Annotated in this window: 40 protein-coding genes and 1 pseudogene (1 of these 41 running past the window's edge); 30 read left to right on the top strand and 11 right to left on the bottom strand. The window is 70.1% G+C overall.

All coding sequences use genetic code 11. From position 1 onward, the window contains the following. Together DTL70_RS27175 and DTL70_RS33725 are read right to left on the bottom strand one after the other, a co-directional pair. Nucleotides 1-887 carry the beginning of a TOMM precursor leader peptide-binding protein gene (locus tag DTL70_RS27175; protein ID WP_181861104.1) on the bottom strand. Its footprint begins 1177 nt before the window's first position, so only the first 887 of its 2064 coding nucleotides appear in the window; it begins with the start codon at nt 885-887; its stop codon lies beyond the left edge, outside the window. Beyond that, nucleotides 884-3208, bottom strand: coding sequence for a hypothetical protein (locus tag DTL70_RS33725; RefSeq protein ID WP_181861103.1), 2325 nt, complete (start codon nt 3206-3208; stop codon nt 884-886). Before DTL70_RS33725 ends, DTL70_RS27175 begins: the two co-directional genes overlap by 4 nt. A gap of 837 nt (nt 3209-4045) precedes the next feature. Between DTL70_RS33725 and DTL70_RS27160 the strand changes: the two genes are divergently transcribed. Then, on the top strand, nt 4046-5842 hold the full coding sequence (locus DTL70_RS27160) for an ATP-binding SpoIIE family protein phosphatase (RefSeq protein WP_114024656.1): 1797 nt from the start codon (nt 4046-4048) through the stop codon (nt 5840-5842). Between the two features lie 197 nt (nt 5843-6039). Here DTL70_RS27160 and DTL70_RS27155 read toward each other — a convergent pair whose 3' ends face one another. Continuing rightward, the gene (locus DTL70_RS27155) at nt 6040-6783 is read right to left on the bottom strand and encodes a VOC family protein (protein WP_114024655.1); all 744 of its coding nucleotides are present in this window, start codon (nt 6781-6783) and stop codon (nt 6040-6042) included. A gap of 171 nt (nt 6784-6954) precedes the next feature. After that, a complete protein-coding gene (locus DTL70_RS27150; protein ID WP_114024654.1) occupies nt 6955-8172 on the bottom strand; it encodes an ROK family transcriptional regulator in 1218 nt (405 codons plus the stop codon). Between the two features lie 307 nt (nt 8173-8479). Here DTL70_RS27150 and DTL70_RS27145 point away from each other — a divergent pair, with 307 nt between their 5' ends. The 6 genes from DTL70_RS27145 (at nt 8480) to DTL70_RS27120 (ending at nt 18651) form a co-directional block, all read left to right on the top strand. After that, the gene (locus tag DTL70_RS27145) at nt 8480-9817 is read left to right on the top strand and encodes an ABC transporter substrate-binding protein (protein ID WP_114024653.1); all 1338 of its coding nucleotides are present in this window, start codon (nt 8480-8482) and stop codon (nt 9815-9817) included. Continuing rightward, on the top strand, nt 9814-10725 hold the full coding sequence (locus DTL70_RS27140; protein ID WP_114024652.1) for a carbohydrate ABC transporter permease: 912 nt from the start codon (nt 9814-9816) through the stop codon (nt 10723-10725). Before DTL70_RS27145 ends, DTL70_RS27140 begins: the two co-directional genes overlap by 4 nt. Then, complete coding sequence (locus DTL70_RS27135; RefSeq protein WP_114024651.1) at nt 10725-11609, top strand: carbohydrate ABC transporter permease; 885 nt, start codon at nt 10725-10727, stop codon at nt 11607-11609. The genes DTL70_RS27140 and DTL70_RS27135 overlap by 1 nt, the downstream gene beginning before the upstream one ends. 174 nt (nt 11610-11783) lie before the next feature. Beyond that, nucleotides 11784-14780, top strand: coding sequence for an alpha-mannosidase (locus tag DTL70_RS27130; RefSeq protein WP_181861108.1), 2997 nt, complete (start codon nt 11784-11786; stop codon nt 14778-14780). A gap of 83 nt (nt 14781-14863) precedes the next feature. Next, entirely contained in the window at nt 14864-16849 is a 1986-nt protein-coding gene (locus DTL70_RS27125; RefSeq protein ID WP_245979820.1) for a glycoside hydrolase family 2 protein, read from the top strand. Further along, on the top strand, nt 16846-18651 hold the full coding sequence (locus DTL70_RS27120; protein WP_114024650.1) for a sulfatase: 1806 nt from the start codon (nt 16846-16848) through the stop codon (nt 18649-18651). The genes DTL70_RS27125 and DTL70_RS27120 overlap by 4 nt, the downstream gene beginning before the upstream one ends. Before the next feature lie 404 nt (nt 18652-19055). On the opposite strand, the gene DTL70_RS27115 is transcribed toward DTL70_RS27120, so the two are convergent. The 4 genes from DTL70_RS27115 to rhaI all read right to left on the bottom strand — a co-directional run bounded on the left by DTL70_RS27115 (nt 19056) and on the right by rhaI (nt 25138). Continuing rightward, nucleotides 19056-19652, bottom strand: a complete 597-nt coding sequence (locus DTL70_RS27115; RefSeq protein WP_114024649.1) for a lipocalin/fatty acid-binding family protein — start codon at nt 19650-19652, stop codon at nt 19056-19058. A 393-nt stretch (nt 19653-20045) separates the two neighbouring features. Next, on the bottom strand, nt 20046-21560 hold the full coding sequence (locus DTL70_RS27105; RefSeq protein WP_114024648.1) for a rhamnulokinase: 1515 nt from the start codon (nt 21558-21560) through the stop codon (nt 20046-20048). A 143-nt stretch (nt 21561-21703) separates the two neighbouring features. After that, the gene (locus tag DTL70_RS27100; protein ID WP_114024647.1) at nt 21704-23773 is read right to left on the bottom strand and encodes a bifunctional aldolase/short-chain dehydrogenase; all 2070 of its coding nucleotides are present in this window, start codon (nt 23771-23773) and stop codon (nt 21704-21706) included. 192 nt (nt 23774-23965) lie between these two features. Further along, nucleotides 23966-25138: an L-rhamnose isomerase gene (rhaI, locus tag DTL70_RS27095; RefSeq protein ID WP_114024646.1), complete on the bottom strand. Its 1173-nt coding sequence runs from the start codon at nt 25136-25138 to the stop codon at nt 23966-23968. Between the two features lie 296 nt (nt 25139-25434). Here rhaI and DTL70_RS27090 point away from each other — a divergent pair, with 296 nt between their 5' ends. From DTL70_RS27090 to DTL70_RS27035, 12 genes are all read left to right on the top strand, one after another. Next, on the top strand, nt 25435-27114 hold the full coding sequence (locus DTL70_RS27090; RefSeq protein WP_114024645.1) for a sugar ABC transporter ATP-binding protein: 1680 nt from the start codon (nt 25435-25437) through the stop codon (nt 27112-27114). Continuing rightward, on the top strand, nt 27111-28157 hold the full coding sequence (locus tag DTL70_RS27085; RefSeq protein ID WP_114024644.1) for an ABC transporter permease: 1047 nt from the start codon (nt 27111-27113) through the stop codon (nt 28155-28157). Before DTL70_RS27090 ends, DTL70_RS27085 begins: the two co-directional genes overlap by 4 nt. Nucleotides 28158-28258: 101 nt before the next feature. Next, nucleotides 28259-29218, top strand: a complete 960-nt coding sequence (locus DTL70_RS27080) for an ABC transporter permease (RefSeq protein ID WP_245979841.1) — start codon at nt 28259-28261, stop codon at nt 29216-29218. A 94-nt stretch (nt 29219-29312) separates the two neighbouring features. After that, nucleotides 29313-30398, top strand: coding sequence for a rhamnose ABC transporter substrate-binding protein (rhaS, locus tag DTL70_RS27075; protein ID WP_114024642.1), 1086 nt, complete (start codon nt 29313-29315; stop codon nt 30396-30398). 415 nt (nt 30399-30813) lie between these two features. After that, a complete protein-coding gene (locus DTL70_RS27070) occupies nt 30814-31836 on the top strand; it encodes a LacI family DNA-binding transcriptional regulator (RefSeq protein WP_114024641.1) in 1023 nt (340 codons plus the stop codon). 1202 nt (nt 31837-33038) lie between these two features. After that, on the top strand, nt 33039-34274 hold the full coding sequence (locus DTL70_RS27065; RefSeq protein WP_181861102.1) for an FAD-dependent monooxygenase: 1236 nt from the start codon (nt 33039-33041) through the stop codon (nt 34272-34274). 146 nt (nt 34275-34420) lie between these two features. Continuing rightward, nucleotides 34421-35851, top strand: a complete 1431-nt coding sequence (locus DTL70_RS27060; protein ID WP_245979817.1) for an MFS transporter — start codon at nt 34421-34423, stop codon at nt 35849-35851. Beyond that, complete coding sequence (locus DTL70_RS27055) at nt 35851-36516, top strand: isochorismatase family protein (RefSeq protein WP_114024638.1); 666 nt, start codon at nt 35851-35853, stop codon at nt 36514-36516. The genes DTL70_RS27060 and DTL70_RS27055 overlap by 1 nt, the downstream gene beginning before the upstream one ends. Continuing rightward, nucleotides 36513-37346 (top strand): alpha/beta fold hydrolase, encoded by an 834-nt coding sequence (locus DTL70_RS27050; protein ID WP_114024637.1) that lies wholly within the window; start codon nt 36513-36515, stop codon nt 37344-37346. The genes DTL70_RS27055 and DTL70_RS27050 overlap by 4 nt, the downstream gene beginning before the upstream one ends. Nucleotides 37347-37350: 4 nt before the next feature. Next, the gene (locus DTL70_RS27045) at nt 37351-38397 is read left to right on the top strand and encodes a 2,5-dihydroxypyridine 5,6-dioxygenase NicX family protein (RefSeq protein ID WP_114024636.1); all 1047 of its coding nucleotides are present in this window, start codon (nt 37351-37353) and stop codon (nt 38395-38397) included. Between the two features lie 20 nt (nt 38398-38417). Then, nucleotides 38418-39143 (top strand): maleate cis-trans isomerase family protein, encoded by a 726-nt coding sequence (locus DTL70_RS27040; protein ID WP_281278729.1) that lies wholly within the window; start codon nt 38418-38420, stop codon nt 39141-39143. 138 nt (nt 39144-39281) lie between these two features. Next, the gene (locus DTL70_RS27035) at nt 39282-39947 is read left to right on the top strand and encodes a GntR family transcriptional regulator (RefSeq protein WP_114024634.1); all 666 of its coding nucleotides are present in this window, start codon (nt 39282-39284) and stop codon (nt 39945-39947) included. A gap of 312 nt (nt 39948-40259) precedes the next feature. On the opposite strand, the gene DTL70_RS27030 is transcribed toward DTL70_RS27035, so the two are convergent. Then, on the bottom strand, nt 40260-40967 hold the full coding sequence (locus DTL70_RS27030) for a DeoR/GlpR family DNA-binding transcription regulator (protein ID WP_281278730.1): 708 nt from the start codon (nt 40965-40967) through the stop codon (nt 40260-40262). 32 nt (nt 40968-40999) lie between these two features. Between DTL70_RS27030 and DTL70_RS27025 the strand changes: the two genes are divergently transcribed. The 7 genes from DTL70_RS27025 to DTL70_RS26995 all read left to right on the top strand — a co-directional run bounded on the left by DTL70_RS27025 (nt 41000) and on the right by DTL70_RS26995 (nt 47470). Then, nucleotides 41000-42019: a 2-keto-3-deoxygluconate permease gene (locus DTL70_RS27025; RefSeq protein WP_114024632.1), complete on the top strand. Its 1020-nt coding sequence runs from the start codon at nt 41000-41002 to the stop codon at nt 42017-42019. A gap of 45 nt (nt 42020-42064) precedes the next feature. Then, nucleotides 42065-42412 (top strand): hypothetical protein, encoded by a 348-nt coding sequence (locus DTL70_RS27020; protein WP_114024631.1) that lies wholly within the window; start codon nt 42065-42067, stop codon nt 42410-42412. A gap of 185 nt (nt 42413-42597) precedes the next feature. Further along, nucleotides 42598-43338 (top strand): SDR family NAD(P)-dependent oxidoreductase, encoded by a 741-nt coding sequence (locus DTL70_RS27015; protein ID WP_245979813.1) that lies wholly within the window; start codon nt 42598-42600, stop codon nt 43336-43338. A gap of 73 nt (nt 43339-43411) precedes the next feature. Further along, a complete protein-coding gene (locus tag DTL70_RS27010) occupies nt 43412-44722 on the top strand; it encodes an MFS transporter (RefSeq protein ID WP_114024629.1) in 1311 nt (436 codons plus the stop codon). Beyond that, nucleotides 44719-45918 carry a C45 family autoproteolytic acyltransferase/hydrolase gene (locus DTL70_RS27005; protein ID WP_114024628.1) on the top strand — a complete coding sequence of 400 codons (1200 nt, stop codon included), beginning with the start codon at nt 44719-44721 and terminating at the stop codon, nt 45916-45918. The genes DTL70_RS27010 and DTL70_RS27005 overlap by 4 nt, the downstream gene beginning before the upstream one ends. Further along, nucleotides 45915-46760, top strand: a complete 846-nt coding sequence (locus DTL70_RS27000; RefSeq protein ID WP_114024627.1) for a polysaccharide deacetylase family protein — start codon at nt 45915-45917, stop codon at nt 46758-46760. The genes DTL70_RS27005 and DTL70_RS27000 overlap by 4 nt, the downstream gene beginning before the upstream one ends. After that, nucleotides 46757-47470, top strand: coding sequence for an SDR family NAD(P)-dependent oxidoreductase (locus DTL70_RS26995; RefSeq protein WP_245979810.1), 714 nt, complete (start codon nt 46757-46759; stop codon nt 47468-47470). Before DTL70_RS27000 ends, DTL70_RS26995 begins: the two co-directional genes overlap by 4 nt. Nucleotides 47471-47498: 28 nt before the next feature. Here the strand turns inward: DTL70_RS26995 and DTL70_RS26990 are convergent, their stop codons facing one another. Further along, nucleotides 47499-49196, bottom strand: a complete 1698-nt coding sequence (locus DTL70_RS26990; RefSeq protein ID WP_220183655.1) for an ABC transporter substrate-binding protein — start codon at nt 49194-49196, stop codon at nt 47499-47501. Nucleotides 49197-49539: 343 nt separating this feature from the next. Between DTL70_RS26990 and DTL70_RS26985 the strand changes: the two genes are divergently transcribed. Next, nucleotides 49540-50457 carry an RHS repeat domain-containing protein gene (locus tag DTL70_RS26985; RefSeq protein ID WP_181861101.1) on the top strand — a complete coding sequence of 306 codons (918 nt, stop codon included), beginning with the start codon at nt 49540-49542 and terminating at the stop codon, nt 50455-50457. A 1878-nt stretch (nt 50458-52335) separates the two neighbouring features. On the opposite strand, the gene DTL70_RS26975 is transcribed toward DTL70_RS26985, so the two are convergent. Further along, nucleotides 52336-53394 (bottom strand): ATP-binding protein, encoded by a 1059-nt coding sequence (locus DTL70_RS26975; RefSeq protein ID WP_114024623.1) that lies wholly within the window; start codon nt 53392-53394, stop codon nt 52336-52338. An 893-nt stretch (nt 53395-54287) separates the two neighbouring features. Between DTL70_RS26975 and DTL70_RS33900 the strand changes: the two genes are divergently transcribed. The 3 genes and pseudogenes from DTL70_RS33900 to DTL70_RS26960 form a co-directional block, all read left to right on the top strand. Further along, on the top strand, nt 54288-54986 hold the full coding sequence (locus DTL70_RS33900) for a GNAT family N-acetyltransferase (RefSeq protein ID WP_114024622.1): 699 nt from the start codon (nt 54288-54290) through the stop codon (nt 54984-54986). Between the two features lie 221 nt (nt 54987-55207). Beyond that, entirely contained in the window at nt 55208-55624 is a 417-nt protein-coding gene (locus DTL70_RS26965; protein WP_114024621.1) for a hypothetical protein, read from the top strand. A gap of 1036 nt (nt 55625-56660) precedes the next feature. After that, nucleotides 56661-57156, top strand: a pseudogene (locus tag DTL70_RS26960) (IS5 family transposase); the annotation flags it as partial. Between the last annotated feature and the right edge of the window lie 515 nt (nt 57157-57671).

Here is a 57671-nt window from a genome sequence, read left to right as displayed (position 1 = left end):
TAGGTGTCGGCGTGTCCGCTCCAGTGGACGTCGAGGAGGCGGTCACCGCCGCGTACCGCGAACCTGCCGCTCGCCGGAGCCGTGTTGGTGGCTTCACGATCCGGCCTGACGCCGGTCCCCAGGGCCCCGCACACCGGGTTGGCGAGCGCGTCGGCAGCCCAACCCGGTACCGCCTGCGCGGGGCTGAGCAACCGGGAGGAGCCGGGCGGCGGCAGGAGGCCGGGTCTCAGGGGGACGGCGGCGCTTCGCGCGGGATCCGGGGCAGCGGCCTCGCGCCCCCCGCACCAGGGGCAGGCGGGGTCGGTCAGCAGCCGGGCCCGCTCCACCCCGAGGGTGTCCAGCGCGAGCCGGCCCACAGCACCGGCACCGGCACCGACACCGGCACCGACACCCGCGACGGCGTCGGCGTCGGCGTCGTCGTCGGTGCCGGCACCGGTGCCGGACGGCTCTCGGTGCCCCGTGGAGAGCGCGGACGCGGCCAGGTGGGCGAGCATGTCGAGGGCGAAGGAGGTCAGATACGGGTTCGGGGCGGCCGCGTGGAGGGGAGCCCGGGGACCGCGCTCGACGGCGTCGCGTTCCACGGCGGGGCGCAGCGCCTGCCAGCGGGTGGCCACGCAGCGGAAACAGGGGCGTCCCGGAGCCGGCCGCACCGGACCGACGGGGCCGACGAGCGCATACCTGCCGTGCAGATGCACTGGGACGAGGGTGGTTCCGGGAAGGGGGCCGGGGGGATCGTCGGGGGCGGCGAAGGCATCGGACACGCCCAACAGCCGTACGTGCACGGCCCAGGGCCCGACGCCGAGGTCCGCCCTGCGCAGCCGAAGCGCCACCTCCTCCTCGACGCGCAGCCGGTCGCACTCCGGCGGAGCCACCGCCGAAGCGCTCACTGCGGTGCCTCCGGGACTTTGCGCAGCAGCACCCGCACGGTCTCCACACCGCCCGCGCGCAGGTCCGGCGGTGTCGTCACCGCGACGAGCACGTCCCGGCCCGGCACCGCCCGCGGCCACGTCGGCTCCTGCCAGGGCGTCGGGGTCGCGTCGGGGCCCGACGGGGAGGCCGGCGATGCGGCTTGTGCGGCCGCCGCCCGCAGGGCTTCCGCGTCGAACCCGGGCACCAGGGGATCGCCGAGGTCCGCCTCTTGTCCCTCGCACGCCAGTTGCAGCGTACCGAGCAGGTCGCGCAGAGCACGAACAACAGCCTCTGCGCGGGTGGCGCCGTGACCCAGCGCCTGAGTGGTGCGGTGGCCCAGCGCCTGAGCGGCACTGTGGCCGGGCGCTCGGGCGGCGCCGGCAGGGAGTGGGCCGGTGACGGTAGGCCGGACGGTGGCGAGTGCGATCACCGCGTGCGCGGGAGCAGCGCCGGGGAGTTCCAGAAGAGTGGCCGACTGGTCCAGGTGCGCGAGCGAACGGAGCAGAAAGCCCACGTCGCCGTCCGTTACGGTGTCAACCGGCAGTATGCGTGCGGTGTCCGTACCGCGCAGCGCCGCCACGACGCCCTCGTAGGCGAGGGCCGACAGCAGCCCCGCCCGCGCGGCGGCCTCGACGGTGGAGCCCGCTCCCGCGCCGGCGCCGCCCGGCTCGAAGTGGCGGTCGCGGTTGAGGGCACCGCCGGGGTGCACCGCCGCGGCCGGCACGGCGACGGTCCGCCCGGACACGGTCAGAGCCTGCCCGGCGGCGGGCTCCCATGTCCACGCGCGCAGCCACGGAGTCTGCCCAGGGCCGCCGTCCGGTCCGCCCGGCTGAGCCGTGCCGCTCCAGGTGCTCAGTTCGTGGCCGGGGACGCGCACGCAGGAGGCGTCCGCGAGATATGGTGCGGCGCTCCGCGGCATGCCGTGCGCGTGCAGCAGCGACTCGTACACCAGCGCGGCCGAGGTGCGGGCCGCCGCCCGCGCGTCGGTCTGGGCGCCGAGAGCGAAGGCGGTGACGGCCCGCGCCGGGATGGCGGACGGGCCGGGCGCGGCCACCTCCACGGCGGCGGCGCGCAGCGGGGACTGCGCAAGGGCGTCGTCGGCGTAGCGCCGGAACACCCCCGCGTACGTACCGAACAGCACCTTCTCTTCCCCGGCACGTGATCCGCCCGGAGGGCGCGGCCCTGCGGATTCGCCGGCGCCGCTCCGGGGGACGGGCTGCTCACCGCACGCCTCGCAGTCGGGATGGGCGAGCAGTGTCTGCCGGGAGGTCTCCAGGGTCGCGCAGTCCTGGAGGAGGAGGGAGCCCGCGCTTTCCGCGGGCAGGGCCCCCGTGCGGTACCGGAAGACGTCGAAGGCGAGTGTCGTACCGAGCATGCGCCCGAGCTGCGCGTCCGGTCGGCCCGCGGAGCGTCCCGTGCACGCGGCCCGCAGGAACGCCGCGGCGGCTGCCGGTTCCAGGCCGGCGGCGAGCCGCAGCACGGCGCACTGCCAGCAGCCCGCGGCCCGCTCCGGGTCGCCCACCGCCTCGCGGTGACCGGTGCCGGACACCAGCGGTCCGATCACCGCTGTGCCGTCCAGCACGGTCAGCGGCAGCAGAGCCGGGCCGCCGCCGAGCGCCGCGCGGTTGCGGTCGAAGAGCTCTCCGTGTCCCGTACCGCACGCCACGACCACGTCCGCGTCCCGGTTGGCGTCGTCCGGCCCGTCGCTGCCCTCCCGCGTCGGACACAGCTCGACCTGGGCCTCGCACCCGGCGGCGTGCAGCTCCTCCAGTTCCGGTTCCAGCCGCGCCGACAGCTCGGGGCCTCCGGTGAGTGTGACGGTGCGCAACCCGTTGCGCAGCAGGGTCGCAGCGCAGCTCTCGGCGGCCTCGCCGTGGCCCGCGATCAGCACCCGGGTGTCGCGGAAGCGGGCGAAGGCGGCGGCTGCCGGGCCGCCGAGCTGATGGTCGAGGTAGGCGAGTTGGTCGCCGAAGCGGGCCGCGACCTTCTCGGCCGGCGGTCCGTCCCCGTCACCTCCAGCCGGCTCCGGGGGACGCAGATCGTGCACGACGCCGCGCTCCAGCAGCGTCCGCACGATTGCGGCGACGGCGTCCGCGCGCTCCCTGGGCAGTCCGTCGCACAGTTCGGCGACCGTGTTCGCCCCGGTCAGGTGCGGCGCCAGACGGCACATCCACGAGTAGGCGGTACGCCCCTTGAGTACGAACTGACCCTCGGGATACTGGAGGAGCACTCCATGGTCGGTCGCCGTGAACAGCGCGTCCGCCCGCAGCCTGGGGCGTATGTCGTGGAGGGCGTCCACCTGGCGGCTCCGGTGTCCTGTTGCCCGCACCCGCCCTTCTCGCGGGCCAGTGCGTGCGTGGTCGAACGGAAGAGTGATCAGGGACGGTACCCGGTCCCCGGGCACGGTGTCAGCGGAGATCGAAAACCCGCACCCGCGCGACCGGGCGAAGTGCACGGCCCGGACGTCGTAGCTGTAGCTGTAGCTGTAGCTGTAGCTGTAGCTGTAGCCGCAGCCGCAGCCGCAGCCGCAGCCAGCCTGTCCCTGCCGATGAGGCGGTGACGGAATGCCGGGCAGAGCCGGCCGACTGGTGCTGGACTCCAAATCGGCCTCGCCATGAGCCGGCTTCCTCACCTGCTCCGAGGGCGCCGCCCGTTTCCTCGGGGAGGCCGGGGGCCTGCTGCTCGGCATGGGCCCCGGCCCCCTTCCAGGCCCGCAGCCAGCGGCCTCGTCCGTCCAGCCGATGGAGGGGGGCGTTCGCGCGTCGGCAAGCTCACCTGAACGGAGCAATCGATGCGGTCCGTACGACATTGCCGGCGGCGCACGCTGCCGCCGGAGTGGCGCGTAGCCGGTCCGTCCCGGACCACCCGCGTGGCGACCCACCGCCCCCGGGCGTGGCCACCAGTTCCTGAGCTCCCGCCGCCGCGTCCCATCTGGCGGCCACACCGCTCCCGCGGAGCACCCCGCGCCGCCGGCACAAGCTGCGGCACCCCCTCCACCGTCGGACGATGACGTCAGCGCGACACCAGGACGGCATGCGACACCAGGACGGGACGCGACGCCGGGACGGGACACGACACCGGGACGACGAAACACGACACCAGGACGGGACGCGACACCGGAACGGGAGGAGCCTCGATGGGCCGGGAGCGGTTCGAGGACGAGTCGGAAGAGGTCAGGCAGGTAGAGGCCCTCAACGACATGTCCACCGCGGCGCGCATCCGCCGCGCGCCGCCGGCAGCCGACCCCCGGCCCCCGCAACGGCCCGCACACGCCCGCACCGCCCCCCGCCGCCGGGATGCCGCCCTGCTGGAAGCCGGCTACGGCATGTCCGGGGCCACCTCGATGCACCACGTACTGCAACTGGCCTCCCAACTGCACGACGAGAGGTTTCCCCTGGACGGCCAGATGGTCTTCAGCGTCACCGAGGACGCACTGTGCTCCATGGGCCGGCACAACATGCCGCTGAACGCCGAGGAACCCTTCCAGGTGCGGCTCGACTCCGCGTACCCGGCAGCCGAAGCAGCCCGCACCGCCGAACCGGTCTATCTCGCCTCACCGGACGAGTACGCGGCTCGCTTCCCCGCCACCTACCAGCTCGCCGCCCGCGTGGGGCACGAGGCGTGGGCCTGCTTGCCCCTGACCGTCAGGGGAGAGCTGGTCGGGGTGTGGCTCGCCGCCTTCAGCGAGCCCGTCGCCTTCACCGCGGACGAACAGGACCTGCTGGAACTGACGGCGGAACTGCTCACTGCGGCCGTGGAAGACATGCAGGCCGCCGCCGCCGAATACACCCTCTCCCAACGCCTCCGGCACAGCATGGACCAGTCCGTCGCCCCACAGGGCTTGACCGTGGCCGCCCGATATGTTCCCACCGGTGGCGGCCTCCTGGTGGGCGGCGACTGGTACGACTGCATCCGGCTGCACAACGGCAACCTGGCGCTGGTCATCGGCGACGTCGAAGGCAGCGACGTCCACGCCGCCGGCGTCATGTCCCAGCTGCGCACAGCCGTGCACGCCTACGCCCTGGAAGGCCACGGGCCCGACTCCGTCCTGACCCGTGCCTCCCGCTTTCTGAGCGGCCAGAACAGCGAGCGGTTCGCGACGTGCCTCTACGCCGAAGCCGATCCGACCAGCGGCAAGCTCCACCTCGCCCGCGCCGGCCACCCCCACCCGGTCCTGCGCCTGCCGGACGGCACCTGCCTGCTCAAACACATCCCCGGCGGCCTGCCCCTGGGGCTCATGCCCGAGGCAGACGACTACCCGGTCACCACGCTTGCTCTGGCCGGCGACGAGGTCCTGATGCTGTGCACCGACGGGCTGATCGAATCCGGCGGACACGACATGTACACCGGCTGGGTGCGTCTCCGCGACGTCATGTCACCCGCACCCGCAGGCGATCTGGAGGGCATGGCCGAACGTCTGCTCCACGTCGTGACCGATTCCCTGCCCCCACACGCCGACAGGCGCAGAGAGGCCCGTGCCGACGACATGGCCCTGCTGCTCGTGCGCCGCGACCCGGTCGGCCACACAGCGGAACCCCCGCTCCGCCACCTCGCCCTGACCGTCACGCAGGAGCGCGCCGATGGAGTCGCCTTGGCGCGTCAGGAGATCAGCGGCCTCCTGCACGACTGGAGTGACGCCGACCGGGTGGACAGCGCTGTCCTGCTCACCACGGAACTCATCGGCAACGTCATGGTCCACACCGACGCACCGGCCAGCGTCCACGCCGACCTCACCTCGCACCACAGCCTGTACGTGGGGGTCACCGATGGCGGTGACGACATGCCGCACCAACTCAGCCCCGGCGAACTGGCGCCCGGCGGGCGGGGGCTGATGCTGCTGGACGCGCTTGCCGCCCAGTGGGGCGTGCGTCCCGAAGCAGAAGGCAAGACGGTCTGGTTCGTCATCAGCGACGCGGAGACCGCCCCTCCGTGAACTCGGCACGGACCTGAGCCACCCCTTTGTGCCGGCGGCGGCCATGTCCGTTCAGCCACAAGGGGAGGTTTCGACGTCGCGCGGCCCGGACGCCTGGTACGGCTCCAGGGGAGAGTCGCCGTCGCCGCCGAGCTGGTCCGGCGGCCCCGCACCCGGTACGGCTTGGGCCACACCCGGGGTGCGGCCCAAGCACCGCGTCACGCCGGCGCCAGTACGTCAAACTCGTTGCCTTCCGGGTCGACGAGGCACGTCCACGGCACGTCCTCGCCCTGTCCGAGGTCGATGTCGGTGGCGCCGAGGGCCCGCACCCGGGCCACTTCCGCTGCTCGGTCGCCACCGGGGTACGGGCGCAGGTCGAGGTGGACGCGGTTCTTCACGGTCTTGACGTCGGGCGTGCGCACGAGCCGGAGGTAGGGGCCGACGCCTTTGCCTGAGCGGAGCACCGCATGGCCGTCGGTCACCTCGTGCAGGGTCCAGTCCGTTGCCTCGTCCCAGAACCGGGCCATGGCCCGCGGGTCCGTGCAGTCGGCCACGATCGCGGCGATCGGCCCGGTGTCACGGTAGCTCTCCCGAGGCTCCGCCACGCAGAACTCGTTGCCCTCCGGATCCGCGAGAACCGTCCACGGAACGTCGCCCTGGCCCACGTCGGCGGGCGTCGCGCCGAGCCCTTGGAGACGCGCGACGAGCTCCGCGTGGTGGGCCGGAGACGTGGTGGCGAGGTCGACGTGCACACGGTTCTTCACCGTCTTGGGCTCCGGGACGGTGATGACATCGATGTAGACGGTGGCGGGGTCGGGATAGGCGAGTCCCTCGGGTTCGAGGTTGGTCACCACGCCGGGTACCTCGACGGAGGAGTCCCAGCCGAGCGCCTGCGCCCAGAACCGGCCGAGTGTGGAGTCGTCCTGAGCGTTCATCGCAATCTGCACCAGCCGCATCGTCATGGCCGTGATCCTACGTACGACGCCGCGCCCGTGGCACACGCATTTACCGCTGCCGCGACCCGAGCCTGCCGGTTCAGGCCCCGCCCGTCGTGCAGCCGCCACACATCCGGCTCGCAACGGCGCGGCGGCAACGTATGCCCGGCCGTCAGCCGTCTGCCATCTGTTGGGCCGTCAGCCCACCATCAGGGCGGAGGCGCGAGGTGCGAGGAAGTGATCCACCACCAGTTCGGCGGCGCCCTGCGCGGCCACGCGGTCGCCCACGGAGGACCCCCGCACCTGGATGTTGTCGCGTGCTCCCACCAGTTCGCGCTCGACGGCAGTGGGGAGGACGGGGAGGAACGCGGGGCTGAGCCGGTTCCACAGCGGGCCGCCGATCACCACCCGCGGTACGTCCAGCAGGTTCACCAGCACCCCGAGGCCGACGGCTACTCGGCGTGCCGCGTGGTCGAGGATGCGCGCTGCGCCGCCGTCTCCCGCGGAGGCCAGGGCGCACAGTGAAGTGCAGGCGTCGTCGATGGCGACGTAGTCGCTGAGGTTGGGGAGCGGAAGAAGCCCCACGCGGGCGGCCTGGAGGACGAGCGCCTCGGGAACGCACGCCGCGGCCAGGCCGCCGCGCCGGCCGCTCCACTCCAGCCTTTCGGCGTCGGGGTCGACGATCAGGTCACCGATCTCGCCGATGTTGTTCGTCGTGCCGCGCAGGACCTGGTTGTCCAGCACGACCGAGGCGCCGACGCCCGACCCCAGGTAGAGGAAGAGGAAAGTGTTCGACGCCTCCGAGGAAGAGCGGAGTTCGGCTGTGGCGGCGGCCGTGACGTCCTTGTCGAGGAGGACGGGCAGTCCGGTCGCTTCGTGCAGGTCGGCGCGTAGCCGGACGTCGCGCCAGTTGGGCAGCTGGGGCGGATCGAGCAACAGCCCCGCGTCGACGTCGAGCGGGCCCGGAGCGGCGATTCCCAGTCCGAGTACCCGCGGGCGGGCGATGTCGGCCTTGGTGATCAGACCGTCGACGGCGTCGGCGATGAAGGCGGTCACCTCGGACGGGTTCGTGGCCTGTGGCGTGCGTTCCTGGCGTGCCAGCCGGACCTCGCCGTCGAGATCGAGGAGGACGATGGTCAGCCGGGCCGGGTCGATGTGCACACCGACGGAGTAGGCTCCGTCCGGATCGGTGACCAGCGGTATGCTCGGCCGGCCGCGCGTGTTGCCGCCCGGCGCGCTTTCGCGGACCAGACGGTCGTCGATCAGCCGGCGCGTGATGTTGGTGATGGTCTGGGAGCTCAGTCCCGTCGCGCGTTGCAGGTCGGCTCGGCTCACCCCGCGCGACCTGCGGACCACCTCCAGCACCACCGACTGGTTGTAGTCCGCCAGCCGGAGCTGGTTGCTGCCTCGCCGCATTCCGAACCTCCCTGCCTTCTCCGGCAAACCTTCGCACGCCCTCCCCGAAGGCCCCCGCGCTCCGCCTTCCTGCCGCCCGCTTTCCTCCGAGACTCTCGAAACGGCGCGTGCCCCGCGGGCTCCGCAGAAGTTTCCCAGGCGGATGGGGGAACCGCGCTCCGCCGTGCTGCCCCGGCGGGGCACCGCACACGCTACGGGACTTCGCGTCATCTCTTGACGGCGGTTGAGCCCTCTCCATAGCATCACCGAACTTTATCCAATCCGATTGATTAAAGCAGGGATCGAACCACGGCCAGGAGAGGTGACCATGCGGCGCAACCGTGTCCTTGCCGCTGTCGCGGCCGGACTGCTGCTCACCGGAGCGCTCACGGCCTGTTCGGCCACCGGTGAGGGCGGCCCCGTGACCGTCAAGCTGTTGCAGTTCCAGGAGGCTCGCGCCGATGTCGTCAAGGACCTCATACCGGAGTTCGAGAAGGCGATGGCCAAAAAGGGGCGCCCCGTCAAGGTGGACCTGGTCACCGACATCCTCACCGACGACCAGTTCCGGACCAAGATCACACAGCAGTTCTACTCCGGCACGGCACCGGACGTCGTGGACATGGGCGGCAGCAACGTGACCGGCATGGCAGGCGCCGGCTACCTCCTGAAGCTCGATACGTACCTGCGCACATGGGACGGCTGGGACGAGTACTACCCATCCGTCAAGAAGGGCGCACGGCAGCGCGACGGCAGCTACTACTCCGTCCCGCACGAAGCGAGTGTGCAGAGCCTCTTCTACCGCAAGGACGTGCTGCAGCGGCTGGGCATCGACACCGCGCAGCCCCGCACCTGGAACGAGCTGATCGCCAGGCTCAAGAAGGTCCGCGCCAAGACCGGTGAGGCTCCCCTCGTCATCCCCGCCGGGACCGCCTGGGGCGGCGGCTCGTGGACGGAGGGCCTCCTGCCCATCGTGGCCGGCACAGGCAGCACCCTCTACGACGAGAAGTCGGGGAAGTGGAAGCTCAGGAGCAAGGGCCTCTCGGCCACCTTCGACCTGTACGCGGACCTCGTCGAGGCCGACCTGCTTCCCGTACGCGACCTGCACAACCCGAACCCGTGGGAGCCGACGAAGTACGAGAAGTTCCCCCAGGGCACACTTCCGGTCGCCGCCCAGGGCAGCTGGGGATGGAAGTACGACTGGGGCCCCGAAGGGGCGGCACCGATCAAGAACTCCCGCGAGAAGATCGGCACCTGGGACTACCCGGCTCTGGTGCCGGGCACCGAACCCGCCCCGATCAGCGGGGGTGGTTTCGGCTACAGCGTCAACGCCGACGCCGCCCACCCCGACGCCGCCGTCGAACTCGCGAAGTGGCTGAGCTCGGGCAAGGCACTGGCCAGGCAACTGACCGCGGTGGGCGCCGTCTCGCCGCGTGCAGGCCTCGCCGACACCGCCCCCTACAGCAACGAGCCATCCCTGCTCCAGGCGGAGGGCAAGCTGAAGTCCAGCATCCAGCCACCGCTCGGTGACGGAGAGGACCGGGTCTCCCAGGCGGTCCAGAGCGCGACGGCGAAGATCCTGGCCGGTGAGGCGGACGGCAGCCAGGCCGCCGACGCCTTCGCCGAAGAGGCCGAGCAACTGCTCGGCAGCACTCGGGTGGCCGAATGACCACGGTGAAGAACCCCGCCGCCCGGCCGACACGGCGCCGGCGTGAGCGTGCCGCGCTGCCCCTGCTGCTCGGCCCCTCGGTCCTCTTGATCGCGGTCTTCGTGATCGCCCCGGCTGCTTACGGCGTCTACCTCGGCCTCACCAACACGCAGCTGACCGGGTTCGCCGCGCGCGACCCGCAGTTCGTCGGGCTAGAGAACTTCCGGAACCTGCTCGGGTCCGCGGACTTCCTCGAATCGCTGGGCCGTACGGGAGAGTTCGTGCTCTGGTCGGCCATCATCGGCCAGACGGTGCTCGGCATGCTCGCCGCACTGCTGCTGCGCCAGAAGTGGTTGCGAGGTAAGGGCCTGTTCGGTGCGCTGATGCTCCTGCCGATGGTGGTGCCCGAGGTCGTCGCGTCGTTGACCTGGGCGAGCGTGCTCTCCTCGGAGAGCGACGGCACGTTCAACCGGCTGCTCGGGCTGTTCGGTTCGGGAGCCGCGGCGCCGTTGCAGGAATACCCGATGGCCTCGGTGATCCTCATCAACGTGTGGCGCGGTATCGCATTCGCCATGATCATGTTCCAGGCCGCGCTGGAGGACGTGCCTGACGAGCTGATCGAGGCCTCGCGGATGGACGGCGCGAGCGCACTGCAGGTCTTCCGGCACATCACCCTGCCCCTGATCCGCGGACCGGTCTTCCTCTACCTGCTGCTGACCACCATCACCACGGTCGGCGTCTTCGGCCTGGTCTACTTCCTCACCCAGGGCGGTCCGGGCCAGGACACGGAGATCACCTCCATCTACATCTTCCAGAGCGCCTTCAAGTACTCCCAGATCGGCCTGGGCAGCGCCGCCTCCGTGATCCTGCTCATCCTGCTGACGATCCTGGGCATGACCTACGCCCGGCTGGCCAAGGTGGAGGTCTGATGGCGGCCACGACAACCATCGAGCCGAGGACGGCCGCAGGGGCGGTCGGCCCGCGTCGCCGCAAGCCCATGTGGGCGGTTGTGCAGCGGGTGCTGCAGTACGTGCTGATGGTGCTGCTCGCGCTGTTCTGCGTCGTACCGTTCGCATGGGTGGCGCTCACGGCCGTGGACGCCGACGGCGGGCCCACGGTCGGCCTTCCGGCGTTCACGCTGGACAACTTCGTCCGGTTCTTCACCGACGGCGCCACACCGCGGCTGTTCCTCAACAGCGTCATCGTCTCCTTCGCCGCGACCGCCCTGAACCTGGCCTGCGGTGTCCTGGGGGCCTACGCGCTTTCCCGCTACCGGTTCCGTGGACGCCGAACCTTCATGTTCGCGATCCTGCTGATCCGGGTGATCCCACCACCGGCGACGATCGTCGCCCTGTACCTGCTGATGGTCAGGATCGAACTGGACGACAGCTATCTCGGCCTGATCCTGGTCGAGGCGTCGGCGGCGCTGCCGATCACCCTGTGGCTGCTCAAAGGCACCATCGACGCCATTCCGTATCAGCTGGAAGAGGCGGCGTGGCTCGACGGCTGCAGCCGGTTCGGCACGATCCGGCGCATCATCCTGCCGCTGGTAGGACCGGGGCTCGGGGCCGCCGCCATGCTGACGTTCATGGCCGTGTGGGGCGACTTCCTCACCCCGCTCGTGCTCTTGCAGTCGCCCGACCTCTATCCGCTCTCGATCGGCCTGTTCCGCTCGTTCACCGCCTTCAACCAGGTCGACTGGGGGGTCCTCGCCGCGAGCGCCGTCGTCTACATGGCACCGCCCGCCGTGCTGTACCTCTTCCTGCGGCGACACCTGATGCGCTCCAGCCTCGGCGGCGCCGTCAAGGCCTGACCCCACGCCGCAGCCCGTCACCCACCGGCACAGACCTCCCCTCTGCATCTGAAGCAGCCTGAAGCACCCCCGACGCACTCAAAACCGGAATCACCAGCAGTACGAAAAGGAGACGCTCTCTTGGCTGACGACAATCCGCACGGCCGGGTGCAGCTCGACGCCACCGCTTTGGCGATGCAGCGCGTCCGGCGGTTCACCAGGTTCCGCATCCGGCCCGCTGTCCACCGCGACACCCGTCCGGTCCGGATCGCCGCGTGGACGGTCGGGGGCGAGCCCGTGCCGTTCGCCGAGGCGGTCAAGGAGCGGTTCGCGCCCTTCACTCTCGGCCAGGCCTGGGGCAGGCCCTGGGACACCACCTGGTTCGAGGTCAGCGGCGAGGTACCGGGGGAGTGGGCCGGCGAGGAGACCGAACTCGTCGTCGACCTGGGGTTCACAGGAGATCAGCCCGGCTTCCAGGCCGAGGCGATGGTCTACCGCCCCGACGGAGAGATCGTCAAAGCGATCGAGCCCTACAACTCCTGGGTCCCCCTCCCCAAGTCCGGCCCCTTCCGGCTGCTGATCGAGGCCGCGGCGAATCCGATCGTGCAGGTGCCCTACGAGTACGAGCCCACGGCGATGGGCGACAAGGCCACCGCGGGCGAGGAGCCGCTGTACCGCCTCAAGCAGCTGTCGGTCGCCGTGCGCGAGGAGCAGGTGTGGGAGCTGCTGCAGGACGTGGCCGCCCTCGACGGACTGGTCGACGTCCTGCCGGAACAGGGCTCGCGGCGCGCCGAGATCGTCGTCGCGCTGGAGCGCATGGTCGACGTCATGGACCCCGAGGACGTGGCGGGCACGGCGGCGCGCGGCCGCGAGGTCCTCGCCCCCGTACTGGCGGGCCGAGCCGCCGACAGCTCCCTCATCGTCTCCGCTGTCGGCCACGCCCACATCGACTGCGCCTGGCTGTGGCCGGTACGCGAGACCGTACGCAAGGTGGCGCGGACGTTCGCCAACGTGCTGGACCTGAGCGAAAGCCACCCGGAGTTCGTGTTCGCCGCCTCCTCGGCGCAGCAGTACGCCTGGCTCAAGGAACACCAGCCGGGCCTGTTCGAACGGGTCAGGGCGGCGGTGGCCGCGGGTGTCATCCGCCCGGTCGGCGGCATGTGGGTCGAATCCGACACGAACATGCCCTCAGGTGAGGCACTGGCCCGCCAGTTCGTGCTCGGCAAACGCTTCTTCGCCGAGGAGTTCGGCGTGGACAGCGAGGAGGTGTGGCTGCCCGACTCCTTCGGGTACACCGCCGCGCTGCCGCAGATCGCCAGGGCGGCGGGCGCCCGCTACTTCCTCACCCAGAAACCGTCCTGGAACGAGACCAACGCGATGCCCCACTCCAGCTTCCTGTGGGAAGGCATCGACGGATCCCGGCTGTTCACCCACTTCCCGCCCGCCGAGACCTACAACTCCGACCTCGGTGCCGCGGACCTCGCACGCACCGAGCGGACGTTCCGGCAGAAGGGCGCGGCCCGGCACGTCCTCGGACTGTACGGGTGGGGTGACGGCGGTGGCGGCCCCACCAGGGAGATGCTGGCAGCGGCCCGGCGCAAGCACGACCTGGACGGATCGCCGCGCGTGCGGATGGACGACCCGGACAGCTTCTTCCGCACCGCCGAGGCCGAACTGCCCACGCCGCCCGTATGGGTCGGCGAAATGTACCTCGAACTGCACCGCGGCACGCTCATCTCGCACGCGCGGAGCAAGCGGGGCAACCGGCACAGCGAGGCCCTGCTGAGGGAGGCCGAGCTGTGGGCGGCGACAGCTGCTCTGCGCGGCAACACCCCTTACCCGTACGACGAGCTGCGGCGGATCTGGGAGACGGTACTGCTGCTCCAGTTCCACGACATCCTGCCGGGCACGTCGATCGCCTGGGTACACCAGGACGCCGAGCGGGACTACGACCGGGTGGAGAGCGAGCTGCAGGCCCTGGTGACGAGCGCGCTCGACGCACTCGGCGGCGCTGACGGCGGGGGAGAGGGGGAAGGCGACGACGGCCGCGCACCGGTCGCCGCCAACGCGGGCCCCTACCCGCTGCACGGCGTACCGGCGGCGGGCATCGGCCCCGCCTCGCCACCCCAGGCGGCGGCCCCCCATCAGGTGAACGACCGGTTCGTGCTCGACGACGGGGCGCTGCACGTCGAGATCGACGGACGCGGCACCCTCGTCTCGGTCCTCGACACGGTCGCAGAACGGGAGCTGCTGCCCCAGGGCGTCGCCGGCGGAGTCCTGCAACTCTTCCGCGACACCCCGCGCGAGTGGGACGCGTGGGACATCAACGACGAGGACAAGCGCAGCGGTCACGACCTCGTGGAACCGGTGTCCATCAGCATCGCCGACGACGCGGTCGTGGTGCGGCACGAGCGCGGCCAGACGGCGATCACCATGTGGGTGCGGCTGTCCGAAGGCAAGCTCACCTACGCCTTCGACATCGACTGGCACGAGTCGCAGAAACTGCTCAAGCTCGCCTTTCCGCTGGACATCAGGACGGACCGGTCCACCTCGGAGATCCAGTTCGGTCACCTGCACCGGCCGATCCACCAGAACACCTCCTGGGACACCGCCCGCTTCGAGACCGTCGCGCACCGGTGGGTCCATGTCGGCGAGCCAGGGTACGGCGTCGCCCTCGCCAACGATGTCGTCTACGGTCACGACATCCGCAACGCGCAGGCCCCCGCAGGCCGCCCGATGACGACGGTGCGGCTGTCCCTGCTGCGCGCGCCGCGCTACCCCGACCCGTCAGCGGACCAGGGGCGGCACACCTTCTCCGTCAGCCTGCGCCCCGGAGGGATCCCCGAGGCCATCGCGGACGGGTACGCGCTGCAGCTGCCCCTGCGCACGGTGCGCGGCGCCGCGGCGCAGCCGTTGCTGGAGGTCTCCGACCCCGCTGTCGTGGTGGAGAGCGTCAAACTCGCCGAGGACCGCTCGGGCGACCTCGTAGTGCGCCTCTACGAGGCACACGGCAATCGCTCCCGCGCCACCGTGCGCACCCACTTCTCCTGGCGCGAGGCTGTGGCCACCGACCTTCTGGAGCGTTCCGTGGACAGCGAGGCGCTGTGCGAGGCAACCCCCGAGGACGGGGTCGCACTGGAGCTGCGCCCGTTCGAACTGCTCACCCTCCGGTTCCGCGACCCGGTGGCCTGAGAGCCGGCGGGTGGCGGCACCCGCCGGCGAACTGTCGACGCACCGAGATGAGCTGAGACCAGCTGAGTGGAAAGGTGGCTCCCATGCCGGCTGACGATCGGACCGACCCGCCCCGGCCGGAGTATCCGCGGCCGCAGTTCCAGCGCGACCGCTGGCAGAACCTCAACGGCAGATGGGGGTTCGAGACCGACCGGTCCGACACCGGCCGGGAGCGCGGGCTGACCGGGAGGGAACTGTCCGGCGAGATCGTGGTCCCCTTCGCCCCGGAGGCCCGGCTCTCGGGGGTCGAGGAGCAGGACTTCCTGCGCGCCGTCTGGTACCGCCGCACAATCACCGTCCCACCGCAATGGGCAGGCGACCGGGTGCTGCTGCACTTCGGCGCGGTCGATCACGACGCGACGGTGTGGGTGAACGGCATCGAGGTGGGCCGGCACCGCGGCGGCTTCTGCGGCTTCAGCCTCGACGTCACCGACGCCGCACCCGCGGGAGAGCCGGTGCCTGTCGTGGTCCGGGCCCGCGACGACCCCGAGGCGCCACAGGCCAGAGGAAAGCAGTCGGTGCGCTACACGCCCCGCGCGGCCACCTACAGGCGCACCACGGGCATCTGGCAGACGGTGTGGATGGAACCGGTGCCGCAGACCGCCATCCGCCGCCCCCGCATCACACCGAACGTGGCGGCAGGAGCGTTCGAGGTGGAGGTGCCGCTCTCGGCGAACCTGCCCGGCGGCGTCGTCCACGTCCACGTCAGCGACGGCGCGGGCGAGGCGGTCAGCGGCACCGTGCGCGCCGACCTCGACCTCACACCCCGGCTCAGCCTGGTCCTGCCACCCGAGCGGGTCCGGCTCTGGTCGCCGGACGACCCCCATCTCTACGGACTCGACATCGAGCTGCGCGACGCGGACGGACGCGCCGTCGACACGGTGGAGTCGTACGCAGGGCTGCGCAGCGTCGCCATCACCGGCAAGCAGATCAGGCTCAACGGCGATGTCGTCTTCCAGCGACTGGTACTGGACCAGGGCTACTACCCGGACGGGCTGATGACCGCGCCCACCGACGCCGATCTCGTGCGCGACATCCAGCTCGGCCAGGCGGCCGGCTTCAACGGCGCACGACTGCACCAGAAGGTCTTCGAGGAGCGCTACCTCCACCACGCCGACCGACTGGGCTACCTGGTGTGGGGCGAGTTCGGCGACTGGGGCTGCAACACGGGCGAGGGCCAGTCCACCAACCAGCGACCGGACGCGTCGTACCTCCAAGAATGGCTGGAGGTACTGGAGAGGGACCACTCCCACCCGGCGATCATCGGCTGGTGCCCGATGAACGAGACCTGGCAGGACTACGGCGACAGGATCACCGCGCTGGACGACGTCATGCGCGGCATGTTCCTGGCCACCAAGGCCCACGACACCTCCCGGCCCGTCCTCGACACCTCCGGCTACGCGCACCGGATCGCCGAGTCCGACGTGTTCGACAGCCACGACTACGAACAGGACCCGGAAGCTTTCGCCGCCGCGCACAGCGCACTCGCCGACGGCGAACCCTACGTGAACCGGTCGGACACCACTGGCCACTCCTGGTCCATCGACTACCGGGGGCAGCCCTTCTTCGTCAGCGAGTTCGGCGGCATCTGGTGGAACCCCGCCGAAGCCGGGCGGCCGCAGACGGCCACCGGGTCCTGGGGCTACGGCGACCGCGTACGCAGCGTCGAGGAGTTCCACACCCGATTCGACGGACTCGTCGGCGTGCTGCTTGACCATCCGGACATGTTCGGCTACTGCTACACGCAGCTGACCGATGTTTTCCAGGAACAGAACGGGATCTACGGATTCGACCGGTCGGAGAAGTTCGAGATCCGGCGCATCCGCGCGGCTCAACTCCGCCCCGCGGCCATCGAAGCCGACGCAAGGCAGCAGCGCGCCGGCACCGACGCCACCGACGGCAAGGACGGGCGACGCCCCGCGAACGGACGAGGCCCCGCGGAAGCGCCACACCCCACGGAAGAACCGGGCTCGACGAAAGGGCCACGCCCCACGGAAGCACCAGGCCCGGCAGGAGGAGCACACGCATGAAGGCCGTCATGGTCATGTTCGACAGCCTGAACCGGCACCTGCTGCCTCCCTACGGCGCCGACTGGGTCCACGCCCCGAACTTCGCACGCCTCGCCGCCCTGTCCACCACGTACGACAACTGCTACGTGGGGTCGATGCCCTGCATGCCGGCGCGCCGCGAACTGCACACGGGCAGGCACAACTTCCTGCACAGGAGCTGGGGCCCGCTGGAGCCGTTCGACGACTCCATGCCCGAGATGCTCAAGCAGCACGGTGTGTACACCCACCTGGTCAGTGACCACCAGCACTACTGGGAGGACGGCGGCGCCACCTACCACGGGCGCTACAACACCTGGGAGTTCTTCCGGGGCCAGGAAGGCGATGCCTGGAAAGGGCAGGTGGCCGACCCCGTACCGCCCGACGACCTCCACAGCAACCGCAACGACCTGTGGCGCCAGGACTGGATCAACCGTGCGCACATGGACACCGAGGACAAGCACCCGCAGACGCTCACCTTCGACGCGGGGCTGGAGTTCCTGCGCGTCAACCGGGACCAGGACGACTGGTTCGTGCAGATCGAGACCTTCGACCCGCACGAGCCCTTCTTCTCGCACAAGAGCTACAAAGACCTCTACCCGCACGACTACGAGGGCCCGCACTTCGACTGGCCGGACTACACCAAGGTCACCGAGGCCGAGGAGCAATCCACCCACGCACGCTTCGAGTACGCGGCGCTGCTGTCCATGTGCGACAACTCGCTGGGCCGAGTCCTGGACGCGATGGACGAGCACGGCCTGTGGGACGACACCCTGCTGATCGTCTGTACCGACCATGGGCTGCTGCTCGGTGAGAAGGGCTGGTGGGGCAAGCTCGTCCAGCCCTGGTACAACGAGCTGTCGAACATCCCCCTGTTCGTGTGGGACCCGCGTCGCCCCGCACACGCGGGCAGCCGCCATTCGGGCCTCGTCCAGACCATCGACATCGCCCCGACACTGCTGGAGTTCTTCGGCGTCGACCGCACCCCCGACATGCAGGGCCGCCCCCTGGGCGAAGCGACCGACGGCTCCCTGGGCGAGGTGCCGCGGCGCCAGTCCGCGGTCTTCGGCATGTTCGGCGGCCACGTCAACATCACCGACGGCCGCTGGGTCTACATGCGTTCCTGCCACGACGCGACGAACCAGCCCCTCTACGAACACACCCTGATGCCCACACACGGGCGGGGCCGCTTCACCCCCGCCGAACTGGCCGACGCGGAACTGGCGGAGCCCTTCGACTTCACCAAGGGCGTCCGAACACTGCGGGTCCCCGCCAGAACAGCACCCGGCTTCGACCCCTCACGGTTCGGAGCGCTGCTCTACGACCTGGCCGACGACCCCCGGCAGGAGCGGCCGGTCGTGGACGACGACGTGGAGCTGCGCATGCTCCGCCTGCTGGTGCAGCAGCTGCGCGACGGCGACGCTCCACCGGACCAGTACGAGCGCCTCGGCCTGCCCCGCACCCCGGAGGAGGTGACCACGGCATACCTTCAGGTCGCCGCGCACCGGGGGCAGCCACGGCAGTCGGCGGCGCTGGATCACGCGCCGCGGGCCGACGAGTTCCCCGAGGGCAGGCTCGGACTGCGTACGCCGCTGGCCGTACTGCTGTCCGACCCGGTGGCCGTCGAAGCGGTGCGCCGTTTCGTGCCCGGCCTCACCGACTCCGAGCTGCTGACGATCCGGGGTTCCACGTCGCTGCTCCAACTGGCCGCCGCCACCGGGCAACCCGACCGCGACCAGCTGACCGGACTGGCGAACGAACTCGCGCGCCTCTTCCCTGGGAACTGAAACGACGAAGATGCGCGACGCGGTCTCCGGGCGGATTCCGTCCGCCGGAAGCAAGGGTGGCGGCCACACATGGCCGCCACCACGGGCGCGAACGCCTTGGCCGCGGACCCGGTCCCGTACCTGGACACGGATGGTGGGGTACGAGTACCTGAAGGCTTACCGGACCGGAAGCCGCTGCCCGCCCGCACCTTCGCCTCCAGGCTCGGGCACACGGAAACCCCCCGCCCGAGCTCACCCACCTCTACGTCCGGCCGCCCACGGGCCAGTCGGTCAGGGGCGGCGAGCAACATGGCGCTGGACGGGCAGGTGACCTGGCCGACTGGCGCACCGCACTCCTGACGGAGACCAGCTTGTCTTCGCCACCCGACCCCGACCCTCTGGCTCGCCCGGGCCTTGTCGGGGTCTCACTCGTGGGAGCTGATGAGGCCGCCGGTGGTGAGGACGATGGATATGCCGTTGGCGTCGAGGCCTGCGTCGTGTCCGTTGGCGTCGATCGTGCCCATGACGTCGTCGTGGCCGATGATCTGGGCGCGGTAGTGGTCCTCGTCCTGCTTGGTGATCTTGGCCTTCCAGCCGCCTTCGAGGTTGAAGGTGCCGGGGCCTTGCTGGCCGGTGTCCATCCAGGAGGAGATGTGTCCGCCCGGGGTGAGGGTGACGAACATGCCGTTGCCGTCCATCCCGGCGTCGTGTCCGTCGGCGTCCAGTGTGGCGATGACGGCACCGTCGCTGACGATCTCGGCGCGGTAGTGCTGGCCGTCGAGCTTGGAGATCTTGGCCTTGCTCCCGTCGACCAGGGTCTGGGTGCGAGCCGCAGAGGCGTTCTTGGAGGTGAGGGAGGGGCTCTCGTTCTGCGCCTGGGACTGCGCGCTGGTGCTGGCCTTGTGGGGGCCGGATGCGTCGTTGTCTGTGCTTTGGCAGGCGGTCACAGAGAACGCCGCGGCGGCGGCCACCGCGAGCAGGGTGGCGGAGCGGGCGGTGCGGCGGGTGCGGCGGGTTGTCATGGCGGAAATCCCTAAAAGTGTCAATGTGCGGCGCCAGCCCCTGTGGTGACCGGCGCCGCCCGAGTCTGCTGTTCGCTACACCCTGTGAGATGGCCCTGGAGGGGGAAGTTGTTCACCGGTTCGTGTCCGCGTTCGGTAACAGCGAGGTCGACGCAGCCCGGACCCTGCCGGCGGGATCGGGCCACTGTCCGCTGCGCAGAGCACGTGCGGATCGCCGACCTCCTACTGGCTGGTGAACGGGCAGAGGCGCCCGCTTGCCAGCGTGAACACCTCTCGTCCGTAGGCCTGGAGAAGACGGGCGGACCGGAGCACTGAGATGGGTTGTGGAGCGGCCGGCTTTCCCATGCCGCTTCCAGGACGCCAAAGCATCTCAGCGAGCGCACCAGGTGTGGCCTACGTCGTGCCCGAGCTCCCCCGGACGCGGGCGGCGGCCCGTTCCCAGGGGCGTTGATCGCCTGCGGGCTCGTACAGGCGTAGCCGAAGAGCGCTGCCCAGAACCGTTCGCAGTGTGGCGAGATCTCCGTGCAGTGCTCCCGCCGCTCGGGCCTGTACCAGGATGTTGCCGTAGGCCGCCGCCTCCGCGGGCCCGGCGACGACCGGCAGGCCGCAGGCGTCGGCCGTCAGCTGGCACAGCAGCTCGTTGTGAACGCCGCCGCCGACGACGTGGACCGTGCGCACCTCTCGGTTCGACAGCCGCTGCGCGTCGGCGACGGCGGCGCGGTGGGCGAGAGCGAGCGAGTCCAGCACACAGCGTGCCGTCTGTGCCGGGTCGCGCGGGACGGGCTGCCCCGTACGCCGGCAGGCCTCGGCGATCCGGCCCACCATGCCGCCCGGTGCGAGGAACTCCGGGTCGCCGGCGTCCACGACCGAGCGCAGCACGGGAACCTTGGCCGCGCTGCCGAGCAGCCCGGGGAGGTTCTGCCTGGAACCACCGGCCTCCCACTCGCGCAGGCACTCCTGGAGCAGCCACAGCCCCATGGTGTTGCGCAGGTAGCGCACCGTCCCGTCCACCCCGAGTTCGTTGGTGAAGTTGGCCCTGCGGCTCTCCTCCGTCAGTATCGGCGTGTCCAGTTCCATACCCACGAGCGACCAGGTGCCGGTCGCGATGTACGCGAAGTCTTCCCCGGCGGCGGGTACGCCTACGACAGCCGAGGCGGTGTCGTGCGATCCGACAGCGGTCACCGGGACGGGCCCGTGCCGCTCCGCCACCGGCACTGTGCCGGGCAGCAGCTCACCCGCCGGGTCGCCGGGGTGGCGCAGGGGCGGGAAGAGCGACACATCGAGGTCGAGCGCCTCGGCGACGGGCCGGGACCAGTCGCGCGTGCGGGGGTCGATCAGCTGTGTGGTGGACGCGTTGGTCACCTCCGTCCCCCGCGTGCCGGTCAGCCAGTAGGAGAGGAGGTCGGGGATCAGCAGCAGCTGACGTGCCACGGTCCACTGGGCGCTCCTCCGGGCGGCGCACAGCTGGTACACGGTGTTGAAGGGCAGGTGCTGCAACCCTGTGTGCGCGTACAGCTCCGGTGCGGACAGCGCCGCGGCCACCTCGGCTTCCATGCCGTCCGTACGGGCGTCGCGGTAGTGCACCGGGTTACCCAGCAGAGCGCCGTCCGCGTCGAGCACGCCGAAGTCGACGGCCCAGGTGTCGATACCGACCGAGGCGAGCCGCCCCGCCTTTGTCGCGGCCGCACACAACCCGTCCAGCACACCTCGGTAGAGGCCGAGGATGTCCCAGTGAAGCGTCCGTTCCGCCCCTCCCGCGCGTACCGGCCGGTTCGGGAAGCGGTGCACCTCCTCCAGGGCCAGTCCTTCCCCGGCCACAGTGCCCAGGATGACGCGCCCGCTGGACGCGCCCAGGTCGACGGCGGCGTAGGCGACCCCGGCAGGGGAGTCGGAGGTGGCTCGTGGCACGGCGGTGACCTCACGTCGGCGGGTGGTGGCGGGGGATTGGCGAGGCCCCCAGGGGATACCGGCGGCGGGCCGCCCCCACGGTGTGCGGTCCGCCACCGGTCAACGAGGCGAAGGGATCAGGCGAAGGGCGCCCTCGGTGGGCGTCAGCGCAGGAAAGCCGCGGCGACACCGGCGTCGACCGGGATGTGGAGTCCCGTCGTCCGGCTGAGGTCGCCACCGGTCAGCGCGAAGACCGCGGCGGCGACGTGCTCCGGTAGCACCTCGCGCTTGAGGAGGGTGCGCTGGGCGTAGAACCGACCCAGCTCCTCCTCGGGCACCCCGTAGACCGCAGCGCGCTGCGCGCCCCAGCCGCCCGCGAAGATGCCCGAACCCCGCACGACGGCGTCCGGGTTGATGCCGTTGACGCGGATGCCTCGCTCGCCCAGCTCGGCCGCCAGCAGACGCACCTGGTGCGCCTGGTCGGCCTTGGCCGCGCCGTAGGCGATGTTGTCGGAGCCGGCGAAGACACCGTTCTTGGACGAGATGTAGACGATGTCGCCGCCCATGTTCTGTTCGGTCATCACCCTGGCCGCCTCGCGTGCCACGAGGAAGGATCCGCGGGCCATGATGGAATGCTGCCGGTCCCAGTCGGCGGCGGTGGTCTCGCCCAGTGGTTTGGAGACGGAGATTCCGGCGTTGCTGACGACCAGGTCCACGCCGCCGAATGCCCGGACGGCTTCGGCGAACGCCGCGGCGATCTGCTCCTCCGAGGTGACGTCGACCGTCACGGGCAGCGCGTGGTCGGGACCTCCCAGCTCCTCGGCCACCGTGCCCGCGCTCTTCGCGTTCACGTCGGCCACCACCACGCACGCGCCCTCGGCGGTCAGCCGGTGCGCGATGGCGCGGCCGATCCCGGACCCCCCACCCGTGACCAGCGCGACGCGAGTGGCCAGCGGACGCGGAGCGGGCATCCGGCGCAGCTTGGCCTCCTCCAGCTCCCAGTACTCGATCCGGAACTTCTCCGCCTCCTCGATGGGCGCGTACGAGGAAACCGATTCGGCGCCGCGCATCACGTTGACGGCGTTGAGGTAGAACTCGCCCGCGACCCGCGCCGTCTGCTTGTCCTTGCCGAAGCTGAACATGCCCACTCCCGGCACCAGCACGATCGCCGGGTCGGCACCGCGCATCGCGGGGGAGCCCGGTGACGCGTGCCGCTCGTAGTACGCGCGATAGTCCGCGCGGTACTCCTCATGCAGCTCCCTCAGCCGTTCGACCGCCTCCTCCAGCGGCGATTCCGCGGGAAGGTCCAGCACGAGAGGGCGCACTTTGGTGCGCAGGAAGTGATCCGGACACGACGTGCCCAGTGCCGCCAGTCGGGGGTGCTCTGTTCGGGAGAGGAAGTCGAGGAGGGCCGGTGTGTCATCGAAGTGTCCCACCTGAGCGTGATCGCTTGAGGCAAGCCCGCGCACCGTCGGTGCGAGCGCCGCCGCGCGTGCCGCCCGCTCGGCAGGCGGCAGCGGCGCGTAACCGGGACGTACGGCGCCGAAGGGCTCGGCGCTGCCGTGTTCCGTCAAGAAACGCTCGGCGGTGCGGATGATGTGCAGGGAGTTGCGTTCGCACTCCTCGCTCGTGTTGCCCCAGGCCGTGATGCCGTGCCCGCCCAGGACACAGCCGATGGCCTCGGGGTGTGCCTCCTGCACGGCGGCGATGTCCAGGCCGAGCTGGAATCCGGGACGCCGCCACGGCACCCACGCCACCGTGTCGCCGAAGCACTCACGGGTCAGCTTCTCGCCGTCCGCCGCGCATGCCAGCGCGATACCGGAATCGGGGTGCAGATGGTCTACGTGTGCGGCGTCGACCAGCGCATGCATCGCGGTGTCGATGGACGGCGCCGCGCCCCCCTTGCCGTGCAGGCAGTAGTCGTAAGCGGCCACCATCGCATCCTCGCGCTCGGCCCCCGGGTACACGGCCGGAAGTGCGCGGAGACGGTCCACACGGAGCGCCGCCAGCCCCTCTTCCGTCAGCGTGCCCAGGTCGCCGCCGGAGCCCTTGACCCACATCAGTTCGGTGTCGGCACCGGTGACGGGGTCGGGCGCTGTTCCCTTCGCGGAGGTGTTCCCTCCGGCGTAGTTGGTGTTGCGCGGATCGCTGCCCAGCCGGTGCGAGCGTTCCAGCAGCGCGGACACCTCGACGGGGTGGGAGGGGTGGTGCGGGTCAGGGGCAACGGTTGCCATGTGGCTCGTCCTCCTCGGTGCGGTCGGTTGTCCTCGACGGGACGCGCTGCGGCCGGCGGGTCCCACCTGTGCCGGCTCTGAGGAAGGTGGGGCCGTACCTGCCCGTGCGCTGCGGGTTTGCGCATGCTGTTGTGGGCTGGTTGCGCGGCTCGCGGCGTCCCCGGCGGGTGGGACGCCGCGCAGCCGGCGCTTCTATGCTCCCCAGCCCGCCTGCTGCCCGCCGACCCGTTCCTCGGTGATGCGAGCGGCCCAGCCGGAGGCCGCGTAAGCCGCCATGGGGTCGCGGTCGGCGCCCAGTTCCTCCCGCACGTCGGCCAGCAGGGGGCGCACATCCGTGTTGTAGGCGTCCATGAGCAGGCCGTTGGCAGTGAGCACGTCCCCGGCGCGCTGGGCTTTCGCCAGCTCCTCGCGGTCCACCAGAAGCGCCTTGGCGGTGGCCTCCTGCACGTTCATCACCGAGCGGATGATGGCGGGGATCTTCGGCTCGATGTTGTGGCACTGGTCGAGCATGAAGGCGATTCCGGCCTCCGGTTCGAGTCCGCCGCCGACCCGTACCTCGTACAGGATGCGGAACAGCTGGAAGGGGTCGGCGGCGCCGGCCATCAGGTCGTCGTCCGCGTAGAAGCGCGAGTTGAAGTCGAAGGCGCCGAGCTTCCCCTCCCGGAGCAGGAACGCCACGATGAACTCGATGTTGGTGCCCGGTGCGTGGTGTCCCGTGTCCACGCAGACCTGTGCCCTGGGCCCGAGTTTGAGGCAGTGGGCGTACGAGGTACCCCAGTCGGGGACGTCTGTGGAGTAGAAGGCGGGCTCGAACAGCTTGTACTCCAGCACGAGCCGCTGCTCTTCTCCCAGCCGCTCGTACACGGCCGAGAGCGCTTCGGAAAGCCGGTCCTGACGTGCCCTGATGTCGTCCTGGCCCGGGTAGTTGGTGCCGTCGGAGAACCACAGCTTGAGATCGCGCGAACCGGTCGCGTCCATGATGTCGACGCACTCCATGAGGTGGTCGAGGGCCTTGCGCCGCACCGCCGGGTCAGGGTGGGTCACCGATCCGAGCTTGTAGTCGTCGTCCTGGAAGACGTTGGCGTTGACCGTGCCCGTGCGTACACCGCGCTGCCGGGCATAGGCGGCCAGGGCTGCGTAGTCGCCGGTCCTGTCCCAGGGGATGTGCAGGGCGACGAGCGGGGCGACTCCCGTGTGGCGCTGCACCCGAGCGGCGTCGTCGATCTTCTCCTGCGGCGTGCGAGGTACGCCGGCCTGCGTGAAGACCTTGAAACGTGTGCCCGAGTTGGCGTACGCCCAAGACGGCGTCTCGATCCGCTGGGAGGCGAGCGCTGACTTCACAGCGGCGAGCTTGCGTTCCGACATGCATCTCCTCAGTGCTGTGGGGTGTGGGACGACGGACACGGCCGGGGACGGAAACGGGAGGCGGACATGAAACGATTCAACGCAATGCGGAGTGACCGTATGTGCACACCCCTTCGACGTCAAGAGGGCGCGTTACCGGTGCGGTTGGGGAACTCCAACGGTGCCGAAGAGCACCTGAATTGCCCGCTGCGCATCCCCTTGACTGCCTCCGAAGAACGGGGCTAGCTTCCCGTGAGCTCTGTTGAATCATTTCATTTTCTGGGTTCAGACCGCCTGGCGAGCACAGGAGGAACACCATGAGCGACATCCCACCGGCCGGTGGTCCGCCGCCGGTCCTCGCACTTGAGGGGGTGAACAAGTCATTCGGCAGCGTACGTGCCCTCCAGGGCGTCTCCCTGGAACTCTCCGCCGGGCAGGCGCACGCCCTCGCGGGGGAGAACGGCGCGGGCAAATCCACACTGATCAAGATTCTCGCCGGGGTGCACGCACCGGACGCCGGCACGGTCCGGCTCGACGGCGAGCCCGCGCTCTTCCACGGCCCGGCCGACGCGCGTGATGCGGGGATCGCCGTCATCTACCAGGAGCCCACGCTTTTCGCCGATCTGTCGATCGCGGAGAACATCTTCATGGGTCGCCAGCCCCGCCGTTCCTTCGGGCGCATCGACCACCACGCCGTGCACGAGGCGACAGCCGCGCTGATGTCCCGGCTCGGCGTCCGGCTCGACCCCGACCGGCCGGCACGCGGCCTGTCCATCGCCGATCAGCAGATCGTCGAGATCGCGAAGGCTCTCTCGTTCGACGCACGCGTACTGATCATGGACGAGCCCACCGCCGCGCTGACCGGAAGCGAGACCGTGCGTCTCTTCTCCGTGGTCGAGACGCTGCGCGCCGAAGGTGCGGCGGTGCTTTTCATCTCACACAGACTCAGTGAGATCTTCGTGCTGTGCCAGCGGGTCACCACCCTGCGCGACGGCCGGCTTGTCGCGTCCGAACCGCTGGACGGGCTCACGGAGGACGACCTGGTGCGCCGCATGGTCGGCCGCGACCTGGGCGAGCTGTACCCCCAGCACGAATCGCACACCGGCGAGCCGGCACTCAACGTGCGCCGGCTGACTCGAGAGGGAGTCTTCCACGATGTCTCCTTCACGGTGCACCGGGGAGAGATCGTCGCGCTCGCCGGACTCGTCGGCGCCGGGCGCAGCGAGGTCGTCCAGGCGGTCTTCGGCGTCGACAAGCCGGACGCGGGCCACGTCGAGGTGGACGGAACGGCGTTGCGCCCCGGTTCGCCCACCGCGGCCGTGACCGCCGGACTCGCGCTCGTACCCGAGGACCGGCGGCAACGCGGCCTGGTGATGGACGCCAGCATCGAGCGGAACATCGGACTGACAGGGCTCGGGCAGCTCGGCACCGCCGGGCTCGTACGACGCACTCTCGAACGCGCCCGCGCCGCCGACTGGGCCGTCCGCCTCCAGCTCAAGTACGACCGGCTCTCCGACACGGTCGGTGTGCTATCCGGCGGCAACCAGCAGAAGGTCGTGCTCGCCAAGTGGCTGGCCACCGACCCCGCCGTCCTCATCGTGGACGAGCCCACCCGCGGGATCGACGTCGGCACCAAGGCCGAGGTGCATCGGCTGCTGACCGAACTCGCCGCGGACGGGCTCGCCGTGCTCATGGTCTCCTCCGACCTGCCCGAAGTCCTCGGCATGGCCGACCGGGTGCTTGTCATGCACGAGGGCAGGCTCGTCGCCGAGATCCCCAGGGCCGACGCCGACGAGGAGAACGTGATGGCCGCGGCCACCGGCCGCGCCCCGGAGCGGGGTCCTGGCGGTCCCCCCGAACCCGATGGCCCCGACGGAGCCCGACAGCGCGGTGCGGCCCATGAGCGCGAGGGACGCGCTGCGGACGGCGAACCCGGCGACCCGGATGGGCCCGATGGGGTGACCGAGTCCCGTGACGCGGGCGGGGAGGCGGCATGAGCGTCACCACCCACACACCGCACGCCACCGAACGCGACACCGGCCCACCACCACGGGAACGCCGCTCGCTCGCCGAAGCGGTGCTGCGTGTGCGGGAGTTCAGCATCGGCGCGGCACTCGTGCTGCTCATACTCGCCACCTGGCTGGTCAACCCCGGCTTCCTCGACAGCCAGGGCGTCAAGGATCTCCTGCTCAACTCCTCCATCCTGGTGCTGCTCGCCACCGGCCAGTCCGTGGTCGTCCTCACCCGCAACATCGACCTGTCCGTCGGTTCGGTCGTCGGCCTCACCGCCTTCGCCTGCGGCGACTTCGTCTCAGGAACGGACCACAGCCCCCTCACCGTCATGGCGCTGGGCATCGCGCTCGGCACCGTCTGTGGTCTGGCGAGCGGGCTGCTCGTCAGTTTCGGGCGCGTCCCCGCGCTGGTGGTGACCCTCGGCATGCTGTATGTCATTCAGGGGGTTGACCACGCCTGGGCGCACGGTGAGCAGATCAACGCGGCCAACCTGCCCGACAACATGCTCACCCTCGGCAGCGGCAGCCTGCTCGGCATTCCCTACCTGCCGCTCATCGCCGCGGCCGTCCTGTGCGCAACGGCGTACTTCCTGCGGAGCTACCGCGGCGGACGCGAGCTGTACGCCATCGGCTCCAGTCCCGAGGCGGCGCGGCTCGCGGGCGTACCCGTCCGGCGCCGGGTGCTCGCTGCCTACGCCTTCTCCGGAGCCGTGGCCGGATTCGCCGGAGCACTGTGGCTGGCGCGCTTCGGCACCGTCGTCGCCGACGCCGCGAACGGCTGGGAGCTGACCGTCGTCAGTGCCGTGGTCGTCGGCGGCATCGCCATCACAGGCGGGGTCGGCACCGTCTGGGGCGCGGCTCTGGGCGCGCTGCTGCTCACCACGATCGGCAGCGCCCTGGTCGTCCTGAAGGTCAACTCCTTCTGGGAGCAGGCCATCACCGGTGCGCTGCTGCTGGCAGCGATCAGCACCGATCGCGTCGTCCGCAGCCGTACCACGCGCGCGCTGAGGAAGAGGAGCAGGCAGTGAACGCACCACCGACCTCCGACGACACGGAGCGGGCCGCACGTCAGCGCGGCCCCGGCAACGCGGGAAGCTCCGGACGCGAGGGTGGCGGCGTCGCGCGATTCCTGCGCTGGGACGCGGCACTCGGCGTGCTCCTCGTCGCCGTCTTCCTCGCCGGAACCGGCACGACCGACGGCTTCGCGGACGCGGCCAACCTCTCGTCCGCACTCAACGACACCGTCGAGATCGCTCTGCTCGCGCTTCCCATGACCCTTCTGGTCGTAGCAGGACAGGTCGACCTGTCCGTGGCCTCCATGCTGGGCCTCTCCAGCGCACTCGCCGGCAGCCTGTGGGACGGCGGCTGGACCTTCGAACTGATCATCCCGATCTGTCTGCTGACCGGGGTGCTCGGCGGTCTCCTCAACGGTTGGCTGGTCACCCGCGTCGGACTGCCCTCGCTGGCCGTCACCATAGGCACCCTCGCCCTCTACCGGGGGCTGGCCTCCGTCGTCCTGGGCAACAAGGCCGTCGCCGACTTCCCCGAGACGTACGCCCAGTGGGCCCGCAGCACCGAAACGGTGCCCGGCACCTTCGTGCCGTACCCGATGGCGCTCTTCGCCCTCCTCGCGGCAGCGGCAGCCGTGGTGCTGCACCGTACGAGCTTCGGACGCTCGCTGTTCGCGATCGGCGCGCAGGAGGAAGTGGCCTACTTCGCCGGCATCCGAGTCAAACGGTTCAAGCTCATCCTCTTCGCCGTCAGCGGGCTCATGGCCGCCTTCGCCGGGCTCGTCTACACCCTCCGCTACGGCAGCGCACGCGCCGACAACGGTCTCGGCCTGGAACTGACCGTCGTCGCCTCCGTCCTGCTCGGCGGCGTCGACTTCGACGGCGGCAAGGGCACTCTGGGCGGTGCCGTCGCGGGCGTACTGCTCATCGGTGTGCTCAACAACCTCCTCACACTGAAGGACGTGTCACACGAGATCCAGGTCATCGTCACCGGCGGGCTGCTCATCGTCTCCGTTCTCACCCCGCGTGTGATCGCGGTCCTCACCGACCGCAGACACCGGCGCCTGGCCGCCTCCTGACGGCGTGACCCACCACCTCGCACACCCGCCCCCAACTTCCGGCGCGTCACTTCCCGCACATTCTCCGTACACCTCATGGAAGGTACGACACCCCATGCCAACCCGCATTCGCGCTCGCACCCGCGTCCTCGCCGCCACCTCAGCGGTCTGCGCGCTCGCCCTCGCCATGGCGGGCTGCTCGGGCACGACCAAGGGCGACTCCGAGGATGACGCCAAGGAGAAGACCCAAAACGCCGAGGCCAACCCGGACGCGCCTTTGAAGAAGGGGCTCAAGCTGGCGTTTCTGCCCAAGCAGATCAACAACCCGTACATGAAGGTCGTCGACCAGGCGGGCATCAAGGCCACCGAGGGGTACGGCGGCAAAGCCAAGGAGGTCGGGCCCTCCGACGCCAAAGCCTCCTCACAGGTCAGCTACATCAACACGCTGATACAGCAGCGCCAGGACGCCATCCTGATCGCCGCCAACGACCCCAACGCCGTCTGCGGCCCGCTCAAGCAGGCCATGAAGCAGGACATCAAGATCGTCTCCTACGACTCGGACGCGGGTAAGGACTGCCGCCACGTCTTCATCAACCAGGCGGGATCGGAGGCGATCGGCCGCGGTCTCGTTCGCGACATGGCCAAACAGATCGACAACAAGGGCCAGATCGCGGTGCTCTCGGCGACCCAGAACGCCACGAACCAGAACACCTGGATCACGTTCATGAAGGACGAACTGAAGAAGCCGAAGTACAAGGATATGAAGCTGGTCAAGACCGCCTACGGGGACGACGTGGACCAGAAGTCCTTCCAGGAGACCCAGGGACTGCTCAAGGCGTACCCGAAGCTCAAGGGCATCATCTCGCCCACCACCGTGGGCCTGGCCGCCGCCGCGCGCTACCTCAGCGGATCCTCGTACAAGGGCGAGGTCGTCCTCGGCGGTCTCGGCACGCCCAACCAGATGCGCAAGTACATCAAGGACGGCACCCTCGACCAGTTCTCGCTGTGGGACCCCAAGAAGCTCGGCTACCTCGGCTCGTACGCGGCGGCCGCGCTCTCCTCCGGCCAGATCACCGGCAAGGAGGGCGAGGAGTTCGAGGCGGGGAAGCTCGGCAAGCGGAAGATCGGCAAGGACGGCGAGGTCATCCTCGGCCCGCCCACCGTCTTCGACAAGGACAACATCGACGATTACGACTTCTGATCAGACGGCACGTACTCGCTCCTCCTCCGCGGCCCTGGCCGCGGTCTGCTGACGCGCTGCCCGGAAACCGGCGCCATCGCCGTGCCGCGCCGCGCCATCGCCGTGCCGCGCCATCGCCGTGCCGCGCCGCGCCATCGCCGCGCCGCGGTCCGCGACGGAGGCGACCGGGGCCGGTACCCGGCTGGAAGGCCATAATGGCCCCGCACTTCGTGAACCTGGAAGGCGGGGCGCCGGCCGCAGCCCCCTGCTGCCGACGCGCCCGCCTCCGCCACGACTTCTGTCGGCCCGTCCCTGCCGCCACCCCGCGGCGCCGCCCTGTACGAGGAGCGACCATGACCACCATGACGACCGCGCGGACAGCGCGTCCCGTACGGCTGCGCGCCGCACGTCCCGAACCGCCTCGGGCGGCGTGGCGATGACCCACACGGCCAGTATCAAGGAGGTCGCCCGCGCGGCCGGAGTGTCGGTCGGCACCGTCTCCAACGTCATCAACCGTCCCGACATGGTTGCCGAGGAGACCCGCGTACGAGTGCGGTCCGCCATCGACCGCCTCGGCTACGTACGCAGTGAATCGGCCCGGCACCTGCGCGCGGGCGACAGCCGCATCATCGCGCTGCTCGTGCTCGACATGGCCAACCCCTTCTTCGTCGACGTGGCCTCCGGGGCGGAACGCGCCGCCCGCGCGGCGGGGCTCGGCGTCATGCTGTGCAACAGCGCACAGAGCCCCGCCGAGGAGGCGGAGTACCTGGCTCTCTTCGCCGAGCAGCGGGTGCGCGGCGTCCTCGTCACACCGGCCGACACCACGGGACACAACCTCGCCGCCTTCGAACGCCACGGCATCCCGTACGTCTCCGTCGACCGCGTCGTCCCCAGCGCCGAGGGCTGCTCCGTGTCCGTGGACGATGTCGAGGGCGGCGGACTGGCCGCACGCCACCTGCTCGAACGCGGCCACCGGGACATCGCCTACGTCAGCGGATCGATGCAGCTCACCCAGTGCCACGACCGGCACACCGGCGCCACGGCAGCCCTGCGCGAGTCCGGTAGCGGGAACGCGCGGCTGCGACACATCGAGGGCGAGCGCATGGATGTGGCAGCGGGCCGCGACGCCGGTGCTCGGCTGCTCGGCATGTCCCCCCGCCCGACAGCGGTCTTCTGCGCCAACGACCTCATGGCTCTCGGCGTGCTCCAGTCCCTCTACGGCGCGGGAGTGTCCGTACCCGAAGAGGTGGCCCTCGTCGGATACGACGACATCGAGTTCGCCGCCGCTGCTGCCGTACCGCTCACATCCGTACGGCAGCCCGCGAACCGCATGGGGCATGCGGCCGCGGACCTGCTGATCGAGGAGACGGGCGGTGCCGCCACCGCACACGAGCATCAGCGCATCGTTCTCCGTCCTGAACTGGTCGTCCGCGCCTCCAGCCTGAGGGGCAAGGGCTGAGAGACGAGTCGCACGTACCATCCACGCCGTACCGCGCTCATCGACCAGGACGGCGGCCGGCTCGACGTCCAGGTGCCCAGGTCGCGCGCCAGGAGGGCGACCCTGTCCCAGAGAGCGCCCTGCTGCGGCCGGGACGATTGGTGTTCTCCACCCTCGTTCACCACCTCACCGGGGCGCCCGTCCAGCCGGCCGTCGTGCCCGCCGTACGACCCCGGCGAGTACGGCGGTGGGTGAGAGCCGTGAGGGCCGAGGAGGCGAGGGGCAGCACCACCGGAAGAGCCCAGAGCATGACGACACCCGCCGTGCGACCCTTCCGCCGCTGCGGTATCCGCCCAGCCCGATCCTGTGGCATCGCGCCCCCTCCTGCCCGCTTCACGCTTCCTTGGCCGGGTGCGCGCAACACACGCTCCCGCGCGGACGCCGAATCTCCATCGCGCTCAGCGGCCATCCCGCCGTCACGACTGCTTGGGGAAAGGAGAACAGCTGGTCCGGCAGGCGGCGGCGCCGAGTGCGTCGACGAGCAGGCCGCCGGCCCCGCCCACGCGGAGCGAACCGCAGGTCGTTGCAGCTGGCGGTAGATGCCGGTACGGACAAGTAGGGCCGTTCGCACCGGGCGCGCCGGAGGAGCGGCAGCGAGCCTGCCGGAGCGTGCAGCCCGTGCCGTGTTACCCGTCGCTCTCCGCCCTTGCGGCCCGCAGCTGCGAGGACGCGGTCTCCCACACCTCCCGGGCGGCGCGGGGATCGTCGCTCCGGCGGTGCGAGGTTCGCTCGTGCCTGATGGCTGCGGGTGCTGGTGGACTCCCGGCCCGGCGAGCGTGAACCTCTCCCGCGGAGAGGAAATCTGACGGCTTCACAGGCTAGCTCATTTAATTAAATGTGCGGGAGAGGTGGGGTGCTGTCTACTCGCTCCGATCGGATGCTTCTGCGGCGCGGAGGTGATTCGTGGAGCATCGGATGGGGTCTTATAGCCGCCTATGCACGCATAGTTGAAGACGGGCTCCTGGGGTTCGGTGTCGGTGGCTCCATCATGGTTGCGCGGCCAGCATTGACGAATCGTATACAGGTCTCCTACGTTGGCAGCCGTTTCAAGCGTGAGTGGGTCGCTCCGGGAGCGGCCGCGGTCGAGTCATCCCCCGAGGTCCGGGCGCCCCATGCGGTATCCGCCTCGTCACCTCTGGGATCAAGGGCGAAGGAGAGGGCGCATGACGCAACTCACGGCAACCGTCTGCGGCGGGGGGATCGGTGGGACCACTACCGCACTGGCACTGCGCCAGGCCGGCCTGACGGTGACCTTGATCGAACAGGCGCCGGAAATCAAGGAGATCGGAACCGGCCTCCAACTCGGGCCGAACGCGGTCCGGGCGCTGTTTGACCTGGGGCTCGAGCGGGAGCTCCGTGCGCTGTCACCCATCACACAGGAGATCGTCCGGAGGCGCTGGGACGGCGGTGTCCTCAACAGGACCACGCTGGGGTCCTTCGCTGAGAGGCGTTACGGCGCCCCCTACCTCCAGGTGCACCGTGCGGACCTGCTGGATCTTCTACTGCGGGCCGTAGTCAGCCCGAGCGGTGCGGGCACCCCCGTCGAGGTGGTGACCGCAGCGCAGGTAACCGCGATCGAGGACATCGACGGCACAGCCCCGGTTGCTGTGACCAGCGCAGGCACGCGGTTCCCGGGCGACCTCCTGGTCGGGGCCGACGGCGTGCACTCGCTGGTCCGGCAGGCGATCGGCTGCACCGTCCCGGTCGTCAACTCCGGAGACATGTGCTTTCGGGCCCTCATCGACGGCAGCCGAGTCCGGGAGACCGGCGAACTCGGGTTCCTCACCGAGCAGCAGGCCGCCCACTTCTGGTTCGGCGAGGACAAACACCTGGTCGCCTACCCCATCCGCCACGGGGACGCCATCAACATCGTCGGGGTCGTTCCCGAAGACGCCGACGTCGCGTCGGCGGGCCGGCGGCCGAGCTCCACGGCCGAGATGGTCGACGCGTACCGGGGCTGGGACGACCGACTGACCACGCTCCTGGGCACGCCCGCCCTCGGGGGCGTCGGCCTCTGGACCCTCCAGAGACAGGATCCGCACACCATGTGGACCCGCGGCAACGTGGCGCTCGTCGGCGATGCGTGCCACGCCATGCTGCCGTACGTCTCGCAGGGAGCGTCCCAGGCCATCGAGGACGCGGCCGTACTGTCCGAGGAGTTCGCAGCCGCGCAGCACGCCACGCCGGCCCAGGCACTGGAGCGATACGCCCGGCGCCGGACCCCCGACGCGCACCGTGTGCAACAGGAGGCGCAGGCCAGCCGCGACATCTACCACCTGCCCGAGGGGCCGGACCAGGCCGCCAGGGACCGCCGGTGGCACGAAGCCTCCGGCGAACCGGCCGGCGCCATCGACTCCATCTACACCGGGACGAGCCGGAGTACGAACGCCATCGTCTGAACCGGCGCACACACCACAGGATCCGAGACGGCGGACGTCCGCCACGGCGATCCGGATGGTGGCACCTGGAGCCGTCCGGGAGCGCCCCGAACCGATGCGAGGCTGCAATGACGCAGAGCGAGAGTACGGTACGGAACACACGACGGATGCCTTCGTACAGAACGCTGTGGTTCGTTCTGTTCGGGGGATGGCTGTTCGCCTACGCCGATCGGGCGCTCACCGGCCCGGTCGTGACGTGGATGATCGACAACGACATCGACTTCATGGGCGCCGCCCAGAATCCGCACGCGCTGGGCGGACTCATCGGCAGCCTGTTCTTCGCCGGATACATGCTGACCCAGCTGCCCAGCGGGCGCTTGGGAGACCGGTACGGGCACGCGACGCTGCTCTCGGTGTGCTTCATGTGGGCCGGCCTGGCCACGATCGTCAGCGGCCTGATCACCGGCCTGATCACCTTCGTCGCGCTCAGGGTGATCACCGGCCTCGGCGAGGGGGCCTTCTACTCGAACGACCGGGCGCTGATCGTGGCGCACACCCCGGAGCGGTTCCGCAGCCTCGGGCTCGGCGTGGCCATCACGGGCCTCGCCTTCGGGCTCACCGTGGCCAACATCTTCGCGGTACCGCTGCTGGACTTCGGCGTCGACGTGCTCGGCAAGGACCACGCCTGGCGGATGCCTTTTCTGGTCTTCGGAGCATTCACCCTGGGTTTCGCGGTCGTCATGTGGTGGTTCATGCGTCGGCTCGTCGGGCCGATCCGCCCCGGCCCTCCGCTGCGGAACCTGATGCTGATCTCGGCCGTGTTCTGCGTGCTGATCATGGCGCTGTTCTGGCTGTGCGACAGCGTGGGGCTCCCGGAGTGGGCGTCGGCCGCCCTCCAGGTCGTGCTCGCGGCGTGCATCGTGCTCGTGATGCGGCGGCGCGGGTCGATCGGCACAGCCGTCTCCCTGAAAGACCGGGACACCACGCTGATCTACGTCGCGGCCATCGCGATCCTGTGGAGCATCTGGCTGTTCGGCTACTGGTCGGTGGCCATCGTGTCGTCCGCCGCCCACTCGTCGCTGACGACCGCAGGGCTGGTCGCGGCCTTCAACGCCGGCGCGGGCATCATCGGATTCCCGGTCGGCGGGTGGCTGTCGGACAAAGCGTCCCGCCGCAAGATGGGCCGCCGCAACCTGCTGATCACGGCGACGGCCGTGCAGGGCGGCCTCGTCCTCCTCTTCGGGGCCTACCTGCAGTTCACCCAGATGCCCTCGCTGTGGGTCATGGGCGTCCTGATGTTCTGCACCGGACTGTTCCTGAACGCGGTGCAGCCCATGTCCCAGGCACTGACGGCCGATCTCGTCGGGCCAAAGGAGCGTGGAGCGGCGTTCGGCATGTGGAACCTGATCGGTGAGGTCGGCGCGCTGACCAGCCCCGTGTTCAGCGGCGTGGTCAGAGACGCGACCGGCAGCTGGTCTGCGGCGATCTACCTCGACGCCGCCCTGGTCATCGGCAGTGCCCTGCTCTACTTCGGCGTGCGCCGATCCGCTCCACGCCCCACTCAATCGACGACCGCGACAGCGACAGAGGTGGCCTGATGACAGCAGAGCCCCGCACCGGCTGCGACACCGAGGCGACCTACCACCGGGCCGGATTCGGCGGAACCGTCCGGCGCGGCAGCCGCCCCGCGCTGCTCGTCGTGGACTTCACCTACGGGTTCACCGATCCCGGATACCCCACCGGAGCCGACATGGCCGGCCCGGTACGGGCGACACGCAGGCTCCTGGACACCGTCCGTGCCGGGCACCTGCCCGTCGCCTTCACCACCATCGCCTACGGCCCCGGCGAAGCCCGCTCCCTGACCTGGCTGGACAAGGCCACCGGGATGGCGTCACTCACCACCGGCAGCCGCCTCGTCGAGATCGACTCCGCTCTGGACCGGCGGCCGCACGAGCCGGTCTTCGTGAAGCACGGCGCGTCCGCGTTCTTCGGCACCGGCGTCGCGCCCTACCTCGTCTCCACCGGCGCCGACACCCTCGTCGTGGCGGGCGCGACCACCAGCGGATGCGTACGGGCCAGCGTCGTCGACGCCGTCCAGCTCGGCTTCCCCGTACTGGTCCCGCACGCGGCCGTCGCTGACCGGGACGAGGGGCCGCACGAAGCGAACCTGTTCGACATCCAGCAGAAGTACGCAGACGTCGTCGACCTCGACGACGCACTGACCTACCTGGCCGCTGCCGGCCGAGAAAGCGACCACCGATGACCGTGGACGAACCGCAGGGGCAGCGCCGAACCATAGACGCCAACGGCCTGCGACACAGCGTTGTGACCTATGGGGACCCGACCCACCCGGCACTGCTGATCCTGCCCGGGATCACCACCCCGGCCGTCTGCGCCGACTTCCTGGCCACACGACTGTCCGCACCCGGGTTCCGCGTCGTCGTGCCGGACATCCGCGGCCGTGGGCACAGCGACCGGGCAGCGTCAGGCGGATACCGCCTCGTCGACTACGCCGCCGACGTCGCCGGACTCATCGACGCACTCGACCTTCGCGCACCGGTGATCGTCGGCCATTCGATGGGCGCCCGGATCGCGGCGGCCTACGCGGCCCGCCACGCCGCCGACGACCACGGCCCCCTGATCCTGGTCGACCCGCCGACCTCCGGTCCCGGCCGGCCGCCGTACCCCACCACCCGACAGGCGTTCTTGGACCAGCTCCGAGAAGCGCAGGCGGGCACCACCGCAGACGGCGTCGCCAGGTACTACCCCAACTGGCCCCGCCGCGAGCTCGAACTGCGCGCGCGGCACCTCGCCACCTGCGACCCGACCGCCGTCGTGGAGACCCACGAAGGATTCGAGACGGAGGACTTCTTCGAGTACTGGACCGAACTCCGCGGCACCGTACTGCTCGTCCACGGAGCCGACAGCCCCGTCGTCCCGCCCCACGCCGTCGACGAACTCCGCCGCGCCCGCCCCGACATCCCCATCGTCCCGGTCACCGGTGCCGGGCACATGGTGCCGTGGGACGACCTCGACCAGTTCCTCGCCCTCCTCACTCCTCACCTGCTCACCTACTGCGAGAACAAGGAGTAACCGCATGGACCAGAACCTGTTCAACGACATTTGTCTGCGGCAGCTCACCCTGTCCGGGGTGCACGAGGGCGAGACGGTGGTGGTGCTGACCCGGGGCAGCGAGCGTGCCGAGTACGCGGACGCGTTCCTGTGGGCTATCCAGCAACGCGGTGCGCTGGGCTACCACATGCGGCTGCCGTCGCCGGCCGGCGCAGCGGGCGCGTGGGCGGTCGGGGACTCCGGGCTGGGCGCATTGCCGCTCGCGGTGGACGCGCTCAAGGCCGCCGACATGGTGGTGGACTGCACGTTCCTCCTGTTCTCCCCGGAGCAGTTCGCGATCCAGGAGGCGGGCACGCGGATCCTCACCGCGGTGGAGCCACCGGAGCTGCTGGCCCGCCTGATGCCGACAACCGAGCTGCGGGAACGCGTCGAGACCGGCGCCGAACTGCTGGCCAACGCCACCTCTATGCGGATCACCAGCCCGCACGGCACCGATGTGACCTACCAGTTGGGCGTGTACCCGACCCTGTCGGAGTACGGTTACACCGACACCCCGGGCCGATGGGACCACTGGCCGGCGGCGTTCGTGTTCACCGGCGGGGCCGACGACGGGGTCGACGGCAAGATCGTGCTCGCCCCCGGGGACGTGCTGCTCCCGTTCAACAGCTACGTGCAGACCCCGGTGGAACTCACGATCGAGAAGGGCTTCATCCGCGACATCCGCGGCGGCGCCAACTCCTCGGGACTGGACGCGGACCTGCTGCGCTCCTACATCGAGAGCTTCGATGACCCGCGCGGTTACGGCATGTCCCATGTCGGCTGGGGGCTGGACGAGCGCGCGCACTGGCACGGCCTGACCCAGTTCGGTGGCGGGATGGGCATGGAGCTGCGCAGCTTCTACGGCAACGTGATGTTCTCGATCGGACCCAACAACGAGCTCGGCGGCCCGAACGACACCGCATGCCACTTCGACATCCCGATGCGCGGCAACAGTCTCTACCTCGACGATGAGCTGATCGTCGACGCAGGTGAGTTGACCGTGCCCGAGATGCGTCCGGTGAACCGCCGATGAGCCGCGACCACCGTGTGGGGATGATCGTCCCGTCGTCGAACCTGACGATGGAGACCGAGCTGCCGCGGATGCTGGCGGCGCGAGAGACCGCGATCCCCGGCGAGTGGTTCACGTTCCACGCCGCGCGCGCCCGGATGCAGCACGTGACCCCCGAGCAGCTGCGGGCGATGAACGCCCAGGCCGAGCGGGCCGCGGCGGAGCTGGCCGATGCCCGCCCGGACGTGGTCGCCACCGCCTGCCTGGTCGCGATCATGGCCCAGGGACCCGGGTACCACTGCGCCGCCGAGAAAGACATCACGAACGTCCTGCGCGCCGAAGGCTCGCACGCACCCGTGGTGTCGAGCGCTGGAGCGCTGCTGTCCGGCATCGCCGCCCTCGGCGTGCGCCGGGTCGCGATCATCACCCCGTACATGGAGCCGCTCACCGAGGCCGTGGTCGCCTACCTGACCGACGCCGGGGTCGAGGTGGTCGACTCGCTGTCGCTGCGGGTGCCTGACAACCTCGCCGTGGCCCGGCTGGACCCGGCGGACCTACGCAAACACCACAGGAGACTGGACCTGTCCCGCGCCGAGGCGCTGGTGCTCTCCGCGTGCGTGCAGATGCCTTCACTGGCATCGATCCAGCCGGTGCAGGACGAGATCGGCCTGCCGGTACTGTCCGCCGCCACCGCCACCACCCACCGCATCCTCACCGAACTCGGCCTGAAACCCCGCGTCCCCGACGCCGGAGCTCTGCTCTCCGGCTGATCCGCGCCGCTCCGGGCCGCGCTTCTCCGTAGAGACGGGGCGCGGCCCGGGGCACCCCCGTACCGGCCACCGTCGGCGACCACGCCGCTGCATGCACGGCTCCGTCGCGTGGAAACGTCACTGAGTAGGGTTCGGTTCATGTCACCAAGCACGAGTACGCGGGCGACCCGCACGGACTACGTCGCCGAGACACTTCGCCGGAAAATCGTCCTGGGGGAACTCAAACCCGGGACACCCCTGCGGCTCGACGCACTCAGTGAGCAACTCGACGTGAGCCGGGTACCGCTGCGGGAGGCCCTGCGCGAACTCCATGCCGAAGGCCTCGCCGTCACCTACCCCCAACGGGGCGCGTTCGTCTCGGACATCGTCCGGTTCGACGTCGTCGACTCGTTCATGCTGCTGAAGACGGTTGAGGTGGCTGCCGCCGAGCGGGCCGCGTCCGAGCGCCCCGAGGCAACAGCTCAGCTGATGTCGACGCGATACCAGGCCTTGAGCAACGTCATCCACTCCGACCGTGACAGGGAGAAGTACCTGACAGCGCACCAGGCCTTCCACTTCGCCGTATTCGAGAGCATCGAGGAGTCACCCGCCCTGCAGCGGATGGCACGCATCCTCTGGAACAGCTGCGAGAGGTTCCTCAACGCCGCGCACGTCGAAGAACGGCTCATCCAGAGCGACCACGAACATCAGCGCCTCCTGGCATACATGGCCGACGGCGACGTCACAGCCATCCGCGCGATCGCCGGGATGCACGTCGAACACGGCGCAGAGGCGGCGCTCCATGGCCTGGGGTTCGCCCACTGATCTATTCGACCGCCTTGACGCCGTCGACAACCCCACCCCCGCTGCCCGGGTGACGATCGCGCCGACTCGTTCGAGGGCCCACAGGCCGGCTTCGAAAGCGTGGGCCTGGGCACCTTGCTCCAACGCGGCCCGGCCCATCTCGGCCCGGGTGTCGTCCAGCCTGGGTGGGCGTCCGGTGGCTGTCCGTCTCCCCGGACCGAAGCACCGTCTTGCTCCCGCACCCGCCGCCAACGCCGCGCGCTCTCGGCACAGACCCCCACCACCTGGGCGATCTCCGCATCCGAGACGCCATCCTCGACTTCGGCTTGATCGCTACGAAGCGACAACGACCTCAGTGAAAGCGCGCCGCAGTTCGCTGGGAGGCGTCTGGTCGGTGACAAGGAGGTCGACGATGGACAGGCCGCCGAGGGCCATCGCCTTCTTGCGGTCGAACTTGGTGTGGTCGGCGGCGACAAGCACGCGGTCGGCAAGGTCCAGGAGCGTGCGGCGTACCTCGACTTCGGCGGGGTCGAAGTAGGTGACCCCGCGGTCGACGGACAGTCCTCCGCAGCCGAGGATCAGCAAGTCCAGGTGGATCTGTGGCTTTTCCTGAGCGGCGGTGGAGGTGGTCAGGCTGAGCTCGGGCGTCATGAGGCCGCCCAGGACGAGCACCCGGCTCCTTGTGTCGCGCAGTTCGAACGCTGCGTGGAAGGAGTTGGTGATCACGGTCAGGTCGTTCCGGCCGGCGAGTTCCGCGGCAACGGCGGTGCAGGTGGTGCCGGTATCGATCCCCACGGAAGCGCCTGGCTCGACGAGCTTGGCCACGGCCTGCGCGATTCTCGACTTCTCAAGCCGCATCGTGGAGGAGCGGGAGCCGTAGGCGGGGGCCCGGCGGGGGACGGCGCCGCCGTGCACGCGGTCCAGTAGTCCTGCGTGGTCGAGTTCGGCCAGGTCGCGGCGGATCGTCATGCCGGACACCGCGAAGCGTTCCGCCAGGGTGTTGACGTCTACCTGCCGGGCCTGCTGCAGCTCTTTGAGGATGGCTCTCCGCCTGGAACTCGGCCGGCGGAGTGATGCTCGTCCCTATGCTCGTCGGCGCCGTGGTGCACACGGCGGCCCCGGGCTCCGGAGAGTTCTTCGGCTCCTTCACCGGGGCCCTGTACACCGGCCTGCCCGCGATCCTCGCCGTTTTCTACATCTGCCTGGGCTCGACCCTGGATGTGAAGGCGGCGCCCTACATCGCGAAGAAGGGCGGTGTGCTGCTGGGGACCAAGGTCGTCTTCGCGCTGCTCGTCGGCATCGTCCTGGGGCGCCTCCTGGGCGAGTCGCCGGTCAGTGGCGGGGCCTTCGCGGGTCTGTCGACACTGGCTGTGGTGGCGGCGCTGAACGACACCAACGGCGGCCTTTACATGTCGTTGATGGCGCAGTTCGGGCGTAAGCGCGACGTTGGCGCCTACAGCGTCATGAGCCTGGAGTCCGGCCCCTTCCTCAGCATGGTCACGCTCGGCGTCGCCGGCCTGTCCGCTGTCCCGTGGCAGACCCTGGTGGGGGCGATTCTCCCGTTGGTGCTGGGCATGCTGCTGGGAAACCTCGATCCCGAGGTGCGGCGCTTCCTGGCCCCCGCAGTGCCCGCGATCGTGCCGTTCCTCGGGCTGTCTCTGGGGCTCACGCTCAACCTGACGGCCGTCTGGGAAGCCGGCCTGCTGGGGATCGGGCTGGGGCTGTTCGTGGTGCTGGCCGGTGGGGCGGCACTGCTGCTGGCCGACAAGGCGAGCGGCGGCGACGGCATCGCGGGCCTGGCCGCGGCGACCACCGCAGGCAATGCGGCCGTGGTCCCCTCGATCGTGGCGGCCGCCAATCCCGTCTACGCGCCGGCCGCCCAGTCCGCGACCGTGCTCATCGCCTCGTCGGTCGTGGTGACGTCGATCCTGTGTCCGGTGATCACCGCCGTAGGGGCACGCCGCATCCTGAAGCAGCCCCCGGCCGGGGAGGAGGCAGACGAGCCGACAGCCGACGGCGGCCGACCATCTCCCGGCCCGCAGCACGCCCCGGGAGCAGCCCCGGCGGCTGCCACGCGGCGCGACGGCGGCTGACGACGAACGGCCCCGGTCCACAAGACGTTGAGCAACGGAGAACCCATGCGTGACCAACGAGTCGTGCGCTGCACGTACTACCTGGAATCCGAAATCGACCCGGAGCAGGCCGCCGCGGCCATGGCCGGAGAGCAGTCCAGCGGCACATTCGTCCCCGTGCCCGGCGAGTCCCCCCGCATTCGCGAGCGGCATGCCGCGCAGATCGTCGGCGTGCGGGAACTGGGCGTGCGCAGCCCGTCGCCGCCATCGCGTTCCCGGCCCGAGGAGGTGCGGGCCGCCCGTGTGGTGGTGGAATACCCGATGGAGAACATCGGGACCGACCTGGCCACCTTGCAGACCACGATCGCAGGCAACCTCTTCGAGCTCGGTGAACTGTTCGCCTGTCCGGCTTGAGTATCGCCTCAGTGATCTCAGCCTCCCGAGCGTCGAGGCACCCGCGCCCGGATGCGCGCGTCGACCCCACGGCCCCCCTCTCACCTGCCCTTGGTCTCCGCTGCACGCCTGCACATCGGTCAGATGACCGATGTTGTGCCCTCTGGTCGAACCTACTGTCCCCACCATCAGCAACAGCAGGAGAGATGAGCATGAAACTGGACGGCAAGATCGCGGTAGTGACGGGCGCGGCCGGCGGTATCGGTGCCGCCGCGGCCGAGCGGCTCTCGCGCCTCGGGGCCGTCGTGGTGCGGGCCGACGTCCAGTACGCGGCAGACGCCGAGCGGGCGGACCGAGCGTACCTCGACGTCACCGATCCCTCGTCGTGGGACCGGCTGCGTGAACACGTCCGCGCGGAGTTCGGGCCGGTCGACCTGCTCGTCAACAACGCGGGCGTCAGCGCACGCGCCGACCTGCTCGGCACCAGCGACGAGGACTTCACGCGGGTGCTTCAAGTGAACGCGTTCGGCCCGTGGCGGGGCATCAAGACCTTCGCCGACGACCTGGCCAGGAGTCGAGGCGTCATCGTCAACGTGGGCTCGATCTACGGCGTCACCACCCCGCCCGCCGGGGACGGCACAGTCCCCTCCACGGTCGCGTACCAGATGAGCAAGGCCGCGGTGCACCAGCTCACCAAAGTGGCCGCAGTCGAGCTCGCCCCACGCGGCATCCGCGTCAACGCCCTGCTGCCCGGTGTCTTCCGCACGGCGCTCCTGGACGACCTGCCGCCCCAGGCCTTGCGGGCCCGCGTCGAGTGCGCCCCGCTGGCCCGGCCGGGCGAGACGGACGAGCTGGCACACGCCCTGACGTTCCTCGCCTGCCCCGAGTCCTCGTTCGTCACCGGTGTGCTGCTGCCCGTGGACGGCGGCTATCTCGCCGCCTCCTGACCTGCGTGACCAACGTGGCCTGCTCCGCTTCCCCACCGAACCTGCTCAAGAGACTCCCCCGAGAAGAGAGACCATGAAGGCATCAACGACCGAGGCACCCGCAGCCGACACCGGCCCCAGGGCGGGTCTCAAGCTGCGGGCCGTCGTCTCCGGCAGCATCGGTAACCTGCTCGAGCAGTACGACAACCTCGTCTACGCCTACTCGACGGTGTATCTGAGCGCTGCGTTCTTCTCCGGCGGCGGCTCCGTGTCGTCGCTCCTGTCGACCTTCGCCGTGTTCGCCGTGGGTTTCCTCGCACGTCCGCTCGGCACGGTCTTCTTCGGGCACATCGGCGACAAGCTGGGGCGTCGGCCCGCCTTGCTGGCCAGTGTGATCCTGATGGGCTCGGCGACCGTCCTGATCGGGCTGCTGCCCGGCTACGGGACCATCGGAGTCGCCGCCCCAGTCCTGCTGGTGGTGCTGAGGCTGTTCCAGGGGTTCGCCGTCGCCGGCGAGTGGGCCGGCTCCGCGGCCATGCTGGTGGAATACGCGACTGAGGGCACCCGCGGCAGATTCGGCAGCCTCAACCAGGTCAGCACCGCCGCCGGATTCCTGGTGGCCGCCGGTGTGGTGGCACTGAACTCGCTGTTGTGGAGCGAGCAGGGCATGCAGGGCTTCGGCTGGCGGGTGCCGTTCCTCGTCGGCGCGGTGACCGCAGTCGTCGCGCTGCTGCTGCGATTCGGCCTGGAGGACACCCCCGCGTTCCGTGAGCAGGAGGCCGCCGGGGAGACCAGCGCGAGCCCGCTGCGGCTTGCGCTGCGCACCCAGAAGAGCGCCATGGCACGCGGCTTCTTCTTCACAGTGAGCTGGACCGTCGCCTACTTCTTCTTCCTGACGTACCTGCCGACACACCTGCGCGAAGAGGTCGGCATCGACCCCGGGATTGTCGAGGCGTCGAACATCGTGGGCCTGGTTGTGCTGACGGTGGCCATCTTCGGGTTCGGCGTGCTGTCCGACCGCATCGGCCGCAAGCCGCTGCTGCTGACCGGCTCCGGGGGACTCGTGCTCCTGAGCTACCCCGCCCTGCTGGTGTTCCAGACCGGCAACCCGGCAGGCGTCTTCCTCGGACAGATCCTCATCGGGCTCATCATCGCGGCGTTCTCTGGGCCGGGGCCTGCGGCGCTCGCCGAACTCTTCCCCACCAACGTCCGCTACTCGGCGCTGGGCATCGGCTACAACTTCTCGGTCATGGCCTTCGGCGGCACCGCCGGCTTCATCGCGACACTGATCATCGACCGCACCGGCAATGCAGTCGCCGTCGCCCTGCTGCCGACGTTCGCCGCCCTCATCACCTTCGTCACCGTGTGCCGCATGCCCGAAACCTACCGAACCGAACTGAAATGAGAGATGCCACCGTGGTCACCACGTCCACCCAAACCCCGCGGCTGATCGTCGTCCAGGGCAGCTATCGGCAGATGGGCGAGACTCTCGGCCACGCCACCGCCGACCTCATCGCCCGCAGCCTCGACACGTACCTCGGCCGCTTCCGCGCCGACGCCGGGCTCAGCGACGCCGATATCGACCGCTGGGGACACACCTACCTGGACATCGCCGCGTCGTATTCCCCCCAGATCGCCGCGATGCTTGACGGCATGGCGAGCGGCTCGCGCCAGTCCGCCCACCGGCTCGCCGCGCTCAACGCGCGCACGGAGATGCTGTACGGCACCGGCTACCGCGACGAGGGCTGCACCTCCCTGTCAGTGCTGCCGAGCCACACCGGCGACGGGCACACCCTGCTCGCCCAGAACTGGGACTGGCACCCCGAGCAGGCGGAAGTCACCTTCCTCCTCGCCACCCGCGACGAGACCGGCTTCAGCGTGCTGTCGCTGGCCGAGGCGGGCATGCTCGCCAAGAGCGGCCTCAACTCCGCCGGGCTTGGAGTGTGCGCCAACCTCCTGGTATCCGACCGGGACCGGGGCGGCGCCGGAGTCCCCTACCACTACCTCCTGCGCGGGGCGTTGCAAGCGCGGACGATGTCCGGCGCCCACAAGAAGCTGTTGCCCGTCCAACGGATCTCCTCTGGCAACGTACTCCTCGCCGACGGCAACGGCGGAGAAGCCGTCGACTTCGAACTGGCACCGGATGTCTTCGGCACACTGCTGCCCGAGAACGGCCTGGTCACCCACGCCAACCACTTCGAGACACCGCTGCCGCTGCACGACAAGAAGGCGGCCACCAGCGCACTCACCATCCTGCGTTCCGTACGGGCCCGGCACCTGCTGGAACCGGCCCTCGAAGACCGCCGGATCGGCCTCACCGACATCGTCGCCACCCTGCGCGACGAGTGGTCGTCCCCGGACGGCATCTGCCGGCACCCCGATCCCGAGGTCCCGGAGGCCGAGCGCAACGCGACCGTCTACTCAGTGGTCATGGACCTCACCGACCGGGTGCTGTGGATCGCGCCGGGCCCGCCGAGCCGGCACGGCTACGCCCGCTGGGAGCTGGACACATTGTTCGACGACCCCACCCCCGGGCCCCTGGAGTTCCTCCCCGAATCGCAGAAAACCGCCACCGCACCGAGCGAGGAGATACCCGCATGAGCCGCGGAACCGTCTGCCTGACCTTCGACTTCGACGCCATCTCGCTGTGGATGGCGCGCGGCCAGACCACCCCGGGCCCGGTCTCCCGCGGCGAGTTCGGCGCCTACGCCATCGACCGCATCCTCGCCCTGCTGCGCCGCACCGAGGTACCGACCACGTTCTTCATTCCCGGGCACACCTTGGAGACGTACCCCGCACAGAGCGCGGCCGTCGCCGAAGCCGGGCACGAGATCGCGTTGCACGGGTACGCCCATGAGCCGGTGTCGACGCTGGACCGGGACACCGAGCTGGCGGTCAACCGCCGATCGGCGGCGTTGGTCGAGAGGCTGACCGGTGCCCCGCCCGCCGGACACCGCACCCCCAGCTTCGACTTCACCGAGCACACCGTCGACATCCTCACCGAACTCGGCATCGTCTACGACTCGTCGCTGATGGGCACCGACTTCGAGCCCTACGTCGCCCGCACCAAAGACCGCTGCTCGGCCGACGGTCCTTTCGCGTTCGGCCAGGACTCGGCAGTGGTCGAGCTGCCGGTGTCCTGGACGCTGGACGACTACCCGCACCTGGAGTTCGTGCGCACGCCACTGCTGATGATGCCCGGCCTGCAGGACGCCGATGCGATGTTCGAGCGGTTCCTGCGCGATGTGCGCTACATGACCAAGGCCGTGCCCGACGGGGTGGCGACGGTGACGCTGCACCCGCAGGTTGTGGGCCGGGGCGCGCGGATGGCGGCCCTGGAGCGCTTCATCACGGGCTGCCGCGAACTGGACGTGACGTTCGAGCGCTGCGTCGACGTGGCACGCCGGGTGCGGCCCGCACTGGTCGGGGCGTGTGCGGTGTGACCAGCGCGGAGCGTTCGGTGCTGGTGATCGGCGCGAACGGAGGCATCGGCCGCGCTGTGGTGGACCGGCTCATGGCGGACGGCTGGTCGGTCACCGGCACGGATCTCCCGGAGGTCGACCTGTCCCGCGGGGGAGTGGTGGCCGAGCATGTAGCGCGGCTCTGGTCGCGGCAGGGTGGCTTCGACGCGCTGGTGCACGCGGCGGGGGTGTTCCCCGCCGCGCCCGTCGTCGAGAGCGACGAGGAACTGTTCGATCGGGTCATGGCCGTGAACACACGCTCGGCGCTGAGCGCGGGGACGGAGTTCGTGCGCCGATGCCGGGCCGAGGGGCGCCCCGGGACACTGCTGTTCGTGAGCAGCGGCGCCGCCGCCCGAGCCAGGCTCGGTACAGCCGTCTACGCCGCGTCCAAGGCGGCGCTCGACGCCCTTGTGCGCGGGATCGCGCTGGAGCACGGCCGCGACGGCATCCGCTGCTGCGCGGTGGCCCCCGGCTTCGTTGACGTGCGGTCGGCCGTCAATCCCGTCCCACGTGCCTACGTGGACGCGCTGACGCAGGCCTCCGTACGCGGGCGCGTCGGGCGCCCCGGTGACATCGCCGCGGTCCTGTGCTGGCTGCTCGGCCCGGACGCCGGCTGGGTCAACGGGCGGACGGTTCCGGTCGACGGAGGCGACGGCATCGGCACGCTCACAGCACCGAACTGGCTCAGCTGACCACTCCGGCTGGGTCGATCACTCCGGCTCAGCCGGCCAGGGGCGGCGCGAGGCGCTGGTGGGAACCGCCGGTGATCCGGTAGATGAGGTGCGGATGCCCGCTGGCGGGGTCGCCCGTCTCGTCCGGATAACTGAGACCCCGCTGGCCCCGCCCCACGAACTTGTGGGCACCCGTCACACCGAACGACGCTGACGTGCGCAGCTGTTCACGTACGGCAACGAAGTCCCACGGTCGGCTGGCACGGCTCCACGCCTGCGCCAGCACATTGACCATGTCGTAGTGCACGGCCGCGGCGGCGGGCCCCGGATCCGCGCGGAACGCGGCGCGGAACCGCTGCTCGAACGCGGTGCACAGCGGGCTGTCCACGTTACCGATCACCGTCGACCACAGCAGTCCCTCGCTGAGCCCACCCAACCGCCGGGAGAACTCCGGGGCGGCCGGGGACCACGCCGCGTGGAACGTGGCGCTCTCCCGCAGCCCGGCGGCGGCCTCCAGGAAGGCGCGCAGGGTCGGCTCCGGAAAGATCGACAACGACACCAAGTCGGGATCCGCCAGCTCAAGACGAGAGACGATGTCGGAGAAGTCCAGGGCCGCGTCGGCCACCGACTCCAAGAACACCAGTTCCCACCCGGCGTAGTCGGCCTGCCGCTGCACGCGCTCGACGACACCCGGGTCGAAGGTGCTCTCCCGCTGCAGCACGGCGAGCCGCCGACGCCGCGACCGGAAAGCGCCACGGTCCTCCAGGTCCCCTACGGTGCGCAGCAGGCCCGGCACGTACGCCGACTCGGTGGAGCAGACCTGGAAGACCGCGCCCAGACCGGCCGGGTCGGCACGCACCCTCTCGGACAGCGCCTGCCCGGTCATGCTGTGCAGCACCGGTGTACCGGACGCGTTGGCGGCGGCGAGCGCCGGCAAGGTGACCGGCAGCGGGAAGTTCCCGAACACGATGCCGTCCACTCCGCGCTCCATGAGATCCCTCACAGTGCTCAGGAGTTCGTCCGGCGCCACGGACACGGTCACATGCTCGAGCTCACGACCGGACACACCACCACGCGCCGAGATCTCTCCCACGGCCAGACGGGCGCCGCGCCGCATCGCCAGGACCTGGGTATCTGCCAGGGGGCCGACCGGGTACACGGAGGCGAGGATCGCGGGCCGCCGCGCGGGCGGCCGGGACGTGGCCGGGCGCGGCGCCGGTTCCTCGTCATCGAGCACACCGAGCAGCGCCGGGGGCAGCACGAGGGCGGAGGTTGGCAAGGGGGAGACGTAAGCGTCCTCCGCTGCGATCAGCGTCGCCACGGACGCCCGGGTCCGTACTCCGAGCTTGGCGAAGACGTGCTCGAGGTGGGTGGCGACGGTACGCCGCGAACAGGACAGCACGGTGGCGATCTCCTGATTGCCCAGCCCTCCGGCAACGCAGGTGGCGACCTCCAACTCCCGGATGGTGAGCCCGAACGGTGCCTCGGTGTCGTGGACGTCGAGCCGCACCACGCCACGACCGGCATCGGGCACGTCGAGGCTGACACGGCGCACAGTGTTCCCGGTGATGTCCAGGTAGCGCAGGCTCAGACCGGGCAGCACGTGTGCCGCCCGCCGGGCGACGAGCACCAGATCGGGCCGTGAGGCGAAGAACTCCGGGTCACTCCCACTGCCCTGCCCGTCCACCGGCTGCAACCACCGCCGGGACCCGGGCGAAGGAGTGGACGACTCCTCCAGCTTTCTCACCCTGGCTCCTCTCCACACCCACGGACCGGCCCCGTGGAGACGTCCGCCGGCCGGACACCTCGATCCCTCGTGGTGCTGGGGCTGACCCTGTCGCGAGCGCTCCCGATGAGCCGGGCGCCTATCGAGGCACTTGGCTCACAAGCGCCCGGAGCGCGGCAGTACCCCTCAGGACAGCCACGCGATCACGTTGTGTAACCGACTCTATGTCGGAAATCGGTCGCTTGGGCTCCGAGATCGATGGCTACTGCGATATACGAACGAGCACGAGAAATGGCGTCCGGACAGCGATCCTACCGGTCGAAGCAGGGGAGGCAACCGACGAGGCCGGGACGGCTCCCAGACGGTGCTGACCTACACCGCCGACGGCAACGTCGAAACCTACGAAGACTTCGGTGGCAAGACCCAGTACCGCTACGACGAAGCGAACCGCCTGACTTCCTTGACGGCCCTGGACGGGAAGAAGACGACCTACGCGAGCGACAACAACGACACTCGCACCTCCACCACCTACCCCGGTGGCACCTGGCAGTCCGTGACGCTGGATAAGTCCAGCCGGCCCACCAAGATCAAGACCACCAACGGCGACACGACGCTGGTCGACCTGTCCCACACCTACACCTCGGGCGGCAAGACCGTTGACGGCACGAAGTTCCGTACCGCCACCGAGGCGGTAGAGGACCTTAAGCGCACGCACACCTACGACAGTGCGGGCCGCGGTGGCGAAGAAGCGGCAACAGTACACGGGCGCCGGTCACAGCGGCGCGGCGTGCCTGCCGCTCGTCGCGGTTGCGGTTCGGCTCCTTGGCGGGCTTCTTGGGCTTTGACGCTGCGGTGGGGCGTTCGGTCTTCCTGCTGGCCTGACTGGCCCAAGGGCTGGGTGGGGAACGCAGGAGTCGGCGACCGCGCGCGGCCCGGTCGGCGTTGGCGTGCAGGAGGCGGTTCTGGTCGCGGAGGCGGTACGAGGAGGCATCGCGCGACCGCCGAGCCGCAGGTGCCCGGGCGCGTAGCTGCTGCCAACGGCGGGCACATCCGTGCGGGCGCGGGGAGCAGTGTCATCCGCTGGCTTGACGTGCACCCGGACTACGCGCGCCGCGCCGAGCCCGCCGACATCCTCAAGGCGCTCGGACTGCAGGCCTGGAACGGCGCTCCGCGCGGTGAGGCGGACAGTCCGTGCGCCGGCGTCCGGGCCCGGATGCCCGCTCAGCCCACCTCGACCTGCTTGGTCTCGTCCGCGAACGTCAGGCCCATGGTGTTCCGGTAGCCGACGAACGGCGCGACCAGGCCGAGGGCCATCCACCATGTGCCCCACGTGAAGTGGACGATGAGCACGCCGATGACGGTGAAGACCGCCACCCCCTGCTTGCCGCTCACCCAGCACCCCGCCGCGAGGGTGCACGCGGCGAGCAGCCCCCACGGGCCGCCCACCACAAAGGCGGTCACCAGCGCGGCGGCCCCGCATACCGAAAGGCAGCCCTTCACCTGCGGGTAGGCACCCTCCAGCATCGGTTCCGGTATCGATTCCGGCTCCGGGCCTGCGCCCGTACCCCGCCGCGACCGGCGGCTGACTGCGGCGTGCCCCGTACGTACGGCGGCGAGCAGGAGCGCCCAGCCTGCCAGCGCCCACCATGGCGCGTCGTAGAGCGTCGCGAGCACCACACCGATGCCGGTGACAACGGCCGCACATCCTGAACGTTTCTCAGATGTGACAGTGGTGGCGTAGGACAGTTCCTCGGACTCGTCCTCGGAACTGGGCGGCAGTTGGGCGGCCCAGTCCCGCAGCGCGGCGGCCTCGTCGGCGGCGCCGCTGTCGGTCAGCGCCTCGACGGCCTCGTCGGCTGTACGCCGAGCGGCCGCCAGGCGGTTGACCGCCGCGAACGCCTTCGCGAGCGCCGCGAGCTCGGCACCCTCCCGGTGCCGGTTGCCCAGGTCCCGCCAGACTTCCACGGCCTTGAGATGCACCTGATAGGCGGCGGTGAGCCTCGCGCGGTCGGACAGCAGCAGTCCCAGGCGGTGCAGCGCGTCGCCCTCGCCGTTCCTGTTGCCCGAGGAGCGGCAGTACTCGACCTGTTGCTGGAGTGCGGATGCGGCGTCCACGTCGTCGGCCATCGCCGCCATTGAGGCGGACAACTGCATCGTCAGCAGGTTCTCGGCCTCCGTGTCGCCGGTCTGGCGCAGTAGTGCGACGGCGCGCTGACGGTAGGCGGCGGCTGTGCGCTGCCGGCCCGTCTGCGCGTGGAGCAGCGCCAGTTGAGCGCACGCCCTGGCCTCGACCTCGGGATACCCCTCGTTCTTGGCCACCCGCGCGGTGCTCTCGATCCCCGACACGGCCAGGGCGTATCTCCCGTTGCGCGCGTGGAGTGCCGCCAGGGTCACGCCCAGGTGCAGTTCGGACTGGCGCTCGCCCGTGTCGGCGAACAGCGCGGCACTCCGGCGAGCGGCCAACAGCGCCTCCTCCAGATCGTGCAGCGTGCCCGCGGCTTCCGCGAGGTCGTCGAGGACCTGCGCTTCCCGCAGCGGGAGCTCCAGCGCGCGGAACTGCTGAGCGGACTCGCGCAACGCGGACACGGCCTGGCGGTGGCGTGCGGCTTGGACCAGGCACAGGCCGCGGGTGTGCAGCGCTTCGGCGACCTGTTCCGCGTCCGCAACGGCCCGCCAGGTCTCGAGCGCGTCGTCGAGGGCGGACAGCCCCTCGCTGAACCGGGCGGCGGCCACCAGGGTGGTGCCGAGCCGCGCCAGCGCCTCGGCCCGGCGCCGGGCGTCCCCCGAGCGTGCCGTGGCCTCGGCCTCGTGCCGGCACAGCACGAGGCGCACGCCCAGGTCGCACTGCTCGGTGAGGAAGGCGCACACGGCCGCCGCCAGGTCGGCGGCGAGGCCGTCCAGGCCCGTCGCGACCGAGACGGGAACCGCTGCCACCAGCGTGACACGCTCGCTCTCGAACCACTCCGCGTCCCGGCGGCTCACGGCTTGCAGGTAGTACTCCAGCAGGCGCGTCAACGCGGCCGCCGGTTCGTCGGCCGGCCGTGGCAGCGCGCGTTCCCGCAACTGCTGCCGCACGAGATCGTGCATCTGCCAGTGGCCGTCGGCCTTGCTCAGCAGATGCGCCTGGCGCAGCGTACGGAGCGACCCCCGCACCTCGGCTTCACAACGGCCGTCCAGCGCCTGCGCGGCCTCGGTCTCCAGCCCCGGGCCGGGGTTCAGTGTGCATAATTGGGCGAGCCGCGCCGCCGAGGGATCGCGGGCGAGTAGGCGTCGCCATGAGACGTCGACCGCTGCGGCCACCGACAACTCGCCGTGCCGCAGCTCGCCCCCCCATGCGCAGTTCGTCCACCAGCGCCGTCAGGGGCAGGTCGGGCTCGTCGGCGAGGATCGCCGCGACGATGCGGACCGCGAGGGGAAGCGCACCGCACATCGTCACCAGGCGGTCCGCGATACGGGGACTGCCCGCCACGCGGGGGTCGTCCGGGAGGTGGTTCCGCAGGGCCCGCTCGAGCAAGGTCCGCGCCTCGGCCGCCGGCAGCGCCTCGAGGACGAGCGTGTTTCCGTCCGACAGCGACAGCCGGTCGCGTGTGGTCGCCAGAGCACGATGGGCGGCATGGCGCGGCAGGAGGTCCCGTACCTGGTCGCCACTGGAGGCGTTGTCCAAGACGAGCAGCACACGTCGTCCCTCCCGGCCCAGCCGATCCAGCGTCCGGTGGTAGACGGCGGCCTGCTCCGCCCGGTTCTCGGGAACGTCCTGCGTCTCCACGTCCAGAGCACGCAGGAGCGGGGCGAACACGTCGTGCGATGCGACCGTCCTGCCGTCCGGGTCGTAGCCGCGCAGATCCACAAAGAGCGCGGCACCGGTGAACCACTCCCTCCGCACGGCGAGCGCCGCCGTGCGGAGGGCAAGGGCCGTCTTGCCCACTCCGCCCATCCCCGCGGACACCACCACCGCGCGGCCCTCGCCGTCCGGCTCCAGCCGCGCCAGCACCTCCTCCACCTGTGCGGCGCGCCCCACGAACAGGTCGGCGTGCGCCGAGCCCTGGGCGGCCACGGGTGTGACCACGGGCATCACCGGGGGCTCCGCCGAGTGTAAGTGCACACCACCGTGGATGGTATGCGCCTGCACCACGGGGCCGATGACGTTCCCCGAGATGACGTTCCCCGAGACGACGTCTTTCGCGACGACATCGTCTGCGCCGTGCCGCTTCGCAGTCATGCGGATATCTTCTCGCCTCCACGGGCGAACCGGACCCCTTTCCGCGCGACTCGGCACCTCCGCCACCGCACCTCGCAACTCGGCACCTCCGGCGGCCCCTTCCGTTCCGCCAACACCCAACCCCCCGCCCGGCCCGGTCGAACAGGAAGCGATGCCCCCTACGCCCGAGCCTCCAGCACACCCGCCTCTGCCGCCCCCCCGGCGGTGCCACGACAGACGTCCAAGCCCCGCCGCACCCGCCGGGCTCGCCGGGGCTGGTGGCTGTTCAGCGGCCGTCGTCGACCTGGTGCTTCCGAGGGGGCCCGACGGCGGTCAACAAGCGCGCTGGCCGGACTAAAAGTGCGAGATTGAGCTGGAGTGTGCTTTTTGAATTCAGGCTGAACTTCGTCTCAGTGAAGAGCGGTTATCCCGTGTCCGATGGACAGTGAAGGTGGGTGGCCGTGCGCGCGATGCGCGCGCCGCGGCTGACTCGCCAGTGAGCCTGGCTCGCCCAGACGTTGACTGCGAAGCCCACTTGGCTGCCTTCGAGAAGGCCTGCTTGATGACTTCAGGGTCCTTTTGCTCCGTCGATGCCTTTATTGATTCTAGGACTCGCACGACTTTGGGGTCCGGCCGTAGCCATGGGCAGGCCAACGCCCCCATCACGAGCCCGCCAGCGATGATCCTTTCCTTGATTCCATTTCGCACCTGGCCCTCAGTTGTATCGGTGCGTCTGAACAATTATTCTCTAGTAACGGCGTGCGTACGGCTGGGACGATGTTGGCTGGGGCGGCGAGATAGAAACAAGCTTATTCGGGCAGGACCGAAAGCGCCCGGCCGGTGAGTTGGGACTGCCGCATGGATAGGTGACACCTGACCAGGCTTGCTGAGAGGCGGCCTGGAAGGATGTCGCAGTGCCCAAGCCGTATCCGAAGAAGTTCCGCGAGGACGTCGTGCGGCTCGCGCGCAACCGCAAGCCCGGCGTCACGGTGGAACAGATCGCCGCCGACTTCGGCGTCCACCCGTTCACGCTGTCGAAGTGGCTGCGCCGCGCCGACACCGACGAGGGCGCCAGGCCCGTGACGGCGTCGAGTGAGTCGGCCGAGGCGCGAAGCCCGCAAGCGCATCCGGCTGCTGGGACAGGAGAACGAGGTCTTGCGGCGGGCAGCGGCGTATCTGTCGCAGGCGAACCTGTCGGCAAAATGATGTACCCGCTCGTCCGCGAGCTGGCCGCCGCCGCTGACCCGCACGCAGAGCGTCCGGGGCACGTCCGCCCGGACGTCGGGAAGACCGAGCTCGGCCACCCGTTCCTGCCGCAGGCGTGGGGACACGGATACGCCACCGAGGCGTGCACAGCCGCACTCGACTGGTTCGCCGACGCGCTCCCCGGCGAAGCTGTGGTGCTGCGCACCCAGACCGCCAATGAACGCTCGCTGCGCCTCGCCGCAAAGCTGGGATTCACCGAAGTGGAGCGGCACGAGGAATACGGCGCCGAGCAGAGGCTCGGCGTGTGGAGGCCGGCCACGCCATCCGATCCGGACTCGTCTTCGATAACGCGGTCCCGCAACTCGACGACACCTTCGACCGAGCCCCGTGCTGTCGCCACTCGTTAACATCTCACCAGGCGGAGACTGCCAAACTGCGACCACCTCTATGGCCAGCGCAAACGCGACAATGGGCTCGGCACTGCATGGTGGTGGCCGCCTGTTCGCCCCCTACCAGAGGTTTTCGGTCTCCGCCGAAAGGTGTAGTAGATGATGTTGAGGCGCTCCTACGGTGATGCGGAGAAGACCGGAGATCACGCAGCAGTAGCAATCCCAAGGAGGACGACCATATGCGTAGCAAGCGGAGCGCCGCACTGGGAGCCGTTCTTTTCTCGACCCTCGTGCTGGGGGCCGGTCCGGTGGCCAACGCCGCTGGGGTGGAATCGGATCATGCGGCGCCTCAGACCGCGCAGACGAAAGGCATGGCGGGCAAGCCGAAACCTTGCGCGAAGGGCGCCGCATGCTGGCTTTCCGAAAACGGGACGGTCATCCTGAGCACGACGGGCAACTGGAGCGCTCCCGACGAGCGCATCGTCTGGGCCGCTGGTGTGACCAACAGGGGGACGGCCGGTAAATACGACCACATCAAAGTCAAGATACGGGCGACGGGGGGCCCTGTTCAGACGGTCTGTCTGTCGCGGGGCAAGAAGCACAGTTTCGGTAGTTACGTCGCCGCCATCTCCATCAAGTGGGCGCAGAGTTGCTGAAGCGATCCTGTGGCATCGGGGCGGCGCTGCCTGCCGCACGGCGCTTGGACTTCTGTCAGCAGGTGACCGACGACCCGAAACCGACCGACTCCAAGATGAGCAGCGGGCCGGGGTGGCGCGAGGCCCGCGTCGTCGTCCTGCTGATCCTGGCATGTCCCCTCGGGGAGGCCGGCTGGTTACGCCCGCTCCCCTCGGAGATGCTGTCAGCGCCCGTTGATGAGTTTGGTAACTCGCTCCCAGCTTGGTCGTTCTTGTGCGGGACTCGCCGTGGCGGCACTGTCCGCAGGACGAGGTCTACCGCCGCATCTTCGGCAGCGGCCCGGAGTGAGCTACCAGGTCGTCTGGGAGCCCGAGGCTCTCGCCCAGGCGGCGAAGCTCGCCGCCGACGATCCTGAGGGGGTACGGTGGGCCTTCACCGCCGTTGACACAAGAAGGGGCCACGGCCGCGTACAAGCCTTCCGACCCGTGCGCGTGCGTGTCAAGAATGCCAACCTTCAGTCGCTGCTGTCCCGGGGAGTCGCAGGTCAACGAAGCTACTGCCGACAGTGACTGACTAGGGCTAGTCACTGGACAACCAGCCCGTTCAGTCGCTTCTTGCGTCAGCGCGGACCTCAGTCCTTCGTTTCCTTCAGCGTGCAGCCGTGGGATGCCGCGGAACGCTTCGCGAAGGCTTCGAGTGCAAAGGTTTGGTAGGCCGTCTCAGCGCGGGAAGGGTGGTCGAGCTCATCGGACCGCGAGGCCTGGCGGACGACGGTGAAGAAGACCGGCGCATTGCCGTCCGGGCAGGAGGCACCGCGCCAGTAGCCGTCGCGCGCCAGTGCGCCCCTGGGCCCGTCTCCCGGCAGTGGCCCGGCACCGCGGAACGACGCCCGTTCGTAAGCCAGTCGTAACCGCAGCGGACCCGCACGCAAAGACGATCGCCTGGGCAAGGACGACGCGGGTCCCCCTCGGCACAGCACTCGGACTCCCGAGAAGACACGCTCCTCTGTAGAAGGAGCCCAAAACGCGATACCTCTACTCAAGCTATTCGGAGAGTTCTCCGGCACGCGCGTCGGCTGGCCAGGCGCTGGGCCGGTCCCGCGGCGGGTTGACGACGAAGGTCCATCTCGCCTGCGACGGCCGGGGCCTGTCCTTGGCCGTGGTTGTCACGTCCGGCAACGTCAACGACTTCACCGTTTTCGACGCGGTCATGGACGGGGTGAGAGTGCCCCGGGCCGGTGCCGGGCGGCCCTGCCGCAGACCTGATGCGGTCATCGCGGACAAGGCGTACTCGTCCCGGGTGTTCCGTCAGACCCTGCGCAGGCGGGGTGTCCGGGCGGTGATCCCGGAGCGGGCGGATCAAAAGGCCAACCGCCTGCGGCGGTCGAAGGCCGGCGGCCGTCCACCCGGCCTTCGACCGTGAGGCCTACAAGGCCCGCAACGTGGTCGAACGCTGCTTCGGCCGTCTCAAGCAGTTCCGCGCGATCGCCACCCGCTACAACTGTTCTTGGTCAAGTGGGTGGGCAGCGTTGGCCCGGGGTTCGGTCTTCTGAGTGGGGCATGAGACTGTCTGATCGTGGCGGAGATGATGAGTGGGTTGGAGGCGGCCTTGGCTGAGGCGTCGTCTCCTTCGTGGTCGCAACGTGTTCGTGCCGGGCGTGACCTCGCTTCCTTCGCTGATTTTCCTGAGGCTGCGGACGCGCTGGTGGGGCTGTTCTTGGACGCCGAGGACACGGCGGTGACCCGGCAGACTGCAGAGGCGCTGGCCCGGGTGGGGAAGGTGGCCGGCGTAAGGCTCATTGCTCTCGCGGTTGCCGAGGCTGACGACCACCAGGCTGACTGGCTGCAGGCCGGGCTGCATGACGCGCTCTCGGGGCCGGACAGTGTGGGGGACATCGCTGCGGTCTGCGGGCAGCTCGCTCGGGACCAGGACGAAGCTGTCCGGCAGGGTGCCTCTATGTCTTTCGTCAAGCGAGGCGTGGGGTTCTGGGTTCGTAGAGGGTGCCGTCGCGGAGCATCGCGAACAGCACGTCGGCTCGGCGTCGGGCGAGGCCGAGCAGGGCCTGAG

Source organism: Streptomyces diacarni (genome assembly GCF_003323715.1).
In the GTDB taxonomy this organism is placed as follows: Bacteria; Actinomycetota; Actinomycetes; order Streptomycetales; family Streptomycetaceae; genus Streptomyces; species Streptomyces diacarni.
This window is presented reverse-complemented; position numbering and strand designations above follow the sequence as displayed.

Bases quoted from the DNA above. Each gene is read 5' to 3' on its own strand.
- DTL70_RS27085 (WP_114024644.1), top strand. From the start codon at position 27,111: ATGAGCGTCACCACCCACACACCGCACGCCACCGAACGCGACACCGGC.
- DTL70_RS27070 (WP_114024641.1), top strand. From the start codon at position 30,814: ATGACCCACACGGCCAGTATCAAGGAGGTCGCCCGCGCGGCCGGAGTG.
- DTL70_RS27100 (WP_114024647.1), bottom strand. From the start codon at position 23,773: ATGGCAACCGTTGCCCCTGACCCGCACCACCCCTCCCACCCCGTCGAG.
- DTL70_RS27000 (WP_114024627.1), top strand. From the start codon at position 45,915: ATGAGCCGCGGAACCGTCTGCCTGACCTTCGACTTCGACGCCATCTCG.
- DTL70_RS26965 (WP_114024621.1), top strand. From the start codon at position 55,208: ATGCGTAGCAAGCGGAGCGCCGCACTGGGAGCCGTTCTTTTCTCGACC.
- DTL70_RS27125 (WP_245979820.1), top strand. From the start codon at position 14,864: ATGCCGGCTGACGATCGGACCGACCCGCCCCGGCCGGAGTATCCGCGG.
- DTL70_RS26975 (WP_114024623.1), bottom strand. From the start codon at position 53,394: ATGACTGCGAAGCGGCACGGCGCAGACGATGTCGTCGCGAAAGACGTC.
- DTL70_RS27015 (WP_245979813.1), top strand. From the start codon at position 42,598: ATGAGCATGAAACTGGACGGCAAGATCGCGGTAGTGACGGGCGCGGCC.
- DTL70_RS27050 (WP_114024637.1), top strand. From the start codon at position 36,513: ATGACCGTGGACGAACCGCAGGGGCAGCGCCGAACCATAGACGCCAAC.
- DTL70_RS27005 (WP_114024628.1), top strand. From the start codon at position 44,719: ATGAGAGATGCCACCGTGGTCACCACGTCCACCCAAACCCCGCGGCTG.
- DTL70_RS27020 (WP_114024631.1), top strand. From the start codon at position 42,065: ATGCGTGACCAACGAGTCGTGCGCTGCACGTACTACCTGGAATCCGAA.
- DTL70_RS27060 (WP_245979817.1), top strand. From the start codon at position 34,421: ATGCCTTCGTACAGAACGCTGTGGTTCGTTCTGTTCGGGGGATGGCTG.
- DTL70_RS27160 (WP_114024656.1), top strand. From the start codon at position 4,046: ATGGGCCGGGAGCGGTTCGAGGACGAGTCGGAAGAGGTCAGGCAGGTA.
- DTL70_RS27055 (WP_114024638.1), top strand. From the start codon at position 35,851: ATGACAGCAGAGCCCCGCACCGGCTGCGACACCGAGGCGACCTACCAC.
- DTL70_RS27010 (WP_114024629.1), top strand. From the start codon at position 43,412: ATGAAGGCATCAACGACCGAGGCACCCGCAGCCGACACCGGCCCCAGG.
- DTL70_RS27155 (WP_114024655.1), bottom strand. From the start codon at position 6,783: ATGACGATGCGGCTGGTGCAGATTGCGATGAACGCTCAGGACGACTCC.
- DTL70_RS27025 (WP_114024632.1), top strand. From the start codon at position 41,000: ATGCTCGTCCCTATGCTCGTCGGCGCCGTGGTGCACACGGCGGCCCCG.
- DTL70_RS27150 (WP_114024654.1), bottom strand. From the start codon at position 8,172: ATGCGGCGAGGCAGCAACCAGCTCCGGCTGGCGGACTACAACCAGTCG.
- DTL70_RS27135 (WP_114024651.1), top strand. From the start codon at position 10,725: ATGGCGGCCACGACAACCATCGAGCCGAGGACGGCCGCAGGGGCGGTC.
- DTL70_RS27065 (WP_181861102.1), top strand. From the start codon at position 33,039: ATGACGCAACTCACGGCAACCGTCTGCGGCGGGGGGATCGGTGGGACC.
- DTL70_RS27040 (WP_281278729.1), top strand. From the start codon at position 38,418: ATGATCGTCCCGTCGTCGAACCTGACGATGGAGACCGAGCTGCCGCGG.
- DTL70_RS27115 (WP_114024649.1), bottom strand. From the start codon at position 19,652: ATGACAACCCGCCGCACCCGCCGCACCGCCCGCTCCGCCACCCTGCTC.
- DTL70_RS27090 (WP_114024645.1), top strand. From the start codon at position 25,435: ATGAGCGACATCCCACCGGCCGGTGGTCCGCCGCCGGTCCTCGCACTT.
- DTL70_RS27145 (WP_114024653.1), top strand. From the start codon at position 8,480: ATGCGGCGCAACCGTGTCCTTGCCGCTGTCGCGGCCGGACTGCTGCTC.
- DTL70_RS27120 (WP_114024650.1), top strand. From the start codon at position 16,846: ATGAAGGCCGTCATGGTCATGTTCGACAGCCTGAACCGGCACCTGCTG.
- rhaS (WP_114024642.1), top strand. From the start codon at position 29,313: ATGCCAACCCGCATTCGCGCTCGCACCCGCGTCCTCGCCGCCACCTCA.
- DTL70_RS27045 (WP_114024636.1), top strand. From the start codon at position 37,351: ATGGACCAGAACCTGTTCAACGACATTTGTCTGCGGCAGCTCACCCTG.
- DTL70_RS27140 (WP_114024652.1), top strand. From the start codon at position 9,814: ATGACCACGGTGAAGAACCCCGCCGCCCGGCCGACACGGCGCCGGCGT.
- rhaI (WP_114024646.1), bottom strand. From the start codon at position 25,138: ATGTCGGAACGCAAGCTCGCCGCTGTGAAGTCAGCGCTCGCCTCCCAG.
- DTL70_RS27130 (WP_181861108.1), top strand. From the start codon at position 11,784: ATGCAGCGCGTCCGGCGGTTCACCAGGTTCCGCATCCGGCCCGCTGTC.
- DTL70_RS27035 (WP_114024634.1), top strand. From the start codon at position 39,282: ATGTCACCAAGCACGAGTACGCGGGCGACCCGCACGGACTACGTCGCC.